The sequence below is a fragment of the Paraburkholderia unamae genome (assembly GCF_003268775.1).
Classification (GTDB): Bacteria; Pseudomonadota; Gammaproteobacteria; order Burkholderiales; family Burkholderiaceae; genus Paraburkholderia; species Paraburkholderia unamae.
The window spans coordinates 1-56,566 of the sequence record NZ_QLSU01000049.1 but is presented as its reverse complement, the minus strand read 5'-3'; the positions used below and the strand labels follow the sequence as shown (position 1 = coordinate 56,566).

General features: G+C 65.7%; 49 protein-coding genes, 1 tRNA gene and 2 pseudogenes. 35 read left to right on the top strand and 17 right to left on the bottom strand.

The features are described from left to right. Positions 1-1,860 (top strand): type VI secretion system Vgr family protein (locus tag C7401_RS42250; protein ID WP_112178001.1); only part of this gene is annotated, 1,860 nt, incomplete at its 5' end. Between the two features lie 2 nt (positions 1,861-1,862). Beyond that, positions 1,863-2,135, top strand: a pseudogene (locus C7401_RS45880) (phospholipase D-like domain-containing protein); the annotation flags it as partial. On the opposite strand, the gene C7401_RS42240 reads toward C7401_RS45880, so the two are convergent. Continuing rightward, positions 2,089-3,423, bottom strand: coding sequence for a gallate dioxygenase (locus tag C7401_RS42240; RefSeq protein ID WP_112178000.1), 1,335 nt, complete (start codon positions 3,421-3,423; stop codon positions 2,089-2,091). The pseudogene C7401_RS45880 and the gene C7401_RS42240 sit on opposite strands and share 47 nt — an antisense overlap. A 107-nt stretch (positions 3,424-3,530) precedes the next feature. On the opposite strand from C7401_RS42240, the gene C7401_RS42235 reads away from it, so the two are divergent. After that, positions 3,531-4,544, top strand: coding sequence for a LysR substrate-binding domain-containing protein (locus C7401_RS42235; protein WP_112177999.1), 1,014 nt, complete (start codon positions 3,531-3,533; stop codon positions 4,542-4,544). Positions 4,545-4,582: 38 nt separating this feature from the next. Here the strand turns inward: C7401_RS42235 and C7401_RS45420 are convergent, their stop codons facing one another. Further along, positions 4,583-4,795 (bottom strand): hypothetical protein, encoded by a 213-nt coding sequence (locus tag C7401_RS45420; RefSeq protein WP_133254636.1) that lies wholly within the window; start codon positions 4,793-4,795, stop codon positions 4,583-4,585. A 667-nt stretch (positions 4,796-5,462) separates the two neighbouring features. Between C7401_RS45420 and C7401_RS42230 the strand changes: the two genes are divergently transcribed. The 3 genes from C7401_RS42230 to C7401_RS42220 all read left to right on the top strand — a co-directional run bounded on the left by C7401_RS42230 (position 5,463) and on the right by C7401_RS42220 (position 9,171). Further along, positions 5,463-7,658 carry a TonB-dependent receptor gene (locus C7401_RS42230; protein WP_112177998.1) on the top strand — a complete coding sequence of 732 codons (2,196 nt, stop codon included), beginning with the start codon at positions 5,463-5,465 and terminating at the stop codon, positions 7,656-7,658. A 122-nt stretch (positions 7,659-7,780) separates the two neighbouring features. Further along, positions 7,781-8,464 carry a Fe2+-dependent dioxygenase gene (locus C7401_RS42225; RefSeq protein WP_112177997.1) on the top strand — a complete coding sequence of 228 codons (684 nt, stop codon included), beginning with the start codon at positions 7,781-7,783 and terminating at the stop codon, positions 8,462-8,464. Next, positions 8,461-9,171 (top strand): PepSY-associated TM helix domain-containing protein, encoded by a 711-nt coding sequence (locus C7401_RS42220; protein WP_112177996.1) that lies wholly within the window; start codon positions 8,461-8,463, stop codon positions 9,169-9,171. Before C7401_RS42225 ends, C7401_RS42220 begins: the two co-directional genes overlap by 4 nt. Positions 9,172-9,235: 64 nt before the next feature. Here C7401_RS42220 and cobF read toward each other — a convergent pair whose 3' ends face one another. Next, positions 9,236-10,009 (bottom strand): precorrin-6A synthase (deacetylating), encoded by a 774-nt coding sequence (gene cobF, locus C7401_RS42215; protein WP_112177995.1) that lies wholly within the window; start codon positions 10,007-10,009, stop codon positions 9,236-9,238. Positions 10,010-10,170: 161 nt separating this feature from the next. Between cobF and C7401_RS42210 the strand changes: the two genes are divergently transcribed. Then, positions 10,171-10,758, top strand: coding sequence for a LysE family translocator (locus C7401_RS42210; RefSeq protein ID WP_112177994.1), 588 nt, complete (start codon positions 10,171-10,173; stop codon positions 10,756-10,758). A 16-nt stretch (positions 10,759-10,774) separates the two neighbouring features. Here the strand turns inward: C7401_RS42210 and C7401_RS42205 are convergent, their stop codons facing one another. Continuing rightward, the gene (locus tag C7401_RS42205) at positions 10,775-11,602 is read right to left on the bottom strand and encodes a helix-turn-helix transcriptional regulator (RefSeq protein ID WP_112177993.1); all 828 of its coding nucleotides are present in this window, start codon (positions 11,600-11,602) and stop codon (positions 10,775-10,777) included. A gap of 146 nt (positions 11,603-11,748) precedes the next feature. Here C7401_RS42205 and C7401_RS42200 point away from each other — a divergent pair, with 146 nt between their 5' ends. Continuing rightward, the gene (locus C7401_RS42200; protein WP_112177992.1) at positions 11,749-12,282 is read left to right on the top strand and encodes a GNAT family N-acetyltransferase; all 534 of its coding nucleotides are present in this window, start codon (positions 11,749-11,751) and stop codon (positions 12,280-12,282) included. Positions 12,283-12,303: 21 nt separating this feature from the next. On the opposite strand, the gene C7401_RS42195 is transcribed toward C7401_RS42200, so the two are convergent. Together C7401_RS42195 and C7401_RS42190 are read right to left on the bottom strand one after the other, a co-directional pair. Further along, on the bottom strand, positions 12,304-13,854 hold the full coding sequence (locus C7401_RS42195; protein ID WP_258397454.1) for a M81 family metallopeptidase: 1,551 nt from the start codon (positions 13,852-13,854) through the stop codon (positions 12,304-12,306). Positions 13,855-13,999: 145 nt separating this feature from the next. Beyond that, on the bottom strand, positions 14,000-15,349 hold the full coding sequence (locus tag C7401_RS42190; RefSeq protein ID WP_112177991.1) for an MFS transporter: 1,350 nt from the start codon (positions 15,347-15,349) through the stop codon (positions 14,000-14,002). Positions 15,350-15,506: 157 nt separating this feature from the next. Here C7401_RS42190 and C7401_RS42185 point away from each other — a divergent pair, with 157 nt between their 5' ends. The 6 genes from C7401_RS42185 to C7401_RS42160 all read left to right on the top strand — a co-directional run bounded on the left by C7401_RS42185 (position 15,507) and on the right by C7401_RS42160 (position 21,743). Beyond that, the gene (locus C7401_RS42185; RefSeq protein ID WP_112177990.1) at positions 15,507-16,424 is read left to right on the top strand and encodes a LysR family transcriptional regulator; all 918 of its coding nucleotides are present in this window, start codon (positions 15,507-15,509) and stop codon (positions 16,422-16,424) included. Positions 16,425-16,625: 201 nt separating this feature from the next. Next, a complete protein-coding gene (locus C7401_RS42180; RefSeq protein WP_112177989.1) occupies positions 16,626-19,001 on the top strand; it encodes a HAMP domain-containing protein in 2,376 nt (791 codons plus the stop codon). Between the two features lie 18 nt (positions 19,002-19,019). Further along, positions 19,020-19,766 carry a methyl-accepting chemotaxis protein gene (locus C7401_RS42175; RefSeq protein WP_112178005.1) on the top strand — a complete coding sequence of 249 codons (747 nt, stop codon included), beginning with the start codon at positions 19,020-19,022 and terminating at the stop codon, positions 19,764-19,766. After that, positions 19,763-20,296 carry a hypothetical protein gene (locus C7401_RS42170; RefSeq protein WP_112177988.1) on the top strand — a complete coding sequence of 178 codons (534 nt, stop codon included), beginning with the start codon at positions 19,763-19,765 and terminating at the stop codon, positions 20,294-20,296. Before C7401_RS42175 ends, C7401_RS42170 begins: the two co-directional genes overlap by 4 nt. Before the next feature lie 54 nt (positions 20,297-20,350). Beyond that, positions 20,351-21,337 carry a chemotaxis protein CheX gene (locus tag C7401_RS42165; RefSeq protein ID WP_112177987.1) on the top strand — a complete coding sequence of 329 codons (987 nt, stop codon included), beginning with the start codon at positions 20,351-20,353 and terminating at the stop codon, positions 21,335-21,337. Between the two features lie 40 nt (positions 21,338-21,377). Next, complete coding sequence (locus C7401_RS42160) at positions 21,378-21,743, top strand: response regulator (RefSeq protein WP_112177986.1); 366 nt, start codon at positions 21,378-21,380, stop codon at positions 21,741-21,743. A gap of 102 nt (positions 21,744-21,845) precedes the next feature. Here C7401_RS42160 and C7401_RS42155 read toward each other — a convergent pair whose 3' ends face one another. Further along, a complete protein-coding gene (locus C7401_RS42155) occupies positions 21,846-24,191 on the bottom strand; it encodes an FdhF/YdeP family oxidoreductase (RefSeq protein ID WP_112177985.1) in 2,346 nt (781 codons plus the stop codon). 187 nt (positions 24,192-24,378) lie between these two features. Here C7401_RS42155 and C7401_RS42150 point away from each other — a divergent pair, with 187 nt between their 5' ends. The 7 genes from C7401_RS42150 to C7401_RS42120 all read left to right on the top strand — a co-directional run bounded on the left by C7401_RS42150 (position 24,379) and on the right by C7401_RS42120 (position 31,975). Beyond that, on the top strand, positions 24,379-25,869 hold the full coding sequence (locus C7401_RS42150) for an aminotransferase-like domain-containing protein (RefSeq protein ID WP_112178004.1): 1,491 nt from the start codon (positions 24,379-24,381) through the stop codon (positions 25,867-25,869). An 11-nt stretch (positions 25,870-25,880) separates the two neighbouring features. Then, complete coding sequence (locus C7401_RS42145) at positions 25,881-26,195, top strand: helix-turn-helix domain-containing protein (RefSeq protein ID WP_112177984.1); 315 nt, start codon at positions 25,881-25,883, stop codon at positions 26,193-26,195. Between the two features lie 40 nt (positions 26,196-26,235). Continuing rightward, on the top strand, positions 26,236-27,165 hold the full coding sequence (locus C7401_RS42140) for a LysR family transcriptional regulator (RefSeq protein WP_112177983.1): 930 nt from the start codon (positions 26,236-26,238) through the stop codon (positions 27,163-27,165). 89 nt (positions 27,166-27,254) lie between these two features. Further along, positions 27,255-27,713 carry a MarR family winged helix-turn-helix transcriptional regulator gene (locus C7401_RS42135; RefSeq protein WP_112177982.1) on the top strand — a complete coding sequence of 153 codons (459 nt, stop codon included), beginning with the start codon at positions 27,255-27,257 and terminating at the stop codon, positions 27,711-27,713. A 62-nt stretch (positions 27,714-27,775) separates the two neighbouring features. Further along, the gene (locus C7401_RS42130) at positions 27,776-28,861 is read left to right on the top strand and encodes an HlyD family secretion protein (protein ID WP_112177981.1); all 1,086 of its coding nucleotides are present in this window, start codon (positions 27,776-27,778) and stop codon (positions 28,859-28,861) included. A gap of 13 nt (positions 28,862-28,874) precedes the next feature. After that, entirely contained in the window at positions 28,875-30,476 is a 1,602-nt protein-coding gene (locus C7401_RS42125; RefSeq protein ID WP_112177980.1) for a DHA2 family efflux MFS transporter permease subunit, read from the top strand. Positions 30,477-30,559: 83 nt separating this feature from the next. After that, positions 30,560-31,975 carry an efflux transporter outer membrane subunit gene (locus tag C7401_RS42120; protein WP_373864496.1) on the top strand — a complete coding sequence of 472 codons (1,416 nt, stop codon included), beginning with the start codon at positions 30,560-30,562 and terminating at the stop codon, positions 31,973-31,975. A gap of 41 nt (positions 31,976-32,016) precedes the next feature. On the opposite strand, the gene C7401_RS42115 is transcribed toward C7401_RS42120, so the two are convergent. Next, positions 32,017-32,952, bottom strand: coding sequence for an AraC family transcriptional regulator (locus C7401_RS42115; RefSeq protein ID WP_112177978.1), 936 nt, complete (start codon positions 32,950-32,952; stop codon positions 32,017-32,019). Positions 32,953-33,102: 150 nt separating this feature from the next. Between C7401_RS42115 and C7401_RS42110 the strand changes: the two genes are divergently transcribed. The 7 genes from C7401_RS42110 to C7401_RS42080 all read left to right on the top strand — a co-directional run bounded on the left by C7401_RS42110 (position 33,103) and on the right by C7401_RS42080 (position 40,339). Continuing rightward, entirely contained in the window at positions 33,103-33,639 is a 537-nt protein-coding gene (locus C7401_RS42110; RefSeq protein ID WP_112177977.1) for a carboxymuconolactone decarboxylase family protein, read from the top strand. 146 nt (positions 33,640-33,785) lie between these two features. After that, positions 33,786-34,979, top strand: a complete 1,194-nt coding sequence (locus C7401_RS42105) for a thiolase family protein (RefSeq protein WP_373864495.1) — start codon at positions 33,786-33,788, stop codon at positions 34,977-34,979. Between the two features lie 43 nt (positions 34,980-35,022). After that, positions 35,023-35,454, top strand: coding sequence for a MarR family winged helix-turn-helix transcriptional regulator (locus C7401_RS42100; protein WP_112178002.1), 432 nt, complete (start codon positions 35,023-35,025; stop codon positions 35,452-35,454). 124 nt (positions 35,455-35,578) lie between these two features. Beyond that, positions 35,579-36,937, top strand: a complete 1,359-nt coding sequence (locus C7401_RS42095) for a TAXI family TRAP transporter solute-binding subunit (RefSeq protein WP_112177976.1) — start codon at positions 35,579-35,581, stop codon at positions 36,935-36,937. Between the two features lie 244 nt (positions 36,938-37,181). Next, positions 37,182-38,585 (top strand): DUF3300 domain-containing protein, encoded by a 1,404-nt coding sequence (locus C7401_RS42090; protein ID WP_112177975.1) that lies wholly within the window; start codon positions 37,182-37,184, stop codon positions 38,583-38,585. Positions 38,586-38,611: 26 nt separating this feature from the next. Next, on the top strand, positions 38,612-39,559 hold the full coding sequence (locus C7401_RS42085; RefSeq protein WP_112177974.1) for a DUF2950 domain-containing protein: 948 nt from the start codon (positions 38,612-38,614) through the stop codon (positions 39,557-39,559). Positions 39,560-39,751: 192 nt separating this feature from the next. Next, positions 39,752-40,339: a BPSL1445 family SYLF domain-containing lipoprotein gene (locus tag C7401_RS42080; protein WP_112177973.1), complete on the top strand. Its 588-nt coding sequence runs from the start codon at positions 39,752-39,754 to the stop codon at positions 40,337-40,339. Positions 40,340-40,444: 105 nt separating this feature from the next. On the opposite strand, the gene C7401_RS42075 is transcribed toward C7401_RS42080, so the two are convergent. Then, positions 40,445-41,671, bottom strand: a complete 1,227-nt coding sequence (locus C7401_RS42075) for a YeeE/YedE family protein (protein ID WP_112177972.1) — start codon at positions 41,669-41,671, stop codon at positions 40,445-40,447. A gap of 406 nt (positions 41,672-42,077) precedes the next feature. Here C7401_RS42075 and C7401_RS42070 point away from each other — a divergent pair, with 406 nt between their 5' ends. Both C7401_RS42070 and C7401_RS42065 read left to right on the top strand, forming a co-directional pair. Continuing rightward, positions 42,078-43,715: a methyl-accepting chemotaxis protein gene (locus C7401_RS42070; RefSeq protein ID WP_112177971.1), complete on the top strand. Its 1,638-nt coding sequence runs from the start codon at positions 42,078-42,080 to the stop codon at positions 43,713-43,715. Positions 43,716-43,897: 182 nt separating this feature from the next. Beyond that, entirely contained in the window at positions 43,898-45,190 is a 1,293-nt protein-coding gene (locus C7401_RS42065) for a D-amino acid dehydrogenase (RefSeq protein WP_373864494.1), read from the top strand. Positions 45,191-45,201: 11 nt separating this feature from the next. Here the strand turns inward: C7401_RS42065 and C7401_RS42060 are convergent, their stop codons facing one another. From C7401_RS42060 to hcaE, 7 genes are all read right to left on the bottom strand, one after another. Next, on the bottom strand, positions 45,202-46,143 hold the full coding sequence (locus C7401_RS42060; RefSeq protein ID WP_112177969.1) for a TauD/TfdA dioxygenase family protein: 942 nt from the start codon (positions 46,141-46,143) through the stop codon (positions 45,202-45,204). 213 nt (positions 46,144-46,356) lie between these two features. Next, a tRNA-Val gene (locus C7401_RS42055) sits at positions 46,357-46,433 on the bottom strand. Positions 46,434-46,532: 99 nt separating this feature from the next. After that, positions 46,533-47,777 (bottom strand): 3-phenylpropionate/cinnamic acid dioxygenase ferredoxin--NAD(+) reductase subunit, encoded by a 1,245-nt coding sequence (hcaD, locus tag C7401_RS42050; protein WP_112177968.1) that lies wholly within the window; start codon positions 47,775-47,777, stop codon positions 46,533-46,535. Between the two features lie 13 nt (positions 47,778-47,790). Next, entirely contained in the window at positions 47,791-48,606 is an 816-nt protein-coding gene (gene hcaB / locus C7401_RS42045; RefSeq protein WP_112177967.1) for a 3-phenylpropionate-dihydrodiol/cinnamic acid-dihydrodiol dehydrogenase, read from the bottom strand. Further along, a complete protein-coding gene (gene hcaC / locus C7401_RS42040; protein WP_112177966.1) occupies positions 48,606-48,926 on the bottom strand; it encodes a 3-phenylpropionate/cinnamic acid dioxygenase ferredoxin subunit in 321 nt (106 codons plus the stop codon). The genes hcaB and hcaC overlap by 1 nt, the downstream gene beginning before the upstream one ends. A gap of 2 nt (positions 48,927-48,928) precedes the next feature. Next, positions 48,929-49,477, bottom strand: coding sequence for a 3-phenylpropionate/cinnamic acid dioxygenase subunit beta (gene hcaF / locus C7401_RS42035; protein ID WP_112177965.1), 549 nt, complete (start codon positions 49,475-49,477; stop codon positions 48,929-48,931). Beyond that, positions 49,474-50,829, bottom strand: coding sequence for a 3-phenylpropionate/cinnamic acid dioxygenase subunit alpha (hcaE, locus tag C7401_RS42030; protein WP_112177964.1), 1,356 nt, complete (start codon positions 50,827-50,829; stop codon positions 49,474-49,476). Before hcaE ends, hcaF begins: the two co-directional genes overlap by 4 nt. A gap of 124 nt (positions 50,830-50,953) precedes the next feature. On the opposite strand from hcaE, the gene hcaR reads away from it, so the two are divergent. Next, positions 50,954-51,832 carry a DNA-binding transcriptional regulator HcaR gene (gene hcaR / locus C7401_RS42025; RefSeq protein ID WP_112177963.1) on the top strand — a complete coding sequence of 293 codons (879 nt, stop codon included), beginning with the start codon at positions 50,954-50,956 and terminating at the stop codon, positions 51,830-51,832. On the opposite strand, the gene C7401_RS42020 is transcribed toward hcaR, so the two are convergent. After that, positions 51,829-52,632 (bottom strand): DNA-binding transcriptional regulator, encoded by an 804-nt coding sequence (locus C7401_RS42020; protein ID WP_112177962.1) that lies wholly within the window; start codon positions 52,630-52,632, stop codon positions 51,829-51,831. The two genes, hcaR and C7401_RS42020, sit on opposite strands and share 4 nt — an antisense overlap. A gap of 192 nt (positions 52,633-52,824) precedes the next feature. Between C7401_RS42020 and C7401_RS42015 the strand changes: the two genes are divergently transcribed. The 4 genes and pseudogenes from C7401_RS42015 to C7401_RS42000 all read left to right on the top strand — a co-directional run. Beyond that, on the top strand, positions 52,825-54,684 hold the full coding sequence (locus tag C7401_RS42015; protein WP_112177961.1) for a bifunctional 3-(3-hydroxy-phenyl)propionate/3-hydroxycinnamic acid hydroxylase: 1,860 nt from the start codon (positions 52,825-52,827) through the stop codon (positions 54,682-54,684). A 2-nt stretch (positions 54,685-54,686) separates the two neighbouring features. After that, positions 54,687-55,631, top strand: a complete 945-nt coding sequence (locus C7401_RS42010) for a 3-carboxyethylcatechol 2,3-dioxygenase (protein ID WP_112177960.1) — start codon at positions 54,687-54,689, stop codon at positions 55,629-55,631. A 29-nt stretch (positions 55,632-55,660) separates the two neighbouring features. After that, positions 55,661-56,449 carry a 2-keto-4-pentenoate hydratase gene (gene mhpD / locus C7401_RS42005; protein WP_112177959.1) on the top strand — a complete coding sequence of 263 codons (789 nt, stop codon included), beginning with the start codon at positions 55,661-55,663 and terminating at the stop codon, positions 56,447-56,449. A gap of 13 nt (positions 56,450-56,462) precedes the next feature. Next, positions 56,463-56,566, top strand: a pseudogene (locus C7401_RS42000) (acetaldehyde dehydrogenase); the annotation flags it as partial.

The following is a 56,566-nucleotide window of genomic DNA, read 5'->3' as shown; positions in this document are numbered from 1 at the left end:
GACCCGACCACCTACGGCCAGCCGTATATCTACGGCACGAACCACCTCGACGCGGACGGGGCGCAGTGGGAGGCACAACTCAGGCACGAAGCGGCGATCGCCGGCCAGGTTGTGTACGAAGGCGCGGGCAACGTGTTCGCCTTGCAGTGCGCCACGGTGCTCGAAACGGATATCGTGCTGCCCGATGCGCCCAAAGGCATGGTCATCATCGAGGCCACGCACAGCGGCGCGCGTGACGCGGCGTATTCGAACACGTTCCGGGCCATTCCTGCTGACCGCCGTTTCCGTCTGGAACTGAAGCCGGAAACCTGGGCGAAAATCGGCGGTACGTTGAGCGCCCGAATTTGCAGCCCGGACAAGTACACCTACGCCTACCTCAATTCCGTGGGCTATTACGTTGTCCGCTTCGATGTGGACTTCGCAACATGGCCCAAAGGTGGCGAGAGCGTACCGCTGCGACTCGCCAAGCCCTTCGCGGGAAAGCTGCAAACTGGCTTCCACTTTGTCGCGCTGGACAACGATGAAGCGGTGATTTCTTTTCGAGATGGCGACCCTGATAAACCGGAAATTATTGCGTTTCATCATCATTCGCAGGCGCGCGACCTCATCACGAGTGATCGGCGCTGGCTCTCGCGTAACACGATCCGCACGCAGAGCAACAACAAACTGCGCATGGAGGACTGGGCGGGCCAGGAGGGCGTCAAGCTCAGCACGGAACATTCGGGCAAGTCACAACTGAATCTCGGTTACCTGGTTAATAACAAACTCGAATACCGGGGCGAAGGCTTCGAGACGAGAACATCGGGTTACGGGGTCAACCGCGCGGGCAAGGGGCTCATGTTCACGGCCTACGACCGGCCTGCTGCCACCGGCAAGCAACTGGACATGCAGGAGACCATCGCGCAGCTTGAGAGCGCGCTGGCGACCGCCAAGGCGCTTGCAGCATCTGCCAGCAGCGCGAAGGCCGAACCCGCCGACACCGACGCGCAGCAGCAGATGAAGGACGATCTGGATGGCCTGAAGAAGCCAGGACTGCTGATGAGCACACCGGCTTCGGCGGCGCTGGTTGCGGGCCAGGGCATGCAGTTCGCGGCGCAGGGCGACATCTCAGGGGTGGCAGGAAAGAGCGCGGACTGGAGCGTGCTCAAGCGCTTCACGGTCGCGGCGGGCGAGAAGATTTCGCTGTTCGTGCAGAAGTTCGGTATCAAAATCTACGCCGCGAAGGGACCGGTTGAATTCCAGGCACAAACCGACGCAATGTCGATGTACTCCGATCAGGACATGTCGATATCAAGCGTGAACGGCACGGTGCGTATCGTCGCGAAGCAGGAAATCACGCTCGAATGTGGCGGTGCATTTGTCCAGCTCAAGGACGGCAATATCACACTCGGTGGCCCTGCGGACCTGTTCCTCAAGTTCATCACGATCCAGCAGCAGGGCAAGGCGTCGCTGAACGCGCCGCTGGACCTGACTCATCCGGCGCTCTCGGGGTTGCCGACCACGCCCCTGACGTTCTATGCGGGCGCGTCGCCTTCAGCGCGGGCGGCGATCCCCGCAGGCATGCCCTGGAGCCTGTACGCGGGCAGCACCCTGGTCGGGCTGGGGGTGATGGACGAAACGGGCTTGATCCAGGTGGATCACCACCCCACAACGCAGAAATACACGCTCAAGCTCGCCAACGGAACAAGTTACGCCATTCCGGTAGCCGAACAGTACAAGGGTAATGCGGATAACGGCACGCTCGCCAACGGCGGGTTGCAATTTCACGAAGGGCAACCCACCGTCGCTTCCCGCACAGTTGATCGGGCTAAACATCGCGCCAACTACGCCGAATTGCTTGACCCGAAAAAGGACGTCTGACCATGACCCAGCAACCCCCGATTACCGTACCCGTTGCGCTGTCCTGCACCCGGAGCGCTGTGTTCAACCAGCGGTGGTTCGTACAGGACACGGAATACTACCCGGCTCAGGGGACGTTCAAGCCGCTGGTCAACGGCGAAGAGGCATTCGGCACGATCTACGATGCCATGTTGAATGCGAAGCGTTCGGTCGATATTATCTGCTGGGGCTTCCAGCCCTCGATGTATTTTAAGCGCGGAAGCGGCTTTGCGTCGGTGCCCATCGGGCAATTGCTTGCGCAGCTTCCTCCCACCCCTCAGCCCCGTCCACATCCCCCGCCACCGAATAAAGCACTTGCGTATTTCTCGTCTTGAGGAACTGCTCAAGCGGCTCCCCGCGCATGGCAGCGTAGATATGAAGGTTCGAAGTCCCAACCACTGCGCCAAGTTTTTCGAGCACGAAGAACACTACCCCATAATGAATCAACCCACGCCAATCGCGCCGACGCAAAAGGTCTTTCTCCTCGTCGGTTAGCCCGGCCTCGGCGAACGAGCGCTCCGGATCGGCCAGGAACGCGCGCCGGTGCTGCACATCGATCATCGCGTGCAGATACTTGTTCAACCGATACGCCTTGACACTCGATTCCAGGCCGAACGGATACGTACCCGTCAACGTCTGCGCGCCCGCAAGCTGCCGCGCCATATGCTCCCGGTGCCTTGCTTGCGCTTCTCCGGCCGGGGGCGTTGCTGCGTTCTCGAGCACGAGCGTGCCGATGCCCGTCATCGAAGGCAGGTAATAGCCACTGTGCACCTTCTTCACGCTGGCGCTCAGTGCGCCGCGCATGATCAGCCACATGATGACCTCGGCGCCTTCAAGGCCGCCCAGTTGCGCGTATTCGGCGTGCGTCATTTCCGCGAGCGCCTCCGGGTCGTTCGTGATCGCGTCGAGGAAGCGGTGGTCCCAATCCACGTTGTTGAAGCCCGCATGTTCGCCGTGCACCTGGTGTGAAAGGCCGCCCGTCGCCATCACCACCACGCGCAGATCCTCGGGGTAGCTTTCGATCGCGCGGCGCAGCGCCTGGCCGAGTTTGAAGCAGCGCCGCGCGGTGGGTATCGGGAACTGCAACACGCCCACCTGGAGCGGCACGACGCGTGTGGGCCAGCCCGTTTGCGTGCGGTCTAGCAGCGCTGACATCGGCGAGAAGAAGCCGTGGTCGAGCGGTTTGTCCTGGAAGAACGACATGTCGAATTCGTCGCTCATGAGGCTCGTGCCGATATGCCGCGCGAGCGCCGGATCTCCACCTATGCCGGGCAGGTCGCGCACGCCGCCGCCTTCGTCGGCGACCGGGTACTCGCTGCCGATGCCCAGCGCGAACGCCGAGTAGTGGTCGAAGAAGAACGACGTCACGTGGTCGTTGTAAACGTAGACGATGGCGTCGGGCTGCTGCTCGTGCAGCCAGCGCTTGACGGGCTCGAAGCTTTCGAAGATCGGCGCCCAGTCGGGGTCGTTTTCCTTGTGCGCGTCGTGCGCGAACCCGATGGTCGGGGTGTGCGAAACGGCGATGCCGCCAACGATCGTGGCCATGTCTCCGTGCTCCTTGTGTTGGATGGGTCGTGTCGATGACGCCAATGTAGGGTTGACGACAGGTTAAGTAAATTGACTTATTCGCGAAAATTCAATAACTTGAGGTTATGAAAAAGAGCGAACCCCGGCCGGGCGGGAAACCGGCCACCAAGCCCGACATCAACGCGGATGCGGCGCGCGAGGCGGTCGACGACGCGCGGCTGCTGCTGGCGTCGAGGCTGCGCCTTCGACATTTGAACTGTTTCGTGGCGATTGCCCAGGAGCGCACGCTCGCGCGGGCGGCGGCGCGTTTGCACCTGAGCCAGCCGGCCGTTTCGAAGACGCTTGTCGAACTGGAGGCGTGGGCGGGCGCGCGTCTTGTCGAACGTGGCAGGAATGGCGCGGCGCTTACGGCGCAAGGCGAGCACTTCTTGCGCTATGCACTCGACGCGACACGCGCGGTCGAGGCCTCCGCCGCAGCGCTCGCGCGCCACGACGCGCACGCGGCGCCAGCATTGCGATTAGGCGCCTTGCCGACCGTCGCGACGGCATTGCTGCCCTCGGCGCTCCTGCGCTTCAAGGCGCAGCGGCCGCATGTAGGCGTGAAGATTCAGACTGATTCGAACTCCGAATTATTGCGCGCACTAAAAGGCGGCGATCTCGATCTGATGGTGGGACGCATGGCCGAACCGGCCATGATGCAAGGCGTGTCGTTCGAGTATCTGTACACCGAGTCGCTGCTGGTCGTCGTGCGGGCGGGGCATCCGCTTGCGCTCGAAAGCGCCGAGCCTTCGCTTGACGCCGTGCTCGCCTTTGCGCTCGTGATCGCGGGTGAACGCACCGCGCCGCGTCATCACACGGAGGCGTTCTTTGAAACCCATGGTTTGGCGGTGCCCGAAGGCGCCATCGAAACGCAGTCGGCTTCCGTGGCACGTCTGATCGTCGCCCGCTCGGACGCCGTCTGGATCGTGCCGCAAAGGGTCGCGCAAAGCGATATCGACGCGGGACTGCTCGTGCGGATCGGCGTGCCGGCGCCGCGGGGCGTGGAGCCGATCGGCATTCTCCGGCGCAGCACCGTTGCGCTCAGCGAGGCAACCGGCGCACTCGCGCAGCAATTGCGCGAATGTGCGCAGGAGGCGTAAGGCAAGCCGGCGTGACGACGACGTCCACCGGCCTATCCTTACGCGCCTTCCGTGCGCCCCAATGCCTTTGCCGCTGCTATGCGAACTTCGAGCGGCGCCGCATCTTCGTTGATGACGCCGGTAAGGGCCGCTCTGGCGAACCGTCCACCCATTGAGCTAAGGCCCTCCACTGCGGCTACACGTAACTCAACCGGCATGCGTGTGTTATTGAGAGTTTTCTCAAGAGTCCGGAATGTATAGGCGTGGTGCATGGGAAATATCCTATTTCGTTTGTCTTCTACTTAATGAATTAGCGAAAGACTAGCGTTTGTCTGAGAAGATGGGTACTGTCCTTGAAAATAATTGACGTTTCCTTGTCGGAAATCTAGAGGGCAAGGTGGGCGACGCTGGGCCCCACCCAAAGCCCGGTAAGCGTTGTCGACGATGCGGGAGATCGATGATTTCGCCTGCGAAGGCTAAATTGTGCTCGTCACTTTCTCTTCACCTGTTTTGCCGCAATTCGCGAAGAACAAATAATCGCTAGTAAATTTGGACTCCATAATAAATGTGACATGCGATTTCCGATCCACTCGCGCGTACGCAGTCCTCGCTAGCACACCCAAAAAACAATTACGCAGACAAAATCGATCGGCAAATAATTACATTTAGTATTCAGAAAATTACATTAACCTTAATTCCGCCGTGGACGCGAAAACTGTTGTTTTGCCGCAGTTAGCGATTGAAACAGAATGAAACATATGGAATGATATCGATTCTCATTTCCTCGTAAAAATACGGGGCCAGACAACAACACCAGCCAGCCTAGCGTCGATTTCCCCGGTCCTTTTGGGGCGGCCCAGCCAGCCAATCAACCCGCGTCGTGCGCGCCAACCTTTCGCGCGTGTCGTTCGGCCGGGTCTTGCCTTGCACAGGGACCACATGTTGACCAGGACGCCGCTCGCGAGTGCGCTCGCGCTGGCTTTTGCCGTACCTTTCGCTTCTCCAGCGCTCGCGCAAAGCGCACCCGTTGCCAGTTCGGCCACCTCGGCCACCGCCGCTTCGGCAGCGGCGCCCGCCGCCGACAACGCCACGTTGCCCGCCATCTCCGTTTCGAGCCAGAGCGATGCTCAGGACTTCCAGGCAGAGCGGTCTACCGTGGGTGCGAAAACGCCCACGGCGCTGCGCGACATTCCGCAGTCGGTCACGGTCATCAACAAGGCGGTGATGCAGTCGCAGGGCGCCACGTCCTTTCAGGACGCGCTGCGCAACGCGCCCGGCATCACGATCGGCGGCGCGGAAGGCGGCCAGATCGGCAACAACATCAACCTGCGCGGCTTCACGGCGCAAAACGATATCTATCTCGACGGCTTTCGCGACCGCAACCAGTATTACCGCGACACCTTCGACCTCGAATCGATCGAAGTGCTCTACGGTCCTTCGTCGATGCTGTTCGGTCGCGGCTCCACAGGCGGCGTGATCAACCAGGTCACAAAGCAGGCCAACCTCAAGCCGCTCACCGAAGTCTCGACCACCCTCGGCACCGACGACCGTTACCGCGCCACGCTCGACGTGAACCGCCCGATCGGCGATCACGCGGCATTTCGCCTGAATGCGTTCGGCCAGTCGATGGGTTCGACGCGCGACGAGATGAAGAACAAGGACTACGGTTTCGCGCCCGAGCTGCGTTTTGGCATCGGCACGCCGACCGAGGTGACGCTCTCTGCGCTCATCCAGCACAACTACGACATGCCGGACTACGGCGTGCAGGCGATCAACGGCCGCCCGTTCGCGCCTTCGAAGAGCACGTTCTACGGCCTCACCGACGACCGCACGATCCAGGACGTGCAGACTGTTTCGGCGCGCGTGGATCACACCTTCAACGATCAGTTCAAGATCAGCAACCAGACGCAGTTCTCGCACTCGCTCACCGACGCGCGCGAAACCGCGCCGGGCGCCGTGCTCACGGGGCCGCTTTCCTCCAGCACGGCGCTCAAGAACGGCAACTTCACGAACCTGCCGCTGGAGGATCTCTACATCAAGCTCGCGAGCCACGACCGCGTGATCGAGAACCACTCGATCTACAACGATACGATGGCGCAGTACAAGTTCACCACGGGCTTCCTCAAGCACGAGATGCTCGCGGGCATCGAGATCGGCCACGACAGCTATACGAATCAGGCCTACACGCGCAACAATCTGCCGATTCTTTCGCTGCTCGACCCGGTCTATATCCCGACGCCTTCGAACGTCACGCAGACCGTGGGCAATCACGCGGAGTCGGGCGCGACCACGTTCGCGGCGTACTTCAACGAAACGATGTCGATTGGCGAGCACTGGAAGCTCATTGGCGGCGTGCGTTGGGACCGCTTCCAGGCGCATATCGCCAACACGATCAACGCGCCGCTGTACGCGGACCAGACCAACACGTTCACCAGCGTGCGCGCGGGCGCGATCTATCAGCCGACCGACTGGCAGTCGTACTACTTCTCGTACGGCACCTCGTTCGACCCGTCGCTCGAAGCGCTCACGGTCACGAACAATACGCAGAATCTCGCGCCCGAGCATACCAAGTCGTATGAAGTGGGCGCGAAGTGGGATCTACTGGGCGGCAATCTTTCGGTAACCTCAGCATTTTTCCAGCAGGAGATGGACAACGCGCGCACGCAGACATCGACCGGCGAATACACGCTCGAAGGCGATATTCGCGTGCGCGGCTTCCAGGCGGGCGCGACGGGGCATATCACCGACAAGTGGCAGGTGTTCGCGGGCTACACGTACATGGACGGCGTGGTGCTGAAGGCGCTGGACGGCACCCAGGGCAACACGCCGGCCAACACGCCGCGCAACACCTTTACGCTGTGGACCACGTATGCGTTCACGCCGCATTGGGAAATCGGCGGCGGCCCGACCTATATGTCGGCGCGCTACGCGGCGAACACGAACTATGTGGAAACCGGCGGCTACACCCGCTGGGACGCGACGGCCGCGTACCACGAGAAGAAGTGGGATGTGCGCCTGAATCTGCTGAATCTCACCAACAAGTTTTACTATGACGCCCTTATCCCGTCGGACGGCGGACGTTCGGTGCCGGGCATTGGCCGCACGTTCCTCGCGACGGCCGACTACCGGTTCTGACGCCCGCGCATGATGTAGACGACGCGCTTTTTTGCGCGTTGTCACGCGAAGCCCGCATAATGCGGGCTTTTTGCGCAATTGAACGAATGCGGCCGCACACGCGGCGAACGAAGGAAACGACGATGCTGGTTCACGTCCCCAACGTACTGACACCCGAGCAAGTGCGCGCGCTGCGCGCGAAGCTCGACCATGCGGGCGATGCCTGGGTGGACGGCCGCGCCACGGCCGGCTGGTCCGGCGCGCCCGTGAAGCGCAACCAGCAGATCGCCGAACACACGCCGCTTGCGCGCGAGCTGGGCGACATGGTGCTCGCGGCCATCGAGCGCAATCCGCTCTTTATCAGCGCGGCCCTACCCAACCAGGTGTATCCGCCGCTTTTCAACCGCTATGAAGGCGGCATGACGTTCGGCAGCCATGTGGATGGCGCGGTGCGCGTGCTGCCCAACGGCGTGAAACTGCGTACCGATGTGTCGTGCACGCTCTTTCTCTCGTCGCCCGATGAATACGACGGCGGCGAACTCGTGGTCGAAGACACCTATGGCGTGCAGGAGGTGAAGCTGCCGGCGGGCGACATGATCGTCTATCCGGCCACGAGCCTGCACCAGGTCACGCCGGTCACGCGCGGTGCGCGCGTGGCGAGCTTTTTCTGGGTGCAAAGCCTCGTGCGCGACGACACGAAACGCGCGCTGCTCTTCGACATGGACACCGCCATCCAGCGCCTGAACGCGAGCGACGCCGACGCTCAGGCACGGCGCAGCCTCGTGGGCTGCTATCACAATCTTCTGCGACTCTGGAGTGAAACATGAGCTTTCCCGATACCGCCGCGATCGACGCGCCGGCTGCGCCGCGCGCGCATCTCGACGCCGCGCAGCGCGAGGAACGCGCGAAGCGTTCGCGCCGCGCGACGTTCATCAAGTGGCTGCGCAAGGTGCATGGCTGGGTGGGGCTGTGGGGGGCCGCGCTCGGCCTGCTGTTCGGCGCCACGGGTTTCGTGCTCAACCATCGCGCCGAGCCGCTGCGCATCTCGCCGGGCGCGCCGCAGGTGTCGAACATGCAGCTCGCGCTGCCCGACCCCGCGCCCGAAACGCCGCACGACATGGTCAAGTGGTTGCGCTCGCAACCGGATCTCAAGCTGCCCGCGCGCGTGGGCCGTGTGCAGAAGGAACCCGGGCACAAGGTGGCGTGGGGCGACCGCGAAGTCGTGCAGCCCGAGCACTGGCAGATGATGTTCACCGCGCCGGGCGAGAATGTGATGGTCGAGTACTGGGTGGGCAACGACAAGCTCTCGCTCAAGCGCACCGACAATTCGGTGGTCACGACCATCGCGAACCTGCACAAGGGCGTGGGCATGAGCGTTGGCTGGGTGCTGTTCATCGACAGCTTCGCGGGCGCGCTCATCCTGCTTTCGCTCACGGGCGTGCTGCTGTGGACGGAGCTGAACAAGCGCAGGACGGTGGGCGCCGTGCTGTTGTTCGGCTCGATCATCGTGGCCGTGTGCGTGGGGCTTGCCTGAGAGGCTCAACTGAGCCGCAAATCGAGCAGCGAACCGAGCGCGCCCGCCGCGCTTCAGTCCGCGTTCATTCTTCGATGCCGCGCTTGCGCAGCAAATAGGTGTCCATGATCCAGCCGTTCGCGTCGCGCGCCTGCGCCCGCACGCGGACGATTTCGTCCTTCACGTCTTCCAGGCGCCCCGACATGAGGATCTCGTCGGGCGTGCCCACATAAGCGCCCCAGTAGATATCGAGCGCTTCGCCCTCCAGTTGCGCGTACGCGTTCTGCGCGTCGAGCATGACCACGGCGCTTTCCACGTCCTGCGGAAAACCGCCTTCGGCGAGCCGCCTTCCCGTCGTGATGCTCACCGGCTTGCCGATGAAATTGAGCGGTACGCGGTGCTTCGCCGCGAGCGCCTGCACGCTGCTGATGCCGGGGATCACCTCGAAGTCGAACGCGAGCCGCCCTTCGGCGAGAATCGCATCGAGAATGCGGATCGTGCTGTCGTAGAGCGACGGGTCGCCCCAGACGAGAAACGCGCCGCATTGGCCGTCTTGCAGTTCATCGTCGATCAGGCGCTCGAATACGCGCTGCTTGTCGCGGTTGAGCTCGTCCACGGCGGCCTTGTAATCGAGGCCTTCGTCGCGGCGGCGCTCGGGGCTCGTCGCTTCCACGATGCGGTAATCGGGGTCCTTGATGAAGCGCGCGCAGATCTCCTTGCGCAGCGCAACGAGCTTGTCCTTGGCGGGGCCCTTGTCCATCACGAAGAACACGTTGGCGGCGTTGAGCGCTTCGATGGCTTGCACGGTCAGATAGTTCGGGTCGCCCGCGCCGATGCCGATGATGAGGATCTTTTTCACGTTGCAGTTCCGGAAAGGGTGTCGTCGGTGCGGCGCAATGATAGCGCGAGTTCGCAGGCGGCCCGTGTCCGTCCGCATGGGCAATTTTCTTCAATACGTTCGCGCGGCGCGCGTCTACCCTCGGCACTCATTGATCGCCAATGGGCGTAACGAGGAAAACCGTGAGCACTGCCTTGTCGATGGCCGCCTTTGCGCTGGCCACATCCATCACCCCCGGACCCGTCAACGTCGTCGCGCTGGGCGCGGGCGCGCGTTATGGATTGCGCGCGAGCCTGCGGCATGTGACTGGTGCAACCGTCGGCTTCGCACTGCTGTTGCTGCTGATCGGCCTCGGCATGCACGAACTGCTCGCGCGCTGGCCGTTTCTCACGCGCGCGATCGAATGGGCGGGCGTGGTCTTCCTGCTGTACGTCGCGTACCGGCTTGCCACGGACGACGGGCGCATCGACTCGGGAGCGGCCGCGCGCGGTCCCTCGCTCATGGTGGGCGCGGCGATGCAATGGCTCAATCCCAAGGCGTGGCTCGCGTCGGTGGCGGGCATGGGCGTGTATGCGGCTTCGGGCGAGAAGGCGCTCGTCTGGCAGTTCGCCGCGATCTACTTCGTGGTGTGCTACGCCTCGATTGCGTGCTGGGCGTGGGCGGGCGCGTCGCTGCGCCAGGCCTTGCGCGAACCGGCGCGCGTGCGCTTCGTGAATCGCACGATGGCGCTGCTGCTGGCGGGCAGCGCGATATGGCTGGTGCCTGCGTGAAGTCCCGGCGTGCGCCTTATCCGCGATACTGCCCAGGCGTGGCGGCGACGAACTGGCGGAACGCGCGCTGCAAATGCGCCTGATCGGCGAAACCGGCTTCGGCCGCGACGTCGGCGATGGCGTGACCGCGCCGCAGTTGCGCGCGGCTGAACTCGATGCGCCGGTTCACGACATACGCGTGCGGCGTCATGCCGTACTGCTCGCGAAAAGCGCGTATCAGGTAGGAGGGCGAAAGATCGGCGGCTGCGCAGATCTCTTCGAGCCGGAGCGCGCGCGTGTAGTTGCCGTCGATGAACTCGGCGGCGCGCGCAAGGCGCGGGTTCGGCTCGCGCGCGTCGACGGGCGCGGGGTTGAGCGACTGCTGAAGCTTCGTGAAATACGCCACGGCCGCGTTTTCCTTGCGCAAGGCCGTTGCTTCAGGATCGACCAGCACGGCGTAGAGCGCATTGAGGCCGTCGAACAGTTCGGGCTGCCAGGTCAAGGTCTGCGCGAACGGGCGAAAGCCCTCGTCGGCGGCGAAGCCGAGGTCGTGCTGGCGCTTCGCGAGCCAGGCCGTGTCGAGATAGAACATGCGGTAGGCCCACGGCTCGTCCGCTGCCGGGTTGCAGGCGTGCACGACTTCCGGGTTGATGACCACCACCGCGCCCGCGCTCACTTGCTCGAGCGTTTCGCCGTTCAGGTAGGTGCTGCGCCCGCCCGTGACCGCGCCGATCGAAAACGTGCTGTGTGCGTGGCGGCCGTAACGGACCTTGCGGCCGTCGGCGATCGCGCGCACTTCGATGAACGGCAGGGCCGGGTCGCGCCAGAAGCTGGGCTGGGCGTCGGACGGTGTGGCTTGCGGCATGATGGACCCCGGAAACGAGGCCGCGCGAACGGCACGCGGCGCGAGGCGTCCATCTTAGCGCGAGGCGAGAAAACGAGGGGACGTGCCAGGCTTGCGTGGCGAACGCTAGTCATCTCCTCCTGTTGTTCCGTTGCCAGGCACTGCACATGAACGAAACGAAGCCCGTCATCCGCGCATTGAACGAACAAGACGCCGAAGCTTTCCACGCCATGCGTTTGCAGGCGACGCAAAACTATCCCGCCGGCATCGTCACGACCTACGACGAAGAGGCCCAGCGTACGCCGGAGGCCAGCCGTGCGCGCGTGCGTCCTGGCGCCGACGGAGCCGTGTTTGGCGCGTTCGACGGCGAAACACTCGTCGGCATTACCGGCCTGTATCGCGATCCACGCCGCAAGGTCGCGCACAAGGGGCTCATCTGGGGCGTGTTCGTCGACCCCGCGTATCGGCGCGGGGGCGTTGGTCGGCAATTGCTCGAAAGCGCGATCGACCATGCGCGCGGCATGAGGCTCCTGCAAGTCCAGCTCGTGGTGAGCGTGTTGAATCCGCGTGCGCAGGCGCTCTATCGCTCATTCGGCTTCGTGCGCTACGGGGTGGAACCGCGCGGCCTGTGCGTCGACGGCGAGTACGCCGACGACGAACTCATGGTGCTTTTCCTCGACGATCCCGCCGTGCCGGATTGAGCCGCGCGCCGTGCGACCGGTTCAGGGCGCGACGAATGCCGGCCCGTGCGGCCGCAACCGGATGCCCGGCTTCAGGCGCCGCCACGGCAAGTCGGCGGGGTCGGCGATCATGGGGCCGGGGGCCTTCGCCACCAGCACCGCGTGCGCAATCGGCTCGAAGTCGGCGCGGAAATGCACGGAACTCTTGTTGACGAGAATTTTCATGCGCTCGGGCTCGATGCCGGCCACGCGGTAGAGATTGCGGTCGAGCATCTGCGCTTTCGTCGAACTCACGGCCACGCGCACGCCGCCAATTTGCAGGCACGCCACCGGGCCCAGTTCCACCTGCATGCCGTGCATCATCGGGCCGTCGTAACGGCAACTTCCTTCCGAAAGCGCGATCACCTCGAAGCGGCCCGCGAACGGCTCGTCGCCCGGCGTGCCGCTTGCCCCGCCCAGCGTGAGGTCGAGCGTCGCGCCCACGCCTGCCGCGTGCGCGCGCGCCGCCGCCTCGGGGGCGAAGAACAGGCCAAGCGCCGCGTCCTGAGCGTTCGCTTCCACGAGGGCGCGCAGCATGCCGGCCGTGTTCGAGTCCGCGCCCGCGCCGGGGTTGTCCTGGGTGTCCGCGATCACCACGGGGCCCTGCGCCTGCGGGTCGGCGGCGAGGCGCAGCGCTTCGGCCACGGCGGCGCCGGGTGCGAGGAACGGCACCTGCCAGCGCGCCTCGTCTTGCAGCATGCGCTCGTAGAGCTGCGTGACGGCCGCTTCCACCGCGCCGGCCTCGTCGCCGTAGCCCCAGATCACGGGACCGCACTCGGGAAAGTCCGCGGCGGGAAAGCCCGGCGCGAACGAGAGCGAGCGCACCGCGCTGCGCTCCAGTTCGCCCAAGAGGGCGTACATCGAGCGCGAGGGTTCGAGCAGCGTGCACATGCCGTTGATCGGAATGAGGAAGGGCAGGCGGCGCACCGCGCGCGCAAGCGGCTTGCCGCGTGCGAACAGCGCCTGCAACAGCGTGGCCGCGCGCTCGCCCGTGGCGGCCATATCGACGTGCGGATAGGTGCGGTAGGCGACCAGCGCGTCGGCATTCGCGAGCATCTGCTCCGTCACGTTCGCGTGCAGGTCGAGCGAGGCGACGATCGGCACGGTCTGTCCCACGGCGCGGCGCACGCGGGCGAGCAGTTCGCCTTCGCCGTCGTCGAAGGCTTCGCTCACCATGGCGCCGTGCAGGTCGAGGTAGACCGCGTCGAAGCCGCCGCGCTGCACGGCCGCGACGATCTCGCCGGCAATGCGCTCATAGGCGTCGGCGCTCACATGCGCGGAAGGGCTTGCGCCCGCCCAGACCACGGGCACGAGGCGCCAGTTCGCGGCCTCGGCGGCACGGATGAAGCCGCCTATCGGCAGGTTCACGTCGCGCAGTTCGAGCACCGCGTCGCCGCGCGGCAAGGCCGGGTGGCCTTCGCCGCGCTCGAAATTCGCGTAGGTCGCCTTCGAGGGCGCGAAGGTGTTGGTCTCGTGCTGGAAGCCCGCGATCAGGACGGTGCGCGGCGCCTGGGTGGCTTCGGTGGCTGGGGTTGTTGCAGTGCTGGCGGACAAGTGTCGTCTCCGTTGATGGCGCACGTGCGCGTGCGTTGTTCACGCGCCCAGGGCGCCCGGGCTCCGGGCGTGTTCAAGAGAAGGGTGAGTGCGCGGGCGGCATGCGCGCCGCCCGCGCGGGGTTCAAGCGTGGTTCAGGCGCGATTCAAGAGTGATTGGCCGCGGCGAACGCTTCGCCGCCCGCGCCTTGCGGCGAAGCCTGGCGGCGCGGCACGCGGATCGCCATCAAGAGGCCCGCGCCGATCACGAGCAACGCGACCATCACATAGAGTCCCGCGTGCAGCGAGCCGGTCGTGGAGGTCGCCCAGCCGATGATCGTCGGGCTCAGGAAGCCGCCCAGCAGGCCGATGGTGTTGATGAGCGCGATGCCGCCCGCGGCCACGTCGCCTTTCAGGTACTCGGACGGGATTGCCCAGAACACCGTGTAGGCGGCCCACATCATGAGCGTGGCGATCGTCATGAAGAGCAGCGAGGTCGCGAGGTGGCCGCCCGCCATCGTCGCGATGGCGAGGCTCACGCCGCCCGCCAGCGCGGGCAGTGCGCTATGCCAGCGGCGCTCGCTGCGGCGGTCGGAACTGCGGCCCACGATCACCATGCCGATCACGGCGGCCATATAGGGGATCGTCGAATAGAGGCCGATGCGCATCGTGTCGGTCACGCCGTCGGCCTTGAGGATGCTCGGCAGCCAGAAGTTGACCGCGTAGATGCCGCAGATCACGCAGAAGTAGGCGGCGGCCATCAGGTAGATGCGCGGGTCGGCGGCCACGCTGCCGAACGACTGGTGCCCCGCGTGGGCCGGCGTATGCACCTGCGTTTGCAGCAGCTTGCGTTCGTCGGGCGAGAGCCAGCGGGCGGTGTCCGGGCGGTCGGCCAGCACGAACCACGCGAGCACGCCGAGCACGACGCACGGCAGCCCTTCGATGAGGAACATCCACTGCCAGCCCGCGAGACCGAGCGTGCCGTGGAACGCCGTCATGGCCCAGCCGGAGAGCGGTCCGCCCACCACGCCGGACAGCGGACCCGCCGTCATCACGATGGCGATCGCGCGCGCCATGCGCGCCTCGCCATACCAGTAGGTCAAATAGAAGATCATGCCCGGCGCGAAACCCGCCTCGAACACGCCCAGCAGGAAGCGCAGGCCGTAGAACATGGGCACGTTGCGCACGAACATCATCGCGGCCGAGGTGAGGCCCCACAGCACGAGAATGCGGGCGATCGTGCGGCGCGCGCCGATCTTCGGCAGCAACAGGTTGCTCGGTATTTCGAAGAGCACATAGCCGAGAAAAAAGATCCCGGCGCCAAGGCCGTAGACGGCGTCGGAAAGCCCGAGATCGCTCTGCATCTGGAGCTTCGCGAAGCCGATGTTGAGGCGGTCGAGACAGGCAAACAGGTAACAGATCAGCAGAAACGGCAGGATGCGCCAGTTCAGGCGGCCATACAGGGACGCGAGGGCGGCTTCGCCGGGGGCGGCCGCTTTCGTGGGGACGGTGGACACGAACGGACTCCTTGGTGTTGGGCTGTGGGCTGCCTTGCTCTTGTGCTTGCGACGGCCGGACCATCGTCGGCAGTCAATAAAACGCAAGCAAGAGCAACTGAAGTTCCGTAAAGTTGCCTTTCAGGCAACACTCAAAACAAAGGGTAGGAACAACGCCATGCGCGATATCAACCAGCGCCGCTTGCGCTACTTTCACGAAGTGCTCACGCAGGGCTCGATTCGCGGCGCCGCGGACAACCTGAACACGGCCGCCTCCGTCATCACGCGGCAGATCCGCTTGCTGGAGGAGGAGATCGGCGCGACGCTGTTCGAGCGCCGCGCGCGCGGCGTCGTGCCGACCGACGCGGCCCAGCATCTCGTGGAGTACTGGCGCGGCTGCCAGGCGCAGCAGGAGCAGTTCGAGCGCCATCTCCAGGCTTTGCAGGGCTTGCAGCAGGGGCAGGTGCGCATCGCGACGAGCGAAGGTTACGTGGACGGCCTGATGGACGAAGTGCTCACGGCGTTTTGCGAGCGTTATCCGCGCCTCGACGTGGGCGTGGACGTGCTGCCCGTGAACGACGTGGTGGGCGACGTGGTGGAAGGGCGCGCGCATATCGGGCTCGCGTACAACCCGCCCGCGCATCCGCATATCGAATATTGCGCAAGCTCGCCGCAACCCGTCGTCGTGCTCGCGCATCCCGCGCATGCGCTCGCGCAGCGCGGCGCGCCCGTTCATGTGGAGGACCTCGCGCGCTATCCGCTCGCGGTCATGCCGCCGAGCTACGGGCTCGGGCAGATCGTGCAGATGCTCGCGTATGCCGACAACGTGCATCTGAACGCTTCGCTCACGACCAACTCGCTCACGGTGCTCAAGCACTTCGCGAAGAAGGGCGAAGGCATCACGCTGATGGGGCCCTTCGCGGCCATGCACGAAATCGCGGCGGGGGAACTCGTCGCGTTGCCGGTCGCGCATCCTCTTTTTCAGTCGGCGAAGGCGCGCATGCTCGTGCGCGCGGGGCGGCCGTTGTCCGCGGCCGCGCAGGCGTTGCTGCAATCGATGCTCACGGGCCTCAGCGCGTTTCACGAGCGCGTGTGAATTGCGCACTGATTCCGCGCGAATTACGCATGAATCGCACAACAATGTGCGCTAACGAACAGCGCATGCGACTGAATCATGTCCCTTCATCATTTCGTCATACCTGAGCGTCGATAATCCATCGCGAATAAATTGGCCGACGTTTCCCGAGTCTCGCAGCCATAGCGAGGCCGGCGCATCGAAGGCTCGGGGGATTTCGACATGACCATTCGTCACCGCATCACGCTACTCATCGTCCTGATGTTCGTTGCGTTGTCCGCCATTGGCGGCTACGCGGCTTATCAGGCCCGCCGCAGCGCCACCGACGTCCGCCAGGTCACACAAGGCGTCGTGCCAAGCGCACTCGCATCGTCCGACCTCGTTTCGCTCGTGAAGGACGTGCAGCTCGCCACCATGACGCTCGTCTACGCACCCGACGCCACCGTTGCGTCGCTCGCGCAAAACGAGCTCAAGGAAAAGGAAGCCGCGCTGCGCGCCGCGCTCGACGTGCAGCGCAAGGCCGCCGCAAGCCACGCCCAGGAAGGCCTCGTCGCGCAGGCGCAGGAAAGCCTCGCGAACTACTTCTCCGCGATCGACGACACCGCGAAGATGAAGGAGAGCGGCAAGAACGAGCTTGCCCAGGCCTATCTTTTCGCGAACGTCGCGCAGTACCGCGACGAACTCGAAGGCATCGTCACGACGATGCGCGTGGAGAAGAACCGCCAGAAGGATGAGGCGATCCGCACACTCAACGGCACGCTCGACACCACCACGAGCGCGATTGCCGGCGTGACGGGCGGCGCGGTGCTGCTGCTCACGCTGATCGGCGCGCTGCTCTACCGCCAGATCACGCGTCCGCTCTCGCGCATGCAGGCCATGATGAGCGAGATCGCGTCGAGCCAGGACTTCACGCGCCGCGTGCCCGTGGGCCGCATGGACGAGATCGGCCATTCGATCGTCGCCTTCAACGGCATGATCGAGAAGATCCAGCACAGCTCCGCTCAGCTCAAGCGCAAGACCGCCGACATTCAGGCCATGTTGCAGAACATGCAGCAGGGCATTCTCACGGTGGTCGAAGGCGCGACGATCCACAACGAATACTCGGCCTACCTCGAAGCGATCTTCGAAACGAACGCGATCGCAGGCGCGCCGCTCATGGACCTCGTGTTCTCGCACACGAACCTCGACGCCGACACGCTCGCGCAGATCGACGCCGCCGTGCATGCATGCCTTGGCGAAGACGACGTGAACTTCGCGTTCAACCAGCATCTGCTCGTGAACGAAATCACGCGCACGCTGCCGGACGGCCGCGCGAAGGTGCTCGATTTGAGCTGGTCGGCGATCACCGACGAAAACGACGTGGTCGTGCGCCTCATGCTGTGCGTGCGCGACGTGACGGAGCTGCGCGAACTGGCCGCCGAAGCGGGCGAGCAGAAGCGCCGCCTGGAGATGATCGGCGAGATTCTCGCGGTGAGCGAAGAGAAGTTCCAGCATTTCGTGGATAGCTCGACGGGCTTCATCCACGAGAACGAGCACATCATTCGCCAGCACGATTGCGCGGACATGGGCGCGATTGCCGCGCTGTTCCGCAACATGCACACGATCAAGGGCAATGCGCGCACGTACAGCCTTCAGCATCTCACGGGCGTGGTGCACGAAGTCGAGCAGCGCTACGACGCGCTGCGCCGCGAAGACACCGATCACGCGTGGGACCAGCAGGCGCTGATCGCCGATCTGGAGCGCGTGAAGTCGGCGCTCGAGAACTATTCGAGCATCAACGAAGTGAGCCTCGGGCGCGGCCCGCGCGTTGCGCAGAACGGCGACGCGAACATGAGCATCGGGCGCGAAGCGATCGAAAAGACCTTGCGCATCATCGACGCAACCGACGAAAGCGATCTGCCCGCGCTGCGCGCGATGCGCGCCGAGCTGCGCAGCACGCTGCGTGCGATTGGCACCGAGCGCGTGGCCGATGCGCTCGCGGGCGTGACGGGCTCGCTGCCATCGCTGGCCGACGAGCTTGGCAAGGTCGCGCCGGTCGTGCAGGTCGAGGACAACGGCTATCGCCTGCGCAGTGAAGCGGCCGGCACCGTGAAGAACGTGTTCATGCACTTGCTGCGCAACTCGCTCGATCACGGCATCGAAATGCCGCCGCAACGCCGCGCGCTGGGCAAGGACGAGGCCGGGCACATCGACATCGACGTGAACGTGCACAACGGCGCGATGCAATTGACGCTCGCCGACGACGGCCGGGGCCTCGCGCTCGCGCGCATTCGCGGCATCGCGGTGGAGCGCGGCTGGATCGACGCGTATGAAGCCGTGAGCGACGAAACGATCGCCTCGTTCATCTTCCGTCCAGGCTTCTCGACCGCGGCGAACGTGACCGAAGTGTCGGGCCGCGGCGTGGGCATGGACGCGGTGCGCGACTTCCTCGAACGCGAGGGCGGCGCCATCGAGCTGCGTTTCACCGACGATCGCCGTGGCGCCGATTACCGGCATTTCCAGACCATCGTGCGTTTGCCGTTGCAGTGGGCGGTGCAGACGGCCGATGCCGCGCAAGCAAACCAGGCAGCAAGGCAAGAAGACGCGCTGGCGAGCTAGCGCATGGCGGGGGTTGCAGTGGTCTTACCGTATTTGATCGAAGGCGCGGCGCTGCTGGCGCTGGCGGCCGGCGCGGCCGCGACGTGGCAAGCGCGCGCGCGCAAAGCGTCGCGCGCAGCGGCGCACGCGCAGGAGGCGGCGCACGCCGCCGCGCTTGCGCAAGCCGAGGCGCGTCACGTCGCGCAGCAGGAAGAGGACGCACGCGAGCGCGAGACGCTCGCCGCGCAGATCGACTCGCTGCGCGCGGAGCTTGGGCAGCGCAAGTCCGTGGCGGACGCGCTCGAAGCGGCGCTTGCGAGCGAGCGCGCCCATCGCGACGACGCCATGCAGCACACGGCGCGCATTGCGAGCGAGGCCGCGCGCCTGAAGCTGATGTCGTCGACGTTCGAGCGCTGGCACGAGCAGATGATCTCGCTCATGGCTCAGAACCACGACATGCACAACAAGAATCAGGAGCTGTCGGCGATCGTGAGCCACGTGCTGATCGTTTCGCTCAACGCCTCGATCGAGGCGGCGCGCGCGGGCCCGGCGGGGCGCGGCTTTTCGATCGTGGCGGGCGAGGTTCGCGCGCTCGCCACGCGCTCGCAGGAGCTGTCGAAGAGCTACCGCGACAGCCTGAACCGCAATGACCTCATTACCGCTGCGACGTTCCAGGACATCCAGGCGGGCGGCAAGATGATCGCCGCGTCGCTTGCGAGCGTCGAGGCTTCGTCGAGCCAGTTGCACGCCCAGCTTGAAGCGACGCGCGCCGGGGCGCATGCATGATCGGGCCGCATGGGAAGGACAGTATCGAGCGCATTTTTCTCGCGGCGGCGCGCTCGCGGCTCGTGACCGATCCGCAGCATGGCTGCGAGATCGTGCCGCGCGTGGGCGAAGCGCCCCAGGGCACACACCTGGTCGTACTGACGATTTCGTCGATGCAGTTTCGCCTTTTGATGCTCCTGCATTTCGAGGACGACGAGCGCACGCAGCGCTACTACGTGGGCGACGCCGCGCGCTCGCTCACCGAGTGCTTCATGGAGTTCGGCAACCTGTGCTGCGGGGCGATGAACCAGCAACTGGTCGAGCATTTCCCCGACCTCGGCATGTCGACGCCCTATGCGCTCAGCAGCGAATGCCTGCCGTATCTGCGCGAACTGAAGCCGGATTACACGCAGTCGTATGCGCTCACGATCGATCACGAAGTGCGGCTCGGCGCGACGTTGTGCGTCTGCACGCAAACGTCGCTCGATTTCGTGGTGAGCGCGGCCGCCGTCGAAGCGCATGACAGTGCGGGCGAACTTGAATTGTTTTGAGCGCGCACCGCGCGCGGCAATGAACTGAAGCAGGCGAAAGCAGAGAAGGGAAACATGAACGCGAACAAGCCAGTCAGCAAGTTGCTGCTGCTGGAAAGCGACACCGCGCGCGCCGAGGCGATCGCGCAAATCGGGGCGGCGCACAACTGCACCTGCGTGAGCGTGCGGCGCGAGGCGCTCGCGGCGGCGCTCAAGACGCACTACGACCTGGGCGGCGTGTTGCTGGGCGAGGACTTCGGCGGCTCGCGCGAAGCCGCAGCGGCGGTGGCGGTGGCGCTCGATGCCGAGCGGCCCGAATTGCCGGTCGTGTTGCGACGCGCCTCGCAGGAGAGCGACGACGATCTGCCCGAACCGCTGCGCCGCTTGCCGTGCGCGAACTGGTTCGAAAGCGACGCGCAAACGCTGGTCGCGGCGCTGCAAGCGAACGTGTTTTCGCACGACTACCCGGACCCGCTCGTGGACGGCATCACCGACATGACGCTCGGGCGCCTGCGCGGCCTCTTTCCCGATCTCGAAGTGAACTGGGACACGCCGGGCATCGTGCGCGACCGCATCATCTTCGGTGAAGTGCTCACGCTTATTCCGATCGAGACCGCGTGGTGCCGGGGCTGGCTGCTCATGCAGACCGAGGAGATGCCGCTCATCGAACTGCTGCCGCCGCGCGCGGGCCGCGACGAGGCGAGCGACTTCCGCGACGTGAACGGCGTGCTCGCCGAACTCACGAATCTCGTGTGGGGGGCGTTCCGCAACCGCTATCTGGGCGACGCGCGCGCCGCGGGCGAAGCGGGCTGGGGGCGCGCGCAGGTGCAGGTGCCGCTGCTCATCAATCATCGGCGGCGTTACTTGTCGTTTGGCTCCGACAACCCGCAGTTGTGCATCAAGTATCGCCTCACGTGCCCGAAAACGGGCCGTGAGGTGGTGATCGATCAGCGCTTCGTGTTCAGCCTCGGCTGGTCGCGCGAAGGATTCGACGAGACCGCCGCGCAGGCCGCGGCCGCCGCCGTTGAAGAGCAGGCCAGCGGCGAGCTCGAACTATTTTGATCAAGTACGCGCCGCAAGAGGCGCGAAGGAGAAGGACGACATGGCAAAGATTCTGGTGGTGGACGATTCGAGCACGGTGCGCGACGAAGTGGCGGGCTTTCTGCGCAAGAACGGGCTGGATGTGGACACGGCGGTGGACGGCAAGGACGGCCTCGCTAAGCTGCGCTCGAACCCGGGCGTAAAGCTCGTGGTGAGCGACGTGAACATGCCGAACATGGACGGCCTCACGATGGTCGAGAAGATCCGCGGCGAACTGGCGAATACGGCCGTCAACGTCGTGATGCTCACCACGGAAAGCAGCCCGGCCATGAAGGAGCGCGGCAAGGCGGCGGGCGTGCGCGGCTGGATCGTGAAGCCGTTCAAGGGCGAAGCGGTGCTGGAAACGTTCCGCAAGCTCGCGAGCTAAGCGGCGCGCAGCGCATGCAAAAAAGCCCCGGCGCAAGTGCCGGGGCTTTCGTGTGGCCGAACCGCGTGCCCGAACCGGGGGCCCGAACCGGGGGCTCGAACTTCAGGCCGCGATGGCCTGAGCGTTTGCCTGAGGGTCTTCCTGAGCGTTGACCTTCGACGGGCTCAACAGCACGGGAATCGACTTCGAGGTCGGCGTGCCCGCGCCGTCGGCGACGGAGGAGAGCGGCACGAGCGGATTCGTCTCGGGATAGTACGCGCCGAGGCAACCGCGCGGAATGTCGTACTCCACGAGCATGAAGTCCTCGACGTGGCGCTCCACGCCGTCGTCCCACACGCTCGTGATGTCCACGTGCTGGCCCGGCTCGAAGCCGAGCATCGTCATGTCCTCGCGGTTCGCGAACAGCACGCGTCGCAGGCCGTACACGCCGCGATAGCGGTCGTCGAGACCGTAGATCGTGGTGTTGTACTGATCGTGCGAGCGCGTGGTCATGAGCGTCATGAGGCGCGCACCGTGCTCGGCGCGCGCGCGGTGAATGGGCGTGTCGAGCGCGATGCCGTGCACCACGAACTGCGCCTTGCCGCTGGGCGTTTTCCACACGCGGTCACGCGAGGCCACGCCCAGGTGGAAGCCGCCGGGGTGCTTCAGACGCTCGTTGTAGTTCTCGAAGCCGTCGAACACCTTTTCGATGCCGTCGCGGATCTTCGCATAATCGGCGGCGAGGTCGAGCCAGTCCACCTTGCCGCTGCCGAGCGTGGCGTGCGCCATGTGCGCGACGATCGCGATTTCCGAAAGCAGGTTCGTGGAAGCCGGACGGTTCATGCCGTACGAGATGTGCACCATGCTCATCGAGTCTTCGACGCTCACGCCTTGCGGCACGCCGTTTTGCAGGTCGATTTCGGTGCGCCCGAGCGTGGGCAGGATCAGCGCGTCGTGGCCGTGCACCAGGTGGCTGCGGTTGAGCTTCGTGGTCACGTGCACCGTGAGCGCGCACGCGCGCATGGCTTCCCACGTGCGCGGCGTGTCGGGCGTGGCGATCGAGAAGTTGCCGCCCAGTCCGATGAACACCTTCACCTGACCTTCGAGCATGGCGTGGATGGTTTCCACCACGTCGTAGCCGTGTTCGCGCGGCGGCTCGAAATCGTAGGCCTTGCCGAGACGGTCGAGGAACGCCTGGGTTGGCTTTTCCTCGATGCCCACCGTGCGGTCGCCCTGCACGTTCGAATGGCCACGCACGGGGCATAGACCCGCGCCGCGGCGGCCGATGTTCCCGCGCATCATCATGAGATTCGAGAGCAACTGGATCGTCGCCACCGAATTCTTGTGCTGCGTGAGGCCCATGCCCCACGTCGAGATCACGGCTTTGCCGTTCACGTAGATGTCGGCGAGCTTGAGCACTTCTTCGACCGGCACGCCCGCTTCGGCCACGATGGTGTCCCACGATTCGGCGCGCAGATCGGCGGCGAAGGCGTCGAAGCCCACGGTATGTTCCGCGATGAAATCGACGTCGAGAATGCGCTTGGCGCCTTGCGCGAGCGCCTGATCGTCGAGTTCGATCACGCGTTTGGCTACGCCCTTGATGAGCGCGAAGTCGCCGCCCACGCGCGGGCGGATAAACACGGAGCTGATCTGCACGCCCTTGGGCGAAAGCATGTCGAGCGTGTGCTGCGGGCTCGCGAAGCGCTCCAGCCCGCGTTCCTTCAACGGATTGATCGACACGATGGTCGCGCCGCGCTTCGCGCATTCGCGCAATTCGCCGAGCATGCGTGGATGGTTCGTCGCCGGGTTCTGGCCGAAGATGAGGAGGGTGTCGGCGTGCTCGAAGTCGTCGAGCGTGACCGTGCCCTTGCCGATGCCAACCGTCCCCGGCAGGCCGCGGCTCGTGGCCTCGTGGCACATGTTCGAGCAGTCGGGGAAGTTGTTCGTGCCGTACATGCGCACGAAAAGCTGGTAGAGGAACGCGGCCTCGTTGCTCGCGCGGCCCGAGGTGTAGAACGCGGCGCGGTTGGGGTTGTCGAGCGCCTTGAGGTGCTTGCCGATCAGCTTGAACGCATCGCTCCATTCGATCGGCACGTAGCGGTCCTGCAACGCGTCGTACACGAGCGGATCGGTCAGGCGGCCATGTTGCTCCAGCTCGTAGTCCGTTTGCGCCATCAGCTCGCTCACGGTGTGCTCCTGGAAGAACCGGGGCGTCACGCGCTTGCTGGTCGCCTCCGCCGCTACGGCCTTCACGCCGTTCTCGCAGAATTCGAAGGTCGAGGCGTGCTCGCGGTCGGGCCACGCGCAGCCGGGGCAGTCGAAGCCGTCGGGCTGGTTCTGCTTGAGCAGCGTGCGGTAATTGCCGCCCGTCACCTTCTCCTTGATCAGGTTGATGGCGACCTGCTTGAGCGCGCCCCAGCCTGCGGCGGGGTGGTGGTACGGCTCGATGCGACCTTGCGGCTTCTTCATGATGCGGTTGGCTTTCGTTTTCCAGGGCGGTCTGCCCGATGACCCAAGGCTACTGTGTTCCTGTGCTCCCGGAGATCACAGAAAAACCGAAAAGCAAGGGATACAGTTGCGGCGTTTTGTCATAGACTGGGCGGGAACGACTGCGCCCGCATGGCGTCAGTGCCTTATCCCCTTTGCCCTTTTGAACGTGACCCGCTACGAGCAACTCGCCGACGATATCGAAGCCGCTGTGCGGCGGGGCGTGTTTGGCCCCGGCGAGCGCATTCTTTCGGTGCGGCGCGCGAGCCAGCAATACGGCGTGAGCATCAAGACGGTGCTGCATGCGTACGCGCTGCTGGAGAGCCGCAGCGTGATCGAGTCGCGGCCGCAGTCGGGTTATTTCGTGCGCTCGCGTGTGGGCGCGTCCCACGCGGGCGGCGTGAACGCGGCGAGCACAGCGACCAACGGGCAACGGCCGCCGGCCGCGCCCGCGGCCTCCCTGGCGAGGCTGCGCCGCCCGAGCGCGCCGAGGCAACCGGTGCCCGCCAACGTGGACGTGAGCCGCCTCGTGCTGTCCACCTTGCGCAGCATCGGCGCGCAGGACGCGGTGCCGCTCGGCTCGCCGTACCCCGACCCGGCGCTGTTCCCCTGGCGGCGCATCAACCAGTACGCCAATGCCATCGCGCGCCGCCATGCAAGCTGGAATCTGATCGACGACCTGCCGCCCGGCAATCCCGAACTGATCCGGCAGATCGCGCGGCGCTACGCGGAAAACGGCGTGAGCGTCGATCCCGAGGAAATCGTCATCACAGTGGGCGCGACGGAAGCGATCAATCTGAGCCTGCAAGCGGTGGCGAAGCCGGGCGACACGGTGGCCGTGGAGTCGCCCACCTACTACGCGATGCTGCACGCCATCGAGCGTCTGGGCATGCGCGCAATCGAAGTGAGCACGCACGCGGACACCGGCATCGACCTCGACGCGCTGGAGCGCGTGCTCGCGCGCCAGAAGGTGGCCGCGTGCATGGTGATGCCGAACTTCCAGAATCCGCTGGGCTTTCGCATGCCCGACGCGCACAAGGCGCGGCTCGTGGCGCTGGCCGAGGCGCACGACCTGCCCGTGATCGAAAACGATGTCTACCAGGAGCTGTATTTCGGGCAAACGCGGCCTTCCACGCTCAAGCAGTTCGACACGCGCGGGCTCGTGCTGCATTGCGCCTCGTTTTCCAAGAGTCTTTCGGCCTCGTACCGCATCGGCTGGGCGCTGCCTGGGCGCTACCGCGCCCAGGTCGAGAAGCTCAAGTTCCTCAACACGCTCACCACGCCTTCGGTGCCCCAGGTCGCGCTGGCGGATTACCTGCGCCACGACGGCTACGACCGGCACCTGCGCCGCGTGCGGCGTTTCTACCGTCAACAGGCGCGGCTCATGCGGGCCATGGTCGAGCGTTTCTTTCCGGCGGGCACGCGCACTTCGGAGCCGCAGGGCGGCTACGTGCTGTGGGTGGAACTGCCGCCGCGCGTGGATTCGATGCGGCTCTACCAGGCGGCGCTCGCACAAGGCATCACCATCGGGCCAGGCTATATGTTCTCGATGCGCAACGAGTATCACCACTACATCCGGCTGAATTACAGCTACCCATGGACCGCGCAGACCGAGGCCGCGCTGAAGACGCTCGGCGAAATGGTCGCGAAAATGGCGTGAGGAGACAGACGATGAACGCAGATGAAGAGCGCGACGATAACGACGACGAGGCCGGCATCGATCCGGCGCTGGTCGCCGTGCTCGAACAGTTGTGGCGCGCGGAGTGCGAGAAGCAGGGGCAGCCTGAGCGTCAGTGGCGCGCGTGGTCGCTAGCGAAGCTCTCGAAGCAGGCCGGCGTGCCGATGAGCGCATTGCGCAGGCATTTGACCGCGCTCGTGGACGGCGGTCTGGTCGTGACGACGCAAGCGGAGGACGGCACGGGAACGGCGAGCTTGTCCGACGAGGGGCGGGGGTTTTGCGAGGAGGTGTTCGGCAAGGGCGACTGAAAGGCTTTAAGCTACGCGAACGCCACACCCCCACACGCTCATGGACTATATCGACAGTCTGCGGATCTTCCGCTCCGTCGTCGAGGCGCGCAGCTTCACGCGTGCCGCGGATATGCACAGCCTCACCACGCCCGTCGTCTCGCGCGCGATCGCGCGGCTCGAAAAGCGCCTTGGCAACCGGCTCTTTCATCGCAGCACGCGTGCGGTGTCGCTCACCGAGACGGCCGAGCGCTTCTACGAAGGCTGCTGCCGCGTGCTCGACGACCTCGACGCACTGGAGGCCGACGCGACCGACCAGACACGCGAGGCCAACGGCGTGCTGCGCCTCGTCGCGCACACCACGGCCACGGTCAACCGCCTCGTGCCGCTCATCGCCAGCTTCAAGCGCGCACACCCCAAGGTCACGCTCGACGTGATCCTCACCGAGCGCCCCGTCGATCTGATCGCGGACGGCTACGACCTCGGCCTCGTGCTGCCGTTCATGCTCAACAACGAGTCGACCGTCACGCGCCTGCTCGAACGCATCCCGCTCGCGCTCGTCACGACGCCCGCGTATCTCGCCGAGCGTGGCACGCCGAAGCATCCCGCCGACCTCGTGGAGCATGTGTTTGTGCCGATGCCGCCGTCCATGCGCAAGCCCTCCATTGCGTTTCGCGCGGACGACGAGGAAATCGTCATCCCCATGCAGCACGAGGTCGCCTCGAACAACCCCGAGTTCAACCGCGAGATGGTGCTGCAAGGTTTCGGCATCGGCATTTTGCCCACCGCGCTCGTGAGCGAGGAACTGGCGGCGGGCAAACTTGTGACCGTGCTCGACGACTTTCCGCTCGTCGACATGCAGATCGAGATCCGCCTCGCCTACACAACGCGCACGTTGCTGCCGGCCAAGGTGCGCGCGTTCATCGACCACGCCACCGCGTTCTTCGACGATGTGAGGCATGATGCGCCCGCCAAATCGAAGGCTGAATGAAAGGATGGGGCGATTGTTGTCGGCGCGGCCATAATGTGATGTCGCGCGTGAAGCTTGTTCGGGGCCGGAATGCCCGCTAGTCTGTGCATATGCACATCGAAGCCCCAAACCCACGCACGGAGCACGGCGCCGACCAGTCTCCCGAGCACGACGACTGTTTCGCCGTGCGCCAGGCCGCGCGGCATTTGTCGCAGCTTTACGAGCGGCACCTGAGCGCGGCGGGGCTCACGCCCACGCAGTTCAGCATTCTCGGCGCGCTCGGCCGTGCGTCGAGTCTCACGATGGCGGAGCTGGCGCGCTCGATGGTGATGGAGCGCACCACGCTCGTACGGGCGTTGCGGCCGCTCCTGCGCGGCGCGCTGGTGGCCGACGCGCCAGATGGAGGCGAACGCCGCCGCCGTCTCGCGCTCACGCTTGCGGGCCGCGCGCGGCTTCAGGCGGCGCACACGCATTGGCGCGCCGCGCAGGACGAATTCGAGCGCCGCTTTGGCGCGCAGCGCGCGGCATGGCTGCGGCGCGAGCTGTTTCGCATCACACGGGCTGTCTAGTTTTTGCTGGTCGCGTCACGCCTTTTTTTATCTTTAACAGTGCATATACACAGGTAAACGTCATGTCGAGTCCTTCCACTCCCGTTGCGGTCGAGCCGGTGCAGGCGAGAGAGAGCGCGCGCATCTCGCGCATGCGTCTCGCGCTAGGCGCGGTCGCGCTCGTGCTGGCGGCCGCCGCCGGCTACTGGTTCGTCGTGCTGCGCTTCGTCGAGACCACCGACGACGCCTACGTGGGCGGCAACGTCACGGTCATGGCGCCGCGCGTGAGCGGTTTCGTCTCGGAGATCCTCGTGCAGGACAACCAGCGCGTGCATGCGGGCCAGGTGCTGCTGCGGCTCGACTCGCGTGATTACGACGCGAAACTCGCGCAGGCCAATGCCGAACTGGCGAGCGCGCGCGCCTCGGTGGACGAGTTGCAGGCGAAGCGCTCGTTGCAGGAAGCCGTGATCAACCAGCATCAGGCGGAAGTGCGCGCCTCGAATGCGGAACTTACGCGCAGCGGCCAGGACCAGACGCGCTACCGCGAACTGGTGAAGGACGACGCGGTGTCGAGCCAACTGGTGGAGCGTGCGGACTCCGATTACGCGAAGGCCCAGGCGTCGGTCGCACAAAGCGGCGCGGCGGTGCTGGCGGCGCAACGCCAGCTCGACGTGCTGGCCGCGCAGATCAACGACGCGCAGGCCCGTGTCGCGACGGCGCAAGCCAACCAGCGCCTCGCACAACTGAACGTCGAATACACCACGTTGAGCGCGCCGGTGGACGGCTACATCGGCAATCGCACGGCCCGCGTGGGCACGCTCGCGAACGTGGGCGCGCCGCTGCTGACCGTGGTGCCCGCATCGGGTCTGTGGGTGGACGCAAACTTCAAGGAAGACCAGTTGAAGAAGATGCATGCGGGCGACCACGCCGACGTCACGCTCGACGCGGCCAGCGGCACGCTGCACGGCGTGGTGGAGAGTCTCGCGCCAGCCACGGGGGCGACGTTCAGTGTGCTGCCGCCCGAGAACGCCACGGGCAACTTCACGAAGATCGTGCAGCGCGTGCCGGTGCGCATTCGTCTCGATGCATCGGCGTCGCCGGGCATGGAGGGCGCGTTGCGGCCGGGCCTTTCCGCGACCGTGAAAGTGCATCTCGCTCAAGCGCATTGAAGAGGCCACCGCGATGAACGCCACTACGATGAGCCCCGCTTCAAGCGTGCAGGAGCCGCTCGCACCGCATCTGCAACCGATGGCGCAACGCGCCTTCGCGTTCGCGCTGATGTGCATCGGCTTCTTCATGGCCACGCTCGACATCCAGATCGTCGCTTCGTCGCTGCGCGACATTGGCGGCGGACTTTCCGCAAGCCAGGACGAGCTTTCGTGGGTGCAGACCGCTTACCTGATCGCCGAGATCATGGTGATTCCCATGTCCGGCTGGCTCTCGAAGGTGTTTTCCACGCGCTGGCTGTTCGTGGCGTCAGCGGTGGGCTTCACTGTCACGAGCATGTTGTGCGGCCTCGCCTGGGACATCAACTCGATGATCGTGTTTCGCGGCCTCCAAGGCGCGCTCGGCGCCGCGATGATCCCCACCGTGTTCACCACGGCCTTCGTGCTCTTTCCGGGCAAGCAGCGTCTGGTTGCGTCAACAACCATCGGCGCGCTCGCCTCGCTCGCGCCGACGCTCGGGCCGGTGATCGGCGGCTGGATCACCGATCAATGGTCGTGGCACTGGCTCTTTTATCTGAATCTCGTGCCGGGCGTTGCGGTGGCGGCGCTGGTGCCGAAGTACGTGAACATCGACAAGCCCGATCTCTCGCTGCTCAAGCGCGGCGATTATCTCGGCATCGTGCTCATGTGCGGTTTTCTTGGCTGCCTCGAATACGTGCTCGAAGAAGGGCCGCGCAAGAACTGGTTCGGCGACGACGTCATCGTGGCCTGCACGTGGATCTCAGCCATTTGCGGTTTTCTTTTCCTCGTGCACGCACTCACGGCGAAGGACCCGATCGTCGACTTGCGCGCGCTGCTCGTGCGCAACTTCGGCATCGGCAGCCTGCTCTCGTTCGTCACCGGCATCGGCATTTTCGTGGCCGTTTATCTCACGCCGCTTTTTCTTGCCGAAGTGCGCGGTTATAGCTCGCTGCAAATCGGTCTCTCGCTGCTTTCCGTGGGCGTGTTCCAGTTGCTTGCGCTCGGCGTGTATGCCTGGGCCACGCGCTACTTCAGCATGCGCAAGCTGATGCTGTTCGGTCTGGTTTGTTTCGGCCTTGGCTGCTACCTGTATGTGCCGCTCACGCACGACTGGGGCTGGCAGCAGTTCCTGCTGCCGCAGGCGCTGCGCGGCATTGGCCAGCAGTTCGCCATTCCGCCCATCGTCACGATGTCGCTCGGCTCGCTGCCGGCGTCGCGGCTCAAGTCGGCAAGCGGCCTCTTCAATCTGATGCGCAATCTGGGCGGCGCGATCGGCATTGCCGTGAGCGCGACGATGCTCAATGACCGGCTCAACTTTCATTATCTGCGCCTGAACGAAAGCGTGACCGGCGGCGCGCCGCAGGTGCAGCTTCTGCTTGCGGGGCGCACCGCGTACTGGTCGTCGGCGGCGGGCAATGCGCTCGACGCCGCCCAGGCGGGGCTTGCGCAACTGCATGCGCTCGTGTTGCGCGAGGCGCTCGTGATGACGTTCTCCGATACGTTCTTCGCGCTTTCCCTTTGCTTCCTCGTGGCCATTGCGAGCGTGGCGTTTTCGCAGCCGATTTCGATGGGCGGCCCGCCGCCCGACGCACATTGAGGTGCTTCATGCAAACCCTCCCAACCCCGCAGCCCCCACGGCCCGACAGCCGCTCGTCGAAACCCGTGCGCCTCGCGCTCTCAATGCTCTGCGCCGCCGTGCTCGCCGCCTGCGCGGTGCAGCCCGCGCAGCACCCTGATTTGCCTGGCTCCGTCCACGAAACGGCGCCCGTGGCGTGGCGCATCGACGCCCCGCAAGACGCGATCGAAGCACGCGCCTGGTGGGCGCAGTTCGGCGATCCCACACTCGACGCGCTGCTCGCCACGGTGCTCGAAGGCAATCTCGACTTGCAGGCCGCCGCCGAGCGCGTGAAGCAGGCGCAATCGATCACCACGCAAAAGCACGCCGCGTTGCTGCCGCAACTCGATTTCACGGCGCACGGCGCTTACACGCGGCAAAATACGCCGCCGCCGCTCGGCTACGTGAAGCAGGCGGGCGCGGGACTCGCGCTGAGCTGGTCGCCCGACGTGTTCGGCGGGGAACGTCTCGACCTGCTCGCCGCGCAGGCAAACCTCGTGGGCCAGAAGCACGCGCTCGACGCAGTGCGCCTCGCGCTTGCGGCGAACACGGCTTCGGCGTACGTCGATCTGCGCTATGCGCAGGCCGAGTTGAAAATCCTTCAGGACAACCTGGAGATTCGCAAGCACACGCTGCGGCTCACGCAAGACCGCCTGAAATACGGCCTTTCGACGCAACTGGACGTCGCGCGCGCGCAAACGCAGCTCAGCGAGTTGCAGGCGCGCATTCCGCGCGCACAGTCGAGCATCGACCATCAATTGAACCTGATCGCGGTGTACACGGGGCGCACGCCGGAGTCGGTGGCGCAACTGGCGCTGGCGCAAAGCGCGCCCATTCAGGGCGTGCCCGCGAGCGTGCCGCAGATGCTGCCTTCCGAGGCGTTATTGCGCCGCCCCGACGTGCAGGCGGCTTACGCCACGGTGCAGCAGCGCGCGGCGGAAGTGGGCGTGGCGCGCGCCGAGCGCTATCCGAAGTTCACGCTCAACTTGACGGACGGCATTCTCGCGGCGTCTTATCTCGGCATGCCCACGCTGACCGACAATCTCTTCAGCGCGGCGATCGGCGCGACGAGTCCGATCTTCAACGCGGGGCGCATTACGGCCGACATCGACCAGAGCGAGAGCCGCATGCGCGAATCGCAGTTGAATCTGCAACAGACCATGCTGCAAGCCTTGCGCGAAGTGGAGGACAGCCGCAGCGATCTCGTGAGCACGGCGGGGCAAACCGAGCAACTGAACGATGCGCTGTCTTCGTCGGCGCAATCGCTCAAGCTCGCCAACCAGCTTTACAAGGGCGGCGCCGCCGACTTCCTCGACGTGCTCAGCGCGCAGCAAACCCTGCTCGCCGATCAGGACCTGCTCAACGACGCGCAGCGCGAGCGCGCGCTCGCGGCGGTCGCGCTCTACCGGTCGCTGGGCGGCGGCTGGAGCCAGAGTGGCGATGTGGTGCTGGCGCAGGACGCGCCCGCGCACGGCGGCTGAGCGACATGCCTGCAACGCTGCTTGCAACGACGTCCGCGGGCTCACGCGCCGGATACGGCCTCGCGTGCGAGCGCGCGCCACTGCGCGGGCGTCATGCCCACGTGGCGCTTGAAGCCGCGCTGGAACGCCGCGTCCGACTGATAGCCCACGAATTCGCCGATCTCCGCCACGCTCTGGTTGCCCTGCGCGAGCATGCGGCCCGCGAGCGTCATGCGGATATCGGTGAGCACGTCGGCGGCCGAGCGTCCGATGGCCTCGTCGAAGTGCCGGGCGAAGGTCGCGCGCGACATGTGGCAAAGCTCCGCCAGCTCGGGCAGCGTCCACGGTTTGCCGGGCGCATCGAACATGGCGTCGATGGCCGGTTGCAGGCGCGGGCGCTGGGCGAGCGCGAGCAGGCCGCGCGGCGGGGCGTCGCCGGCGCTCGCATAGCGCAGCGTGAGCCCGAAAAGCGCGCCGGAAAGATGGTTCACGAGCGATTCGCTGCCCGGCGCGGCCTCGTAGGCTTCGTCGCGCAGGAGCGCAATCAGGCGCACGAGACGCTCGGGCGCTTGCGTGCCTTCGCGCGCGCTGTGCACGACGAGCCGCGCGGGCAGATTCTCGCGCAGCAGGCGCTGCGGCACGGCGGGCAGCAGGAAGCGGCCACACAGCACGTCGGCGCTCGCGCCCGTGCCGCCATTCGTTTCGATGGCGACACCGTGCTCCATGCGCGTTTCGACCGCCGCGGGCGCCGCGCCGCTGCCGTCGTGGAGCACGTGGGCGCTGCCCGTGGGAAACAGCACGATGTCGCCCGCGTGCAGGGCGACGGGCGCGCCGTGCGCGTCCTCGACGATGGCGCGCCCCGCAATCAGCACGTGATAGCGGATCTCGCGCTCCTTCGCGCCGGGCTCGTCGATGCGCCAGGGCGCGCCGAAATGGCAGCGCACGTCGAGACGGCCCGCAACGGGCATCAGCGCGAGAAGGCGGCTCAGCAGATCCATGATGGGCGGGTGAGACGTTTGAGCATGAAGTCGCGCCATTCTGGCATTAAAAACGCAACCGTGGGCGACTAGACTGGCTTCATGCCATCGACGATGGCTACGCGATACCCCAACCCAGCTCGCGACTACGCAACGTTCAAGGAGTCGAACATGTCCCGTCTTTCCGCCATCAAGCCCGAAGCCGCCACCGGCGCCGCCGCCGACATCTTTGCAAAGATCCGCAAGGCCGTGGGCAAGGTGCCCAACGCCTACGCGACCATCGGCACGCATAGCCCCGAGGCGCTTGGCGCGCTGCTCGCCGTCGAAGGCGTGATTGCCGCCGGTACGCTGTCGAAGCCCGAAATCGAAACGATCAAGCTCGCGGTGAGCGAAGTGGCGGGTTGTGACTACTGTCTCGCCGCGCACACGCTGGCGGGCAAGTTCGCGGGTCTCGCGCCCGAAACGATGAAGGCGGTTCGCGCGGGCGAACCGAGCGGCGACGCGAAGCGCGACGCGCTGGTGCATTTCGTGCGCGTGCTCGTCACCACGCACGGCACGCTGCCGGAAGCGGACGTGAGCGCGATTCGCGAAGCCGGTTATACGGAGCGCCAGATCGTTGAAATCGCGCTGGCGGTGACCTCGATCACGTTCACGAATCTCGTGAACCGCATCAACGATACGACGCTGGATTTCCCGCCTGCGCCGTAAGTGATGGGTTCACCCACCCCGCGTGCGCTGACACGACATCAATCGTGCCAGCACACGCGAGCGCATCTTCCACAAAATCGTTTGAAAGTGTGCATATGCATACATAGAATGATGGTGAAAGGGCGCACACGAAAGGAGAAGTGACGATGAGTAAGCTGAATTCACGCGAGATCGTTCTGTGCCAGCCGGTGCGAACGGCAATTGGCGGTTTCAACGGCGCATTCAAGGGCGTGTCCGCTGTGGAGCTGGGCGCGGCGGCGGTGCGCGAAACGCTCGCGCGCGCGAAGCTCGATCCCGCGCGGCTCGGTTCGGTGGTCCTCGGCAACGTGATTCAGGCGGGCAACAAGATGAATCCCGCGCGCCAGGCCGAGCTAAACGGCGGCGTGCCCGTCACGGTGCCCGCGCTCACGGTCAATCGCGTGTGCGGCTCGGGCGCGCAGGCCATTGCGAGCGCCGCGCAGGAAGTGATGCTGGGTCTCGCCGACGTCGCGCTGGCGGGCGGCATGGAGAACATGGACCGTGCGCCGTATCTGCTGGACGGCGGCCGCTGGGGTTATCGCATGGGCAATGCCGAGATTCACGACAGCATGCTGCGCGATGGTCTCGTCGACGCGTTCTCGGACCAGCATTCGGGCTGGCATACCGAAGACCTCGTCACGCAGTCGGCGCTCACGCGCGCGCAGCAGGACGCCTGGGCGGCGCGCTCGCAACAGCGCTTCGCTGCCGCGCAGGCAGCGGGCCGCTTCAAGGAAGAGATCGTCGCGGTGGAAGTGAAGGGCAAGAAGGGCATGGAGCGTATCGATACCGACGAAGCGCCGCGCCCCGACACGACGCTGGAAACGCTCGCGAAGCTGCGTCCCGCGTTTCGCCCGGACGGCACGATCACGGCGGGCAACGCGCCGGGCCTGAACAGCGCGGCGAGCGCGATGCTCGTGGCCGAGCGCGGCTTTGCCGAAGCCGAAGGCCTGGCGCCCATGGTGAGGCTCGTGGCGTGGGGCGTGGCGGCGGTGGAGCCGGGTCTCTTCGGCCTCGGCCCGGTGCCCGCCGTGCAGCTCGCGCTGCGGCGCGCGGGCTGGTCGCTCGGCGACGTCGATCGCTTCGAGATCAACGAGGCCTTCGCGGCGGTGCCGCTCGCGGTGATCAAGCAGCTCGGCATACCCGAGGACATCGTGAACGTGGAAGGCGGCGCGATCGCACACGGTCATCCGATCGGCGCGACGGGCGCGATTCTCACCACGCGCCTCGCGTGGTCGATGCAGCGCGACGGGCTGCGTCGCGGGGTGGTCACGCTTTGCATCGGCGGCGGCCAGGGTATCGCGCTCGCGCTCGAGAAAGTATGATGACTGCGCGCTGCGTGGCGCGGATCAGGTGAGGACCATGACGATGACGAAGCGGGTGACGCGCGAGGAATGCAACTGTTTTGCGCTGCGGCAGGCGGCGCGCTTCGTCACGCAGCTTTACGAGCGTCACCTCTCGCAGGCGGACGTCACGGCTGCGCAGTTCACGATCCTCTCGCGCCTCGCGGGGCGGCCCGACGCCACGGCCGCCGAACTTTCCGAAGACCTCGTGATGGACCGCACCACGCTCGTGCGCGCGTTGAAGCCCTTGCAGCGCGACGGCCTCGTGCTCACGGCGGCGGCCGAGCACGACACGCGCACGCTGGTTTACCGGCTTTCGGCGGCCGGCCTGCGCCGCTATGAGAAGGCGCATGCGCTGTGGCTCGACGCGCAGGCCGAGTTCGAGCAGCACATGAAGCGCGACCGCGCGAAGGCGCTGCGCGCCGAGTTGTTCGCGCTCACCAGGGCGGCGGGCTGACACGCGGCTTTCATCAGCCCTGCGTGCACGGGGGCGGCGGCAGGGGAAACGCCAGCGATCAGATCTGTCGCGAAAATGGCATGATGAGATCTCCAGGAGTCTGACGCAGTGCCGCCGGGTTCTCATGAGAAGACATCGACCGCCGCCGCCTAACTTTCTGCGTGACCACGCGCATCTTTCCTGGCGCGACATCGCGCTGACCACGTTGCCCGTTGCGTTGTTCTGCGCCGTCGTGATGGGGCTCGTCATCTGGCTCGTCGATCCCGCGCCGCCGCGCAGCCTCACCATCAGCGCGGGCCCCGCCGACAGCTCCTTCATGCAGATGGCGCAGGCCTACCGCACCATCCTCGCGCGCAACGGCGTGAAGCTCAAGATTCTCGAATCGGACGGCTCGGTGCAAAACCTCGCGCGCCTCCTCGATCCGAAGGAGCACGTCGATCTCGCCTTCGTGCAGGGCGGCGTGGCCGACGGCCAGGACACGCGCTCGCTCATGTCGCTCGGCAGCGTGTCGTATTTGCCCATCGTCGTGTTCTATCGCGGCTCGGGCCTCACGCGGCTCTCCGAACTCGACGGCAGGCGCATCGCCATCGGCCGCGTGGGCAGCGGCACGCGCGAACTCGCGCTCAAGCTGCTCTCGGCGAACGGCATCGACCCCGGCGGTGACTCCACCTTCCTGCCGCTCGACGGCATGGACGCCGCCACCGCGCTCGTTTCCGGCCGAGTCGAAGCCGCCATGCTCAGCGGCGACTCCACGACGCGCGGCTTGATGCTGCGCCTGCTCGACATACCCGGCATCTCGGTCATGAGCTTTGACGAAGCGGCGGCCTATACGCGGCTCTTTCCGTATCTGGAGAACATCGACCTGCCGCCGGGCGTGCTCGATTTACGCCGGCGGCAGCCGCGCGAAACGGTGCACCTGATTGGTCCGACCGTGGAACTGGTGGCGCGCGACACGCTCCATCCCGCGCTTTCCGATCTGCTCATCGAAGCGGCTAGCGAGGTGAACGGCGTGCCCGGCCTGATGCAGCGCGAGGGCGAATTTCCGAGCCCGGCGGTGCACGACTTTCGCATCAGCGAGGACGCCACGCGCTACTACAAGTCGGGCAAGAGCTTTCTGTATCGCGCGCTGCCTTTCTGGCTTGCCAGCGTGACCGACCGCCTCCTCGTGCTGCTCCTGCCGCTTGCGGTGCTCGTGATTCCCGCCTTGCGCGCGATACCGGCGATGTACCGGTGGCGCGTGCGCTCGCGCATCTATCGCTACTATGGAGCGCTCATCGCCATCGAGCGCGACGCGCTCAAGCATACGAACGAAGAGGAACGCCGCGCGCTGGTGGCGGAGCTCGACGAGATCGAGCGTTCGCTCAACACGTTGCGCATGCCGCTCGCGTATGCCGATGCGTTTTACGTGCTGCGCGAACACGTGGGTTTCGTACGCGTGCATTTGAGTGCAAACGAGTCGCAATCGCACTCCCGGACCGAATGATTCATGCCCGCGAGATTGTTACGTTGACCGTACTTTTCACTGTCATTGATGCACATCGCGTAACCATTGTCTTGAAACATATCTTCCATTGACACTGCCAGTCGTGGCCCTTTATTTTCCTGAAGCACGTCGTAGCGTTATTCGAGATCGTTTCGTTCGCGGGAGTTTGCGTGCAGGGTTGTTTGCGAATGTTCGATCGCTACACAAATCGGCACCAACGTTCCGTAACCGGGAGGACAGTCAAGTGAAATCAACCGGGGTAAGCCAGCGCCTTGCCTGGCTCGTGTGCGCGACGCTTGCGGGCGCACCGCTTTTCGTGGGACCGCTTGGCCCCACTGCCGCGCTCGCGCAGAACGCGGCCCATCTTTCGAACCAGCAACTCGACTCGCTCACCGCGCCCATCGCGCTTTATCCCGACGCACTGCTCGCGCAGGTGCTCATGGCCACCACGTTCCCGCAGGACGTGCAGGCCGCCGCGCAGTGGTCGAAGGCCAATCCGAACGTGAAGGGCGACGACGCGGTGAAGGCGGTGGCTTCCGAGCCGTGGGACCCGAGCGTGCAGTCGCTCGTGGCGTTCCCGCAGGTGCTGGCCACGATGGCGACGAAGCCCGACTGGGTGCAGCAGATCGGCAATGCATTTCTCGCGCAGCCCAACGACGTGATGGACTCGGTGCAGCGCTTGCGCGTGCAGGCGCAAAATGCGGGCAACCTCAAGTCCAACGAGCAGCAGAAGGTCGTGGTGCAGCCGGCCTCGGGCACGTCGACCACGCAGACCATCGTGATCGAGCCTGCGAATCCGCAGGTGGTCTATGTGCCCACGTACAACCCCACGGTGGTGTATGGCGCGTGGCCGTATCCAGCCTATCCGCCCGTGTACATGCCGCCTCCTCCGGGGTACGCCATTGCATCGGGCTTCGTGGGCGGGCTCGCGTTCGGCGCGGGCATCGCGGTGGCGAACTCGCTGTGGGGCGGCTTCAACTGGAACAACCATGACGTGAATGTCAACGTCAATCGCTACAACAACATCAACGTCAACAACCGCATCAACACGAACAACGCCACGTCGAACTGGAATCGCAACGCCAACGTCGAGCGCCGCCAGAACTTCAACAACGCGAACGCGAATGGCCAGCGCAACCAGTATCGCGGCTACGACCAGTCGCGCACGCAGGCCATGCAGACGCTGGAGAACCGCACTGGCCAGAACGTGAGCGGCAACGCCAACCAGCGGCTGCACGACATCCAGCAAGGCGGCAACCGTACCGGCGCGAATGGCGCCAACGGGTTGAACGGCAATCGCGGCAACGAGTTGAACAACCGCGGCCAGAACGGTGCGCAAAACGCCAACCGTGGCAACGAGCTCAATAACCGCACCCAAAACGGCGGCCAGAACGCGAACCGCGCGAACGACCTCAACAACCGCGCCCAGAGCGCGAATCGCGACAACGCCTTGCGCGGCGCGGGCGACGGCGCGAACGCGCGGCTCGACCAGCAGCGCGGCCAGCAAAGCCGCGAAGCGTTCCAGAGCCGCGGCGGCGGCGGCATGGCTCAAGCGCCGCACGGGAACTTCGGCGGCGGCGGCGGCGGTGGTGGCGGGTTTGGAGGCGGTGGAGGCGGTGGCGGCGGACGTCACTTCGGTCGCCGGTAACGTTGAATTACATGAGGAGTCTAACGATGATCCGCATTCACGCACGCCGCCTCCCGCATGCTCACGCGCTTGCGTTTGGCGCGGCACTCGCGCTCTTTGGCGCGCCCACGCTGTTGCCGGCGCAATGGTCGGTGGCGGGCGCCGCGCACGCGCAGGCCGTGTACGCCACGCCCGACGCCGCCGCGAGCGCGTTCACCGACGCGCTCGCGACCAACGATCACGACGCCATGAAGCACGTGCTCGGCAGCAATTTCCAGCAGTTCATCCCGACGCAGAACATCGGTCAGGAAGATATCTACGATTATCTCGGCGCCTGGGCCAAGGGCCATCGCGTCGTGCCCGACGACAAGCCCGTGGCGGGCAAGGCCAGTGCGCATATCGAAGTGGGCGACAGCGGCTGGACGATGCCCATCCCCATCGTGGAGTCGGGCAAGGGCTGGCAATTCGATCCGCGCGTAGGCGCGAGCGAAATCCTCACGCGCCGCATCGGACGCAACGAACGCGCGGCCATGCTCACATCGCTCGCCTATGTCGACGCGCAGAACGACTATCGCAAGCTCACGCAGCACTATGCGCTGCGCTTCGTGAGCACGCCGGGCACGCACGACGGCCTCTACTGGCCGGTCGCGGAAGGCGAAACCCAAAGTCCGCTGGGTCCGCTTGCGGAAGCCATGCCGCATAACGCACAGGTCGCGCTGAAGGAGGGCTATCACGGTTATCACTTCCGCATTCTCACGGCGCAGGGGCCGCACGCGAGCGGTGGCGCGCGCAACTACCTCGACAACGGCGTGCTGAGCGGCGGCTTCGCGCTCGTGGCCTGGCCGGCGGAATACGGCAAGACCGGGGTGATGAGCTTTATCGTCAATCAGGACGGTCAGATTTATCAGAAGAATCTCGGGCCAAAGGGCGCGCAAACGGCGGCGGCGATCAAGACGTTCGATCCCGACCCGTCGTGGAAGGCCGCCACGCCTTGAGCATTGCCGTTGGCATGGTCGGGATTTGCTGACGGAGTCCTCCGTCATACGCTCCACGCATAATTCGGGCACAATCAGGTCAAGGCGACGTTGGTGTCGCCTGAAGCCGATCTGTGTCAACTGGGCGCGGCGGGGTCGGGCATGTGGTTTGCTGCGACTACCCCGCACTCTCATTCGTGTGGAGATAACCAAATGCAACGACGCAACTTCATGCTAACGGCGGCGGTGACGCTCGCTTCGGGCGGTCTCGCGCTCGCGGGCTGTACGACGACCACGGGTTCGAATTCGACGGCGGCGACCAACATGTCCAAGCGGCAGTCGATCGACGCGTCCGTCGACGGCACGCTGTCGCGGCTCTTCTCGACCGTGAAGGGCTCTCACGAACTCCTCGCGAAGTCGCGCGGCGTCCTGGTGTTCCCGGAAGTGCTGCAAGCCGGCTTTATCGTCGGTGCGCAGTATGGCGAAGGCGCGCTGCGTGTGGGCGGCGCGAGCGTGGGCTATTACAGCACCGTCTCGGGCTCGTTCGGCCTCCAGGCGGGCGCGCAGTCGAAGGCGCTCATCTTCGCTTTCATGACGCAGGATGCACTCGACAAATTCCGCGCGACGGACGGTTGGGCGGCGGGCGCCGATGCTTCGGTCGCGCTCGTGACCGTGGGCGCCAACGGCGTGATCGACACCAATACGGCCACGCACCCGGTGGAAGCCTTCGTGCTCACCAACGCGGGTCTCATGGCCGATGTCTCGCTGGCGGGCACCAAGGTTTCGCGCCTGAGCATCTAGGCGGGCAGTCCGCTCCGGCAAAAATAGCGCCGGACCATGGAAAAAGGGCAAGGCGCAATGCCTTGCCCTTCGTCATTTCTGCGTGCGGCCGCAGTGAGCAGCGGCTCAGCAGCCCGTGTTCTTCACGCGCTCGACTTCGAGCCCGAACAGCGGGCGCAGCTTCGTGCCGAGCACATTGCCGGCGAACGCGCACACGAGCCACAGCCAGCCGTGCAGGCTGCCCGAAACGATGCCGCTGAAATACGCGCCGATATTGCAGCCATACGCGAGGCGAGCGCCGTAGCCGAGCAGCAGCCCGCCGATCACGGCCGCGAGCAGCGAGCGCAGCGGAATGCGCCACACGGGCGCGTAGCGGCCCGCGAGCGAGGCGGCGGCCATGGCGCCGAGCACGATGCCGATGTCCATGACGGTCGTGACGTCGTGGCTCGCCGGGGCGGCGAGCGCGGCGGCATTGGGGCCGGCCGTCCAGTACTTCCAGTTCGCCACGTCGATGCCGAGCGAGGCAAAGCCCTTCGCGCCCCACAGCGCGAACGCCGAAGTCACGCCCCAGGGGCGGCCCGAGAGTGCGAGCGTCGCGAAGTTGAGCACCGCGAGCGCCACGGCGCCGGCGAGCAGCGGCCACGGGCCGTGCAGCCACGGCGAGGTGTGCGGCGCGCGCTGCGGCTCGTTGACGAGGTGGCCGTGGCGGCGCTTTTCGATGACCACGGTGAGCGCGGCGATGAGCGCGAACACCACGAGATTCAGCGCGATGGCGGGCGCGACGCCGAGCGCATTGACGAGCGAAAGCGGCTTGAGCTGCGGCATCGACGTCCAGAACGGCATGTGCGCGGTAGCGACCACGGAGCCGACGATAAAGGCGATGAGCGTGATGACCATGCGCGTGCTGCCGCCGCCTACCGTATAGAGCGTGCCCGAGGCGCAGCCGCCGCCCAGTTGCATGCCCACGCCGAACATGAACGCGCCGACGATGACCGAGGTGCCCGCCGGCGAAACGAGGCCCGTGACCGGGTGGCCGAACAGCGAACCCGCCGAGAGCGCGGGGAAGAACAGCAGCACGCCAATGGCGAGCATGACCATTTGCGCGCGCAGGCCGGCGCCGCGGCCATCGGCGATGAACACGCGCCATGCCGAAGTGAAGCCGAACGCGGCGTGATAAAGCGTCATGCCGAGCAGCGCGCCGACCACGTAGAGCGCCGCCTGGCGCGCGCTCACGGTCTGCGCGAGATACACGGCGCCGAGCGCGACGAGCAGAAGCGCGATGCCGAGCGGCTTCGGATTGATGGAGTCGAGACGGCGCGGCGCGCGCGCGAGCGGCGTGGAAAGGTCGGACATGATCGAGCGGAGAGGAAGGGACGAAAACGCGGCGGGCCGGAGGGAGCCCGGTGGCGTCACGCCCGCGGCCGGCTGCGTAGCGGCCTGAATCAACTAGTTAAACAAAATAACCAATCGGCTAAGGCAAAACGATAGCACGAATCGCTCGCCAGTCTGACAGAACGCTTCCGGTGGAGCGCGCGAGGCCGCGCCCGATCGCCCGGCAACCCCGCAAACCTTTGCGCGGCAAGGCTTCCCGGCATTTTTCCGCCGAGCCGCGCTCAAGGCCGCGTAGCCCTGCGCGCATCATGGATTTCCCCTATGCAGCGCCGCGCGCCGCATGCCGATAGCCGAAACGAGATGCGAGCGTGCGCCCGGATGCACCAAACCGCATCGGTTGGAACACAAAAAACGCAACGGAGACCTCATGCCTGGAAACATCACCATTCGCGGTGGGCTTACGCTCGTTATCGGTATCTTCGTCGCATTCCTGCTGATCGTGATCGGCGTGTCTTACGGCGCGCTCAAGATCACCAACGACAGCCTCCACGACACCCAGCGCGGCGCGCAGTCGCTCGATGCGCTCAAGACCAGTTCCGAGCGCCTGCTCCAGGTGCGCCTGGCGCTTGGCGGCTATGAAACGCTCTTTAGCGTCGGCAAGGCGACCGATGGCCTGCTCGAAAAGGCGCACCAGGTGCTCGTCAATTCGAACAAGGAGTTCGCGCTCTACAGCGCCGGCCCGTTCGAAAGCGCCGACGAGGCGCACCTCGCCCAGGCCGTGAGCGGCGCGCGCCAGGCGCTCGTCGAACAGGCGCTCGAACCCGAGTACAAGGCGCTGGTCGACAACGACTTCAACACCTTCCGCACGATCCAGGGCGAGACCGCCGACCGCTATTACGGCGCCTACGCGAAGGCGATCGAAGCGCTGGAGAACTGGCAGGTCGCGCGCCAGCAGCACGACGCCGACACCGCCGCCGAGCGCTTTCGCCTTTCGCTCATCGTGTTCGGCGTGATCGCCGTGGTGGGCGTGGCGATCGGCGTGGTCGCGCGCGCGGCGCTCGCCGCCGCCGTGGTCAAGCCGGTGAATCATGCGATCCGCCATTTCGAGCGCATCGCGGCGGGCGACCTGACCGTGGAGGTGAAGGTGCGCTCGAACAACGAAATGGGCCGGTTGCTCAGCGCGCTACAGACCATGCGCGATGGCCTTGTTGGCACCGTTTCGCGCGTGCGCGGCAGCACCCACGAAATCACCCAGGGCGCGAAGCAGATCGCCTCGGGCAACGTCGATCTCTCCGATCGCACGTCGCAGCAGGCCGCGGCGCTCGAACAAACGGCGGCGAGCCTGGAGGAGCTTTCGGCGGCGGTGCGCCACAACACGGCGGGCGCGAAAGAGGCGAGCGGGCTCGCCCAGGGCGCGCTCGACACGGTCACGCGCGGCGCCGATGTAGTGGCACGCGTGAACGCGACGATGAACGACATCTCGGCTTCTTCGCACAAGGTGGAGGAGATCACCGGGATCATCGAGGGCATTGCGTTCCAGACCAACATCCTCGCGCTCAATGCAGCCGTGGAAGCGGCGCGCGCGGGCGAGCAGGGGCGCGGGTTCGCGGTGGTGGCAAGCGAAGTGCGCAGCCTCGCGCAGCGCTCGGGCACGGCGGCCAAGGAGATCAAGGAGTTGATCGCCGCTTCGGTGGCGACGGTGGGCGCGGGCGCGCGCCTCGTGGACGACGCCCGCCGCACGATGGACGAGGCGCGCGGCGCGGTGGCGCGCGTGAGCGCGATCATGAACGAGATCGAGACCGCGACGCACGAGCAGAGCGACGGCATCGAGCAGGTGAACCGCGCGATTGCGCAGATCGACGAGGTCACGCAGCGCAACGCGGCGCTCGTGGAGGAAGCGGCGGCGGCCGCGCAGTCGCTCGAAGCACAGGCCGACGCGCTGCGCGAAGCCGTGGCGGTGTTCAATCTGGGCGGCGGGGCGGGCGCGCATCATCGCGCCGCGCGCTCGGCGGCGGCCGAAGCGCCGGCGCTGGCGGGGCACGGGGGTGCGGCAGCGCTGGCCTGAGCGCGCCGCGCGCGCAAGCCGTTGCGCAGGCAACGTTCGCGGCGCGAGGCGAAAGGGGTAAGCCGAAAGGGGCGTGCCGAGAGGCAGCGCCCCTTTTTTGCGCGTGGCCCCTTTAACCTGAGGTTATACCCCGCGCGCAAATCGCAATTGAGTTCCGTAGGGTTCCGGGCGAGACTGGTGGCGTGGGCCGTGAGGGTTCGGCCGCAAGCGAAAGAGAAGAACGGACTATGCGAGTTTGCGTGTTGGGCGGTGGGGTGATCGGCGTGAGCACGGCGTACGCGCTCGCCCGTGATGGGCATGAGGTGACGCTCGTGGAGCGCCATGCGGACGTGGCGCGCGAAACGAGTCACGCCAACGGCGGCCAGCTCAGCTATAGCTATGTCGCGCCGCTGGCCGACCCGTCCGTGCTGCCGAAGCTGCCGCAATGGCTGCTCTCGCGCGACGCCGCGTTGCGCTTCGTGCCGCGGTTCGATCCGCACCAATGGCGCTGGTGCGCCGCCTTCCTGCGCGCCTGCACGCGTGCGCGCAGCCAGGCGACCACGTCGGAATTGCTCGGCCTTGGCTTTCTGAGCCAGCGCCTCATGCATGAGGTGGTCGAGCGTGAATCGCTGGCGTTCGACTACGTGCGCAACGGCAAGCTCGTGGTGTATCGCGACCGGGACGGTTTCGAGGGCGCGCGCCGCCAGGCCGGGTATCAGGCGCAACTGGGCTGCGTGCAGCATGCGCTCGACGGCGCGGCGTGCGTCGCGCTCGAACCTGCGCTCGCGCATATCGGCGGCGAGATTGCGGGCGGCATTCACACGCCGGGCGAAGAGGCCGCCGATTGCGACCGGTTCACGCGCGGCCTCGCGCACGCGGCGCAGCGCGACGGCGTGGCCCTGCAACTCGCCACGGAGTTCTCAGGACTGCGTACGAAGGGCTTGCGCGTGCTGGCCGCGCAAACCTCGCAGGGCGACATCGAGGCCGACGCGTTCGTCGTGTGCCTCGGCTTCCAGAGTCAGCCGATGCTCGCCTCGCTCGGCGTGAGCGTGCCCGTGTATCCGCTCAAGGGCTACAGCCTCACGCTGCCCCAGGCAAACGCGCAGGGCGCGCCGCGTGTTTCCGTGACGGACGCGCATCACAAGGTCGTCTATGCGCCGCTCGGCGAGCGCCTGCGCATTGCGGGCATGGTCGATCTCACGGGTATGAACCCAGGCGCCGACACCGCGCGCATCGCGCTGCTCACGCGTCAGGCGCGCGAAACGTTTCCCGCCGCGGGTGACTACGACGCCATCCAGACGTGGACCGGCATGCGGCCCGCCACGCCGGACAGCAAGCCGCTGATCGGTGCGACGCACTTTCACAACCTGTGGCTCAACACGGGTCACGGCGCGCTGGGCTTCACGCTCGCGCTCGGCAGTGCGCAACTGCTGGCCGATCTGCTGGCGCAGCGCGAACTGCCGATCGACGGCGACGCATTCGCGCCGGGCCGCTGACGCGCTTTCCCTTATTGCAGGGTCCCGCCTTCTTCGCGCACGACCACGCTTTCACGGCCGTCGATGCTCACCGGCACTTCGCCGCGCACGGTTGCGCGCCGCACGATACGGCGCGCGTCGCCGTAATCGTTGATCGCATAGTGCTGGGTGGCGCGGTTGTCCCAGATCGCCACGTCGCCCTCCTGCCAGTTCCAGCGCACCGTGTGTTCGAGCCGCGTCACGTACTCGTGGAAGACCTGTAGCAGGTGCGCCGAGTCGGTCACGGAAAGCCCTTTGATACGCTGAACGAAGTGGCCGAGCACGAGCGTGCGCTCCCCCGTTTCCGGATGCACGCGCACCACGGGATGCTCGGTCTCGTAGACCTTCGACGTGAAGACTTCGCGATAGCGCTTGAGTTGCGCGCTGTCGGCGTTTGCGTGCCTGGCGGCGTAGTCGTAGGCGTTGGTGTGCAACGCCCAGAGCGTGTCGGCCAGCGCGCGCAGCGGTTCGGGCAATTGCGCGTAGGCTGCGGCCGTGTTCGCCCATACCGTATCGCCGCCGAATGGCGGAATCACCACGGCGCGCAGGATCGAAACTTTCGGGTAGGCGTCGACGAAGGTGACGTCGGTGTGCCACGAATTGGCGCGTGCGCCATGCAGCGAATCGAGTTCGAGCAGACTGCCGCCTTCCACCGAGGGCACCGTGGGATGCGCGACCGTCACGCCAAAGCGGCGCGCGAAGGCTTCCTGCGCGGCGTCGTCGAGATGCTGCTGGCCGCGGAAAAAGAGCACTTTGTGGCGCAGCAAGGCGGCGTTGATGGCGTCGAATGTTGCCGGATCGAGATCGGCGTGAAGACGCACGCCGTCGATGCGCGCGCCAATGTGGCCCGCGACGCGATGAAGGTCGAGCGTGGTTTCGGTGTGTGGCGCGGACGGAACGGAAACGGCGGGGCGTGGCGTTTGAACGTCGGACATCGAAAGTCTCCTCGGCTGGACGTGGAGCGTCCATTCAAGCAGGCTTGCCGCGTGAGAAGAACCGACGATTTCTGCGAAGCTATGCGCGTGGTTGCGCGCTATGGATAGTAGTGCGTGTCATTAGCGCGCACCAAAACAAAATGACGCAGACCCGCGAGGGAATGCGTCATTCACAAGATGCTGCAAGGTACAACTTCTTTACTGCATGTTCGTTGGTAGGCTCGATTGGATTCGAACCAACGACCCCCACCATGTCAAGGTGGTGCTCTAACCAACTGAGCTACGAGCCTGTTGAGCGGCGAATTATAGAGACACCCGCGCGTGCTTGCAAGTGCTTTTCTCGATTCGGATGAAACACCGTGTTTTCGAGGGCGCTTGCCTGCGAACCCCTAGGCGAATTCGCGCGCCAGATTGCGCAGGTTCTGCGCGGGATCGGCGAGCGTTTCGCGGGCAATGCGCGCGCGTTTGACGATCAATGCCTTGGCGCTGCGCATGTCGCGGCCCTGGTTCACGGTGATCGCGCCAACCAGCGCGCCTTCGCCATCGAGGCCGAACAACACGCAAGGCGGCGCGGCCAGCGAACCGCGCGCGAGCCACTCCGGCGCGGCCATATCGCCCGCGAACTGGATGTTGAGGCCGCATTGATCGGTCCAGAACCAGTCCGCTTCGTGCGCTTGCTCCGCTTCGGGCGCGAGGCCCAGCATCGCGCGCGCGGCGGTTTGCGCCTGGCGGTTCGCGTTCTCCCATGTTTCGCGGCGCTGGTGGCGGCCGCTCGCTTCGTCCCACTGGCTGGCGGCGTCGCCGGCGGCGTAGATGTGCGCGCACGAGGTGTGGCACTGCGCGTCGATCACGATGCCGTTGTCCACGCGCAGGCCTGCCGCCTCGGCGAGCGCGGTCTCCGGGACGACGCCTATGCCGTAGATCACCGCATCGCCCGCAACGCGCGTGCCGTCTTCGAGCGTCAGCACGATCTCGCCGTTCTCACGCGCCGCCGCCGCGAGCGGCGAGCTCAGATGCAGCGCCACGCCGCGCGCACGGTGCAGGTCGCACAGCGCTTCGGTCAGCACGGGCGGCGCGCAGCGCGCCATCGCGCGTGGGGCCTGCTCGATCACCGCGACCTGCGCGCCGAGTTCGACCGCGCTCGAGGCGAGTTCGAGGCCGATCACGCCCGCGCCCACCAGCAGCACACGCTTGCCGGGTTGCAGCACGGGCACGAGGCGTTGGGCGTCGTCGAGCGTGCGCAGCGTGTGCACGCTTTCTCCGAGGCCGCCGAGCGCGTCGAGCACCGGCAGGCGGCGCACGCGCGCGCCTGTGGCGAGCAGCAAGCTGTCGAAGGCGATCGACTCGCCGCTATCGAGCGTGACGGTGCGCGCCTGCGCGTCGAGCGCGGTCACGGCCGCGCCGAGCCTCAGCGCGATGTTCCGCTCGGTGTAGAAGGTCTCGCCGTGAATGGCACAGCGCGCCGTTTGTGGCTGAAGCAGTACGTCTTTCGAGAGCGGCGGCCGCTCGTAAGGCGCGTGCGCTTCCTCGCCGATCAATACGACGCGGCCCGCGTAGCCTTGCTGGCGCAGTTCGGCGGCGGCGAGCGCACCCGCCTGGCCGGCACCGACGATGACGATGGTCGAGGCGTTCATGTTGTATTTTCCGTTACAGATGCAGTCCGCCCGCCGCGTGACGAATGCCGCGAATGCCCAGGCCCGCGTCCGCGTTGATCATCACGCCGCTCAGCACGCGATTGTTCGCACGCGAGGCGAGCATGACATAAGGGCCCGTGAAGTCGGCGGCCTGCGGGAAGAATTGCAGCGGCAGGATGCTCGCGATCGCTTCGGGCGAACGCGAGTCCATGATGCGCAGGTCCTGCTGGCCGAGCGAGGCGGGGCCGCGCAAATCGCTCGCCATGCCGCACGGCCCAACGCCGTTCACGCGCACCTTGGGCGCAAGCTCATAGGCAAGCTGGCGGATGATGCCCACGGCCGCATGCTTGCTCGCGGTGTACAAGGGCCCGCCGCCGCCGGGGTAGAACGACGAGTTCGAGAGCGTGAAGATCATGCTGCCTTCGCTCGCGATGAGCGCGCGCGCCGCGGCTTTCGCGCCGAACAGATAGCCTTTCACGTTGATCGAGAAAAGCTCCTCGTAACCGCTGTCGAGTTGCTCGGGCGAGAGATCGACGAGGCCCGACGCGTGATCCCAGATCGCCGCGTTGCCGACGAAGGTGTCGAGCTTGCCGAAGGTTTCGACGGCGGCGCTCACGGCGCGCTCGTTGTCGGCGTACGAGGTGACGTCGCCCTGCACGGCAATCACGCGTTGTGAGTCGAAGCGCTCGCGCAAAGCCGCGACCTTTTCCGCCGAGCGTTCGAGCACGGCCACGCGCGCGCCTTCTTCCAGAAAGCGTTCGACGAGTGCGAGTCCGAGCCCCGATCCGCCGCCCGTGATCAACGCCACTTCATGATCCAGCCAGCCCATTACGCAGCCTCCGGCACGTCGACATACACTGCGCCGTCAACGAGCGCAACGGGGAACGTCTTGAGCGGTTCCGTTGCGGGCTGACAAAGCGCCGTGCCTGTTTTCAGGCAAAAGCGCGCGGCATGCAGCGGGCACTCGACGGTGCCATCGTCTTCGATATACCCTTCGGACATCGAAGCATTGCCATGCGAACAGCGGTCGTTGAGCGCGAAAAGCTCGCCATTCACCTTGAATACGGCGATCGCGGCGGACGGGCCGTCCACCTTGATCGCTTCGCCATCGGACAATGCGTCGTCCTGGCAGACAAAAATGCGGGCCATGATCAGAAAAGCACACTCAGGTTATGGGAAGTGAGCACCGCCTGGTCGAGCGTGATCTCGCGGCAGCACACCTGCCAGCCTTGCGCGCCTTCCACGCGGCGCACACGGTCGATGCGGCGGCCCGCGTAGATCGTCTCGTCGCGCTCCTTTTGCGAGCGGTAGAGCAGGTAGTTCACGCGCGCTTCGTATTCACCGGGCGTTTCGGTGGTGAACACGCGCAGGTTCGTCACGAGATGGCGCGTGCGCGAGGGCGGCTCCTCCGCCCAGGCCATGCCGGTTTCGAGGCGCGCCACGCGGCGTTCGAGCTGGAAATGCGTGTCGTTGAAGATCCACGTGGTGGGCGGCTGCACGCCGCGCCGCCGGTCGCGCGTTTGCGCGTTGACCGTCGTGCGCATGGTGTAGCGAATGTCCTTCGCCATCACGTCGAGCCACGCGCGAAAGCGCCATTCGTCGAGCAGCGCCGCTTCTTCGAAGAGGAATTGCTCAATCTCGTGATGCAGTTGGAAATCCACGCGTGCGGGCGCGAAATCCAGTTCGGCGACGTCACTCATTTGAGCACCTCCGCTTCGTAGCGCGCGGTGCGCTCGTTCACTTCGTCCCACGTTCCGGAAACCAGCAGATCGGCCCAGCGGCGGTACATGCCGCGCGCCGCCGTTTCCGAGAAAATATAGTTCGTCATGCCAGGAATGCCGTCATTGCGCACGCGCTCGTTGCCAAGGCCCATTTCGAGGCACAGCTTCGTCTTGCGCGCGCGGCTGCCGCGCAGCACCTTCTGCACTTCGGCCCAGTTTTCCGAGTCGTCCTGTTCGAGGAAGCCTGCCGGGCCGAACGCGCGCGTCGCGCTGCGCTCGAAGGCGGCTTTCACTTCGTCGGAGGCGGCTTTGTCGGCAATGCAGAACGCCCACACTTCCACCTGGTTCGGGCCGCGCGGGTGCCACACGCGCAGCGTGGCCGTGCCGTTGAGCCAGGAAAGCGTGGGGAACATGTTGTTGTGGCCCGCAAGACGCAGCGCGCGCACCTTGCCCAGGCGCGCTTCGGCTTCGGCATAGGTGTCGCGGAAATACTGCGAGACTTCGCCGTCCACCCATACGTTCGCGTCGGGCTGCTCGGTGAAGAAGAAGCCGCTGCCGTGGCCCGCCTGGCCATATTGGAGCGCGTCTTTCGCGGTCTCCCACACGGGGCGCGCCGTCTGGCCCGCGCCCAGCGCCTTGTCGGCCGCGCCTTCCTTCGCGCCCAGCACTTCGATTGCGGAAGCGTGCGTGAAAAGCGCGTGATACTGGTCGCTCGCGAACTGCTCGGCGGGGAATTTCCAGTTGCAGTCGATCACCCACTTGTGCACGCCGCCCACGATCTCGGTGCCGCCTTCGCGGCGGTCGAGCACGCCGTCCAGATACCAGGCGATGTCACCCATATAGGTTTCGAGGTCGGGCGCGTCGGCGTCCCAGTTGCCGAACACGAGGCCTTTGTACACCGCCACGCGCGTGACTTCCTGCAAGCCCCATTTCTCCTTGCACAGGCCCTGCGGATAGGCGCGCGACTCGAGCGGCACATCGATGAGCGCGCCGTCCACGCCATACGACCAGCCGTGATACGGGCAGGTGAAGGCGCGCGTGTTGCCGCAGTCGGCGTGGCTCACGCGCATCGAGCGGTGGCGGCACTGATTGAGGAAGGCCTTGATCGAGCCGTCCTTCTGGCGCACCACGACGATGGGGTCTTCGCCCATGTAGGTATTGAAAAAGTCGCCGGCTTTCGGTATTTGACTGACGTGGGCGAGAAAAAGCCAGCAGCGGCCGAAAATGCGCTCGAGTTCGAGCGCGTAAATGTCGGGATCGGTGTATATCGACGACGTGACGCGGCCGTTTTGCGCGTCGACGAGTGCATCGATGTCGATGGTTGCGGACATACGAGTCTCCTCCGTGGCAGCATTGCTTTTTTGGCGGGAATGCAGACGGATGATCGGCGCTCGCTAAACCGTTGTGAAATATTTTGTTTGTAGCCAGTAAGACTTTCGAACGATAACTCCGAGCATGGAACTGAGACACCTGCGCTATTTCATCGCCGTCGCCGACGAACTGAGCTTCACGCGCGCGGCTCAACGCCTGCATACGGCGCAACCTTCGCTTAGCCAGCAGATCCGCAATCTGGAAGACGAAGTCGGCACGCCGCTTTTCGAGCGCACGCGCCGCAAGGTGGAGTTGACCGAGGCGGGCAAGGTGTTTCTCGCCGAGGCGCGCCTCGTGGTGGCGCAGGCGGATCGCGCGGTGGCGCGTGCGCGCCAGGTGGGGCAGGGACGCGCGACGGTCACGATCGGCTTCGTGCCCGCCGCGGAGATCCGGGTTTTCCCGGTGATTCTGCCGCGCTTGCGCTTGCGCTACCCCGACGTGAACGTGGAACTGCGCAGCCTGCCCACGGCGGAACAGGAAGAGGCGCTGCTGCGCGGCGATATCGACGTGGCGTTCATGCGGCGTCCTGTCGTGTCGCCGGCGTTGCGCAGCGAGGTCGTGCTGACCGAGCCGCTCGTGGTGGTGCTGCCGAGCGGCCATCCGCTCGCCAGACAACAGCGCATCGCAGCGGCGCAGTTGAGCGGCGAGCCTTTCATCAGCACGCATCCGCAATTCTCGGGGCAGGTGCACAGCGTAGTGGAGGCGTACTGCGAAGCGCACGGCATCGAGCGCAAGGTCGCGCAGGTCGCGACCAATATTCTGCTCAATCTGAATCTGGTAGGCATGGGGCTGGGCTATGCGCTGCTGCCCGCGTATGTCTCATCGCTCACGAGCAGCGCGATCTGCACGCGGCCGCTCGAAGGCGAGCCGCCCACCATCGACCTGCTGATGGTGGCGCGCAACGAGCCGCATACCGCGGAGCTTGAAGCGTTGTTCGAACTCGTGCGCGAGAACGAGGCTTAACGCTTCGTGTTTTCCTCCTGCGCTTCGAGCGCCGCGACCATCTCCTGCGCGGCGCGCTGCAACTCGGGCACAAAGCGCCGCACGGCCTCCGCCGGATTGATGGCCTGCTCCAGATAGATCACGTTGAGGCTCGCGAGCACGCGCCCGTGCGCTTCGATGGCCGTTGCGAGCGCACCGATCTTGCGTTGATCGGACCAGTCGCCGTGGTTCGAGCCGAAGCCGTCCGCGCGCGTTTGGCGCACGAGATTGCGGATAAAGGCCTTGTCCGCTGCGAGCTTTTGCTGCTGCTCGCCGCCAGTGCCCGCACGCAATAGCTCCAGGATGTCCTCGCGTTCCGCCTCCGGGCACATCGCGAAGTACACGCGGCCCGCCGATGTGAGCAGCATCGGCAGGCGGCGCCCCACCATCGCGCGGTGAAACGACAGCGGGCTGAAGCGGTGTGTGGTCTCGCGAATCACCATGGCGTCGCCGTCCGGCGTCGTGAGGTCCGAAGGCCACACGGTGCGCTGGAGCATTTGCGCCATGATCGGCGGCGCGATGGTGGCGATCAGCTCGTCGTCGGTGAAACCTTCGCTCAGGCCGCGCACGTTCATCGTCAGACGAAAGCTGTCGTCTGACGCGCTGCGGCGCACGAACCTTTCCTCCACCAGGGTTTCCAGCAGGCGTCGCACCGTCGTGCGGTGCAGGCCCGTCGCCTCGCTCAGTTGCTGGCTCGTCGCGCGCCCGTTCTCCATGGCGTTGAGCGCCTGGAGCACCTGGAGACCGCGCGCCAGCCCCCGCACGTTTGCATACTTCGTCATCGAAAATGCCTTAAAAATCAACTGTGTGCATTCTATGCACATTTCTCTAAAAATGTTGAGCGCGTATCGGGCGGAACCTAGACTCGCTTCCATTCACCGGACTGTGACAAAACGTCCAACCGGATGATCCGTTTTCAGGCACCACCTGTCAGCATCCGCAGCGACCGCATAAGTCGCGCGAGAAGGAGACACATGAACACCCCCCTCGCCCACGAGGCGGATTCCGTCCGCCCCCGCCACATCGCCACCGACATCGCCATCATTGGCGCGGGTCCGGTCGGCCTCATGATCGCCAATATTCTCGGCCTGCAAGGCGTGCGTGTCACGGTCGTCGAAAAGCTCGATCAGATCATTGACTACCCGCGCGCCATTGGTCTGGATGACGAAGCATTGCGCGTGTTCCAGTCGATCGGTCTGGCCGATGTGCTGCTGCCGCACACCACGCCCGACCACTGGATGCGCTTCGTCACGAAGGACGGTCACTGCTTCGCCTCGATCGAGCCGCGTACCGACGAATTCGGCTGGCCGCGCCGCAACGCCTTCCTCCAGCCGCTGGCCGACCGTGTGCTGTACCAAGGCCTTGATCGCTTCGAGCACGTGGACGTGCTGCTCGGCCACAGCGTCAATGCGTTCGAGCAGGACGCGCAGGGCGTGACGATCGACGTGAGCGACGCGAACGGCGAGCGCCGCACGATTCGCGCAGCGTACATGGTTGGCGCGGACGGCGGCAACAGCTTTGTGCGACGCGCGCTGAACGTGCCCTTCGAAGGCCGCACGAAGCCGAATCAATGGATCGTGGTGGACGTGCGCAACGACCCGATCGGCTCGCCGCATATCTATATGCATTGCGACCACGAGCGTCCTTATGTTTCGGCTGCGCTGCCGCACGGCATTCGCCGTTTCGAATTCATGGTGATGCCGGGCGAGACCGAGGAAGAACTCTCGAAGCCCGAGAACATGGCCGCGCTGATCCGCAAGGTGGTGGCCGATCCGGACAAGGTCGACTACATCCGCAAGCGCGTGTACACGCACAACGCGCGACTCGCCGAAACGTTCCGCGTGGACCGCGTGCTGCTGGCGGGCGACGCCGCGCACATCATGCCCGTGTGGCAAGGCCAGGGCTACAACAGCGGCATTCGCGACGCGAACAACCTGGGATGGAAGCTCGCGATGGTCGCGAAGGGCCACGCCGATGGCCGCCTGCTCGACACCTATACGGTGGAGCGCCGTGCGCACGCGCGCTCGATGATTCACCTCTCGGAAGTGGCAGGCGACATTTTCGCGCCCACCACGCGATTCGGCGCGCGTTTCCGCGACACGTTCGTGCGCTGGATGAACGTGTTCCCTTCGGTCAAGCGTTACTTCGTGGAAATGCGCTTCAAGCCGATGCCGCGTTACGAAGCGGGCGTCGTGCTGCTGCCGCCGCCGCAAAAAACGGGCGGCTGGTTTGCGCGCCTGCTGGAGCGCTCGGGCAACTCCGCGCCGGGTCGCCTGCTTGGCCTGATGAGCCAGAAGCGCGATTCGCTGATCGGCCGCCTCGCGTATGGCCGCGATCCGCTCGCCGCCTCGCCCGTGGGCCGCATGTTCATTCAGCCGCGCGTGCGTCTGGCCGATGGCCGTGTGGTGCGCCTCGACGATGCGATCGGCAATGGCTTCGCGGTGCTCGCCTGGGGTGCCGACCCGACCTTCGGCCTCACGCCGCAGGCGCGCGCACTGTGGGAGCGCCTGGGGGCGCGCTTTGTCTTCGTGAAGCCCGATGTGCAGCTCGAATATGCCGACGACGTGCCCGAAGGCGTGCTCGCGCTCGGCGACGTGCAGGGCCGCCTGAAAGAGTGGTTCAGCCGCCTGCCCGAGTCCGTCGTGCTGCTGCGTCCGGACCGCTTCGTTGCGGGCGTGTGCACGCCGCAGCAGGTATCGGAGTCGATTGTCGAACTCGCGGGCAAGCTGGGTGTGACCGACGCCACCGAACTTGCGCTGCGCGAAGCGAATGCGGCCGCACCGCAAAACCGTCCCGTGCGCGGCGTGGCTGTCGCGCGCGCAGCAGGAGCATGAGCATGCCGATTCACCTCGAATGTCTGTCGCACACGCCGTTGCATGGCTATTTCGATCCGCTGCCCGATGTGGTGGCGGAAGTCGAGCGCGTGGGCCGCACCGCGCGCGAGCGCGTGGAAGCCTTCAACCCCGACGTGATCGTTGCGTTCGCACCCGATCACTACAACGGCTTTTTCTACGACATGATGCCGCCGTTCTGCATCGGCGCGCGCGTGGAGGCGATCGGCGACTTCAAGAGCATGGCGGGCACGCTGCCAGTGCCCGAAGCACTCGCGCATACGCTCGCTGAAAATGTGATGGACGCCGATATCGACGTGGCGCTCTCGTACCGCATGCAGGTCGATCACGGCTGCGCGCAGGCGCTCGAAGTGCTCACGGGCGGCCTTGACCGCTACCCGGTGATTCCGGTGTTCATCAATTCGGTGGCGCCGCCCATGGCGACGCTGCGCCGCGCGCGCCTGCTCGGCGACGCGATTGGCCGATTCTTTTCACGCAGCGACAAGCGCGTGCTCGTGGTGGGCTCGGGCGGCATTTCGCACGAACCGCCGGTGCCGGAACTGCTCGGCGCGACGCCCGAAGTGGCCGAGCGCCTGATCGCGGGCCGCAATCCCACGCCCGACTCGCGCGCCGCGCGCCAGGCGCGCACCGTGGCCGCCGCGAAGTCGTTCACGGCCGGCGACAGCCACCTGCATGCGCTCAACCCCGAATGGGACCGCGCGTTTCTCGCGCGCCTCGAATCGGGCGAGCTGACCTCGGTGGACGGCATGACCAATGCCGCGATCACGCGCGACGGCGGCAAGTCGGCGCACGAGATCCGCACGTGGGTGGCGGCGTTCGGCGTGCTGGCCGCTTATGGCCCGTATCGCGCAACGCTCGACTACTACCGCGAAATTCCCGAGTGGATCGCGGGTTTCGCCACCATGCACGCCACGCCCGCCGCGGCTTGATCGAACAATACGGACTCCGGAGAATCAACATGTCAGATTCGAAACTCGTCGCGGCGCTGGCCGCCCGCCTGCGCGAAGCCGAAGCGTCGCGCAACGTGATCGAGCCCGTGCGCGGCGAGATCGCCTTGGACGATATCGCCACGGCATACGCCGTGCAACAGGCCAACGTCGATCTGCGCGTGGCGAATGGCGAGCGCATCGTGGGCCGCAAGATCGGCCTCACGTCGCTCGCGGTGCAAAAGCAACTGGGCGTCGATCAGCCCGACTTCGGCGCGCTGTTCGCTTCGATGGCCTATGGCGACGCCGAAGCGATCCCGCTCCCGCAACTGATCCAGCCGAAGGTGGAAGCCGAAATCGCGCTGGTGCTGGAGCGCGACCTCACGCATGAGAAGCACACCTTCGTCGATATCCTGCGCGCCAGCGCCTATGCGCTCGCGGCCATCGAAGTGGTGGACAGCCGCATCCAGAACTGGGACATCCGTTTTGTCGATACGGTGGCCGACAACGCGTCGAGTGCGCGCTTCGTGGTGGGCAGCCGCCCCGTGCCGCTTTCGAAAGTGGACCTCACGGCATGCGCGATGGAACTCTCGCGTGACGGCGAAGTGCTCTCGCGCGGCAACGGCGCGGCGTGCCTCGGCAATCCGCTCAACGCCGCCGTCTGGCTCGCGGACCGCATGGTCCGGCTCGGCACGCCGCTGCGTGCGGGTGACGTGGTGCTCACGGGCGCGCTCGGCCCGATGGTCGCCGTGAAGGAACCCGGTATCTATACAGCGCAGATCGAAGGCCTTGGCAGCGTTCGCGCGACTTTCTCCGCCTGACACAGGAATTCATATGGCTTCCGAAAAACTCAAGGCCGCGATCATCGGCTCCGGCAATATCGGCACGGACCTGATGATCAAGATCATGCGCAACAGCCAGCATCTGGAGATGGCGGC

What these genes read in the sequence shown, in the direction of transcription:
- C7401_RS42125 (WP_112177980.1), top strand. Translation starts at nt 28,875, where the DNA reads ATGAACGCCACTACGATGAGCCCCGCTTCAAGCGTGCAGGAGCCGCTC.
- C7401_RS42235 (WP_112177999.1), top strand. Translation starts at nt 3,531, where the DNA reads ATGAAAAAGAGCGAACCCCGGCCGGGCGGGAAACCGGCCACCAAGCCC.
- hcaD (WP_112177968.1), bottom strand. Translation starts at nt 47,777, where the DNA reads ATGAACGCCTCGACCATCGTCATCGTCGGTGCCGGCCAGGCGGGTGCG.
- C7401_RS42160 (WP_112177986.1), top strand. Translation starts at nt 21,378, where the DNA reads ATGGCAAAGATTCTGGTGGTGGACGATTCGAGCACGGTGCGCGACGAA.
- C7401_RS42185 (WP_112177990.1), top strand. Translation starts at nt 15,507, where the DNA reads ATGCGCGATATCAACCAGCGCCGCTTGCGCTACTTTCACGAAGTGCTC.
- C7401_RS42200 (WP_112177992.1), top strand. Translation starts at nt 11,749, where the DNA reads ATGAACGAAACGAAGCCCGTCATCCGCGCATTGAACGAACAAGACGCC.
- C7401_RS42135 (WP_112177982.1), top strand. Translation starts at nt 27,255, where the DNA reads ATGCACATCGAAGCCCCAAACCCACGCACGGAGCACGGCGCCGACCAG.
- C7401_RS42085 (WP_112177974.1), top strand. Translation starts at nt 38,612, where the DNA reads ATGATCCGCATTCACGCACGCCGCCTCCCGCATGCTCACGCGCTTGCG.
- C7401_RS42080 (WP_112177973.1), top strand. Translation starts at nt 39,752, where the DNA reads ATGCAACGACGCAACTTCATGCTAACGGCGGCGGTGACGCTCGCTTCG.
- C7401_RS42015 (WP_112177961.1), top strand. Translation starts at nt 52,825, where the DNA reads ATGAACACCCCCCTCGCCCACGAGGCGGATTCCGTCCGCCCCCGCCAC.
- C7401_RS42240 (WP_112178000.1), bottom strand. Translation starts at nt 3,423, where the DNA reads ATGGCCACGATCGTTGGCGGCATCGCCGTTTCGCACACCCCGACCATC.
- C7401_RS42020 (WP_112177962.1), bottom strand. Translation starts at nt 52,632, where the DNA reads ATGACGAAGTATGCAAACGTGCGGGGGCTGGCGCGCGGTCTCCAGGTG.
- C7401_RS42095 (WP_112177976.1), top strand. Translation starts at nt 35,579, where the DNA reads ATGAGAAGACATCGACCGCCGCCGCCTAACTTTCTGCGTGACCACGCG.
- C7401_RS45420 (WP_133254636.1), bottom strand. Translation starts at nt 4,795, where the DNA reads ATGCACCACGCCTATACATTCCGGACTCTTGAGAAAACTCTCAATAAC.
- C7401_RS42110 (WP_112177977.1), top strand. Translation starts at nt 33,103, where the DNA reads ATGTCCCGTCTTTCCGCCATCAAGCCCGAAGCCGCCACCGGCGCCGCC.
- C7401_RS42060 (WP_112177969.1), bottom strand. Translation starts at nt 46,143, where the DNA reads ATGTCCGACGTTCAAACGCCACGCCCCGCCGTTTCCGTTCCGTCCGCG.
- C7401_RS42115 (WP_112177978.1), bottom strand. Translation starts at nt 32,952, where the DNA reads ATGGATCTGCTGAGCCGCCTTCTCGCGCTGATGCCCGTTGCGGGCCGT.
- hcaF (WP_112177965.1), bottom strand. Translation starts at nt 49,477, where the DNA reads ATGAGTGACGTCGCCGAACTGGATTTCGCGCCCGCACGCGTGGATTTC.
- C7401_RS42010 (WP_112177960.1), top strand. Translation starts at nt 54,687, where the DNA reads ATGCCGATTCACCTCGAATGTCTGTCGCACACGCCGTTGCATGGCTAT.
- C7401_RS42145 (WP_112177984.1), top strand. Translation starts at nt 25,881, where the DNA reads ATGAACGCAGATGAAGAGCGCGACGATAACGACGACGAGGCCGGCATC.
- hcaC (WP_112177966.1), bottom strand. Translation starts at nt 48,926, where the DNA reads ATGGCCCGCATTTTTGTCTGCCAGGACGACGCATTGTCCGATGGCGAA.
- C7401_RS42230 (WP_112177998.1), top strand. Translation starts at nt 5,463, where the DNA reads ATGTTGACCAGGACGCCGCTCGCGAGTGCGCTCGCGCTGGCTTTTGCC.
- hcaR (WP_112177963.1), top strand. Translation starts at nt 50,954, where the DNA reads ATGGAACTGAGACACCTGCGCTATTTCATCGCCGTCGCCGACGAACTG.
- C7401_RS42205 (WP_112177993.1), bottom strand. Translation starts at nt 11,602, where the DNA reads ATGCCGCAAGCCACACCGTCCGACGCCCAGCCCAGCTTCTGGCGCGAC.
- C7401_RS42120 (WP_373864496.1), top strand. Translation starts at nt 30,560, where the DNA reads ATGCTCTGCGCCGCCGTGCTCGCCGCCTGCGCGGTGCAGCCCGCGCAG.
- C7401_RS42225 (WP_112177997.1), top strand. Translation starts at nt 7,781, where the DNA reads ATGCTGGTTCACGTCCCCAACGTACTGACACCCGAGCAAGTGCGCGCG.
- hcaB (WP_112177967.1), bottom strand. Translation starts at nt 48,606, where the DNA reads ATGGGCTGGCTGGATCATGAAGTGGCGTTGATCACGGGCGGCGGATCG.
- C7401_RS42165 (WP_112177987.1), top strand. Translation starts at nt 20,351, where the DNA reads ATGAACGCGAACAAGCCAGTCAGCAAGTTGCTGCTGCTGGAAAGCGAC.
- mhpD (WP_112177959.1), top strand. Translation starts at nt 55,661, where the DNA reads ATGTCAGATTCGAAACTCGTCGCGGCGCTGGCCGCCCGCCTGCGCGAA.
- C7401_RS42155 (WP_112177985.1), bottom strand. Translation starts at nt 24,191, where the DNA reads ATGAAGAAGCCGCAAGGTCGCATCGAGCCGTACCACCACCCCGCCGCA.
- C7401_RS42100 (WP_112178002.1), top strand. Translation starts at nt 35,023, where the DNA reads ATGACGAAGCGGGTGACGCGCGAGGAATGCAACTGTTTTGCGCTGCGG.
- C7401_RS42180 (WP_112177989.1), top strand. Translation starts at nt 16,626, where the DNA reads ATGACCATTCGTCACCGCATCACGCTACTCATCGTCCTGATGTTCGTT.
- C7401_RS42105 (WP_373864495.1), top strand. Translation starts at nt 33,786, where the DNA reads ATGAGTAAGCTGAATTCACGCGAGATCGTTCTGTGCCAGCCGGTGCGA.
- C7401_RS42070 (WP_112177971.1), top strand. Translation starts at nt 42,078, where the DNA reads ATGCCTGGAAACATCACCATTCGCGGTGGGCTTACGCTCGTTATCGGT.
- C7401_RS42170 (WP_112177988.1), top strand. Translation starts at nt 19,763, where the DNA reads ATGATCGGGCCGCATGGGAAGGACAGTATCGAGCGCATTTTTCTCGCG.
- C7401_RS42220 (WP_112177996.1), top strand. Translation starts at nt 8,461, where the DNA reads ATGAGCTTTCCCGATACCGCCGCGATCGACGCGCCGGCTGCGCCGCGC.
- C7401_RS42130 (WP_112177981.1), top strand. Translation starts at nt 27,776, where the DNA reads ATGTCGAGTCCTTCCACTCCCGTTGCGGTCGAGCCGGTGCAGGCGAGA.
- C7401_RS42140 (WP_112177983.1), top strand. Translation starts at nt 26,236, where the DNA reads ATGGACTATATCGACAGTCTGCGGATCTTCCGCTCCGTCGTCGAGGCG.
- C7401_RS42075 (WP_112177972.1), bottom strand. Translation starts at nt 41,671, where the DNA reads ATGTCCGACCTTTCCACGCCGCTCGCGCGCGCGCCGCGCCGTCTCGAC.
- hcaE (WP_112177964.1), bottom strand. Translation starts at nt 50,829, where the DNA reads ATGTCCGCAACCATCGACATCGATGCACTCGTCGACGCGCAAAACGGC.